A 43384-nucleotide genomic window follows, 5' to 3' on the forward strand; every position below is an offset into this window, starting at 1 on the left:
TTGCCAATGGCCAGTTCAAAGCGTTCTCTCCCTTCCACCGTGGTCAGCGACACCGTCCAGTCTTTTTGACGGAACGAAAAGATGCGAGCGTCGTAGGTAACAAAGCCGCTCTTAAACTCCTTGACGGGACGCTTTTTCTGCTTAGCCACTTTGCGGGAACCCGCTACCCGTCTGCACACCTGTTGAGCCAAGTTACTGGACAAGCCAAACCGGGCTCGAATCTCGTAGTAGCAAAGGGATTGCAGCTTGACCGCGTTGACGATCTTCTCCGGCGTGTTCTGGTTGACCCAGTTCAATGCCTGCACAAAGACATCCATCGTCGCGTCCAATTTGGCGGCTTGCGACTGGGCTACCTTGAGCTTGCAGGAGACGGTCAGGACTTGGGTCATGGTTCTATTGTAACCTCGCATTCCTCCCGGCACTGACCCTACGGGTACAGTGCGGGGCTCCTGCGATTTCTAGCTGAGAAGGCAAAGGCGAATTATACAGCTTGAGCTCTGAGATGCGGCTGAAGAGATACCCAACCTGCCAAAACCTGGCCAGACAACTCCACAGACAACGGGCAGACAAGGGAGCCTCCAACTTTGCGCAGTGCTTCCTACACAATACTTAACCTAGACTTACCCAAGCTGACTCTCTAACGGGATCCTACAGGATGAAAACTATGATAGCATTTAGTGGTCCTCGGAAAGACTGTGGCTGCGGTTCCCTCATGTTGGTGAGAGTGGTGAGTTTATATGTTCAAAGATGATACTCATTCGGAATAGTTCCGGCACAGTTCTTATGTAATGAAGATTTCCCCAGACATAGGTTTTGGATCAAGAAAAATTTGAGCCTGCTCAGCAATGATTAAGGTGATTAGATGGCGAAGTCAAGAGCTCTTACCGGTACCTATTTTAGGTGGTCTAATCCTGTCCAGACTCTGAGTTAAATCTAGGTGTAGAGAATGGTAGCTACATCTTTCGAAACAGGCTCAACCTGGAACACCCTTGGGATTAATCAAATTCGCATAGCGGCGACAGCTCCCACGTCCAAGGAAAGAAGAAATGCTTGGTCAGTAGCGCTTTACTACTGGAACCAAGGCGCTGACGTTGAACCAAATCATCTGCCTTGCTTATTAAATAGACTCCATTCGCTTTGGGTTCTAGGGGTCTCTTTCACTGTTATGGAAGAAGCAGTAAAGCTTCTGAACCAGCTAGAGCTAGACCCAGAGAAGTGGAGAGATATTCCCCCTCCCAACACAGAAGGTTACGAACTAGCATGGCGGATAGATTCTCCCTACTTTCAGCTAGAAGACGATTTTGGTCTGGCTCTTCCGTCTGTAGATCAGTACCTGTACTACCTAGCTCGTTGGATAGCTGAAAGGATAGCATTATACTACCAACCTCAGGCGATGCCCTTCTGGCGCATTGCCGCAGCCATTTACCCAAAGGATTTACAAGCCCAAGCAGTCGTAGGTCTTGGATTATCCAGAAGTTTGCAGGTCGAAGGTATACATTACCTGAGGCAAAATCAAGCCCAAGCAACCACAAAAGCCATTAGAAAGTGGACTGAGGCTTGCTTTCAAGTATCTGTGAGTTTCTTTCGAAGAAAAACGGATAATCCAAAGCTATCAAGTCAAAAGAACTCAATAGAAGTTATTGATGTGCCATATGAAAACCACATCATGAGTCTGGAAGGCAGTCTGGATTCGGTCGTTACCCATTGTCATTTGGCCCAAGGAAGATGGTTTGAGGCGGAGATTGACTTTGTCAAGTCTTACCTAAAACCGGGAATGACATTTATAGATGTGGGGGCAAACGTAGGTTCATACACTCTTGTTGCGGCTCAGGCAGTAGGTTCTGAAGGAAAGGTAGTTGCATTTGAGCCGACTCAGGCTTGTGTGGAAATACTGAAACACAATGCAAACATGAATCAGCTACCACAAGTTACAGTAATCCCTTGTGCGCTGGATAGTGAGTCAGGAAAGGCATACTTCCTAGAAAGTGATGATAGCGCGTGTAATCGAGTAGTAAAAAGTCTAGTTGGAATAACTCATCCTGTAAAAACCGTTCAAAAAGTTACACTAGACGAATGGTGGCGCTCTCTGGAATGCCCCTCAGTTGATATGATCAAGGTGGATGTTTTTACCGACTCCTTTGACGTTATACGAGGTGGCCGAGAACTCATAAAGAGTTGTAGCCCCATCATTCAAGTAGAGGCAAAAGGTGATTTAGGATCTGCATCACGAGAAGTTTCTTCTTACTTATCAGAGCTAGGATATACTTTCTTTGCATATAACCCCGCTTTGAATGAGTTATCAATGGCTCGCAAACAAGCTCGCAACCTCTCGACTGTAAACTTAGTGGCGGTGCCGGAAGCTCGCTACGTGAACCTTAAGAGAGAGGGTATCTTAGAAGAAGGCTCATTCCCCTCCAAAGAGCTTGATCCAAGCCTGTCTTCTTTACTTTGATCCAAGCCTGTCTTCTTTACTTTGGGATCTGGTTGAGGAAAAGCAATGATCGTTGTTGATGGTGTTGCCCTACAGCCTAATTTAGAGACTCCACCCTCTATTACAAGTTTCTGGTGCAACGTCATAGGTGAGTGGGTAAGGCTTGGATATACTCGAGACTTTATAGTCTTAGTGAGAGAAAGCCAACGTATAGGTTTTCCAGGCGACACTGTTGTAGCCCTAATCCCTGATTACAGCTATGAGAATGCTGAGTCTGATCATATAGGTCTGCAAAGTGCCTGTGATCAAGTCAATGCATCCATTTTTATCTCAACTTTGTATACGTATCCCCTCAAAACCTCAAGCGTAGCTATGGTTTATAGTATGGACGAAGTCCAAGAGTTCTTACCAAGCTTAGCAGCACAGGAGAAACATAATACCATTTTGGCTGCATCGGCATTTATATGTCCTTCCAAGTGGGTGTCATCAGATTTAATGAGGAAATATCCAGGTATTTCTAGTGAAGATATTGAGGTTATCTACCCAGGTCTGCACAGTGACTTGATGCCATCGCCCCCTCTAAAGGTAAGAAAGTTTCGGGAAGAAAAAGACCTAACTCGTCCCTATATCATTTTTAGAGCGGGAACGGGGGAACGAAGAAAGATAGCTCTATTTGCTCTCTTGGATAGTGTAAGCGAATTAGTATCTGGACAAGTCCCTGAGCTTGTTTACCTATCAGTTGATGGAAGTAAAGTTGATGTGCCACTAGAATCTGTTATGGATTTATCCAAGCCAATTCGATCTCGAATCCATAACCTTAGGCTTTGTTCTGATGATTTACCACTGCTTTACACAGGAGCTGTTGGATTGTTTGAGATTGAACCTGAACTTGGAATGGGCAATTACACTTTCGAGGCAATGAGATGCGGTTGCCCGGTCATTATCTTGAGAGAATCTGAAGATCATCAATTAAGGCAGCCTACAGAAACTGACCCTTGGATTGAGATATCCATGCAGCCGCATGTCATATCGCAGACTATTGATCAGCTAAGAGATACAAGGTATAGAAATACCATACTCTCACGAGGATTAGATTATACGAAAAGCATGACCTGGGAACAGGCCGCTAAGCGAATGTGGTCTTTCCTCAAATCAAAGGCAAGAAGTCTAAGATCCTAGAGCTTTGAAATGTAGATGTCGTAAAATGAAGTACCTTCTATCTCATCATGAGTTCTGAGAACGTGAGAGCATAAGTCATAAGAACGATAGACCTCATGGAGGATCGTGGCAAGCGCTAGCCGCTTTCTTGATGTCAGCTCTCCCAATCGCATAAAGTCTTTTGCATAAATAAAGTCTGTCCAAGATGCCTGAGTGCGCAAAGACGTAAGGCTCTTCGGAAATGACTTCATAAGTGGACAGGAAATCCCGGTTAAGCTATGAATTAGAAAGCCGCATTCTCTCAGAGCGATATCTATATCAGAGAACAACGGCTGGCCGATGTAGTGAGGGATAAATAGAACCTCAGTTTGAACTACTACAATGCTCTCCTCTAGGAGACGTCTAGCTCCGCGAATAATATTTAGCTCACTGCCTTGAGTATCCATAACAAGCCAGTCAGCGTCTGAGACTTCTTCCAAATCATCCAATCGAACAGTCTTTACTTTCTTCTCTGAGACAACTTGGTAAAGCTCAGCCAGATCGTGAAACTTTTCCAACAGATGATAATTGGGTCTAAACAGAGAGGATGTCATTCCGCTGTTGGTCAGGTAAAGGTTAGATTCAGAACCATCGCCAACCGCCATAGGAAGGTATAAGACGTTAGAACTGCCATCACCTTGTCGAATTCTCTCAATTAAGCGGTTGTAAGCCTCAGGATCAGGCTCGAATCCAATTAACTCTCCATAGTCCTTCCGAATGATTTCGGCATATATCTCAGGAGCTCCAACATCAGCTGCCCCTACGGCAATTACTTTAATCCGAGGCATTGAGGTTCCCAAAACAGAGGCTATGGACAGCTCAGACATGGTTCCCCTCACTCTTTGTGGGCAATTACATTTAGGCTGATAAGTTCGTTGCAGTAGACAATTGTGCTTGCATCTCTAAACATGCCAAATTGGTCTACTTGAATGATAAAGTCAAAACCAACGGTCTTAAGCAGGTGAGTCAGGTTTTCAATGGTATAGCCGTATTTATGGAAGTCATACTGGTCAATTTGACCGCCGTAAATCATGCTAATAACACGTATCAATTCGTCGTACAAGAGATCATCTCTTAGTATAAGCTTGGACAGCGTCTTTAGATTAGGTACAGAAACAAATAACTTTCCTCCTTTCTTGAGGACTCGATACCACTCTGTTAAGGCCACACCTGCTTCTTGACAACTAAGATGCTCAAGAACATGAGAGGCATATATTTGATCTACGCTCTCGTTCTCAAACATACTGAGATCTATTGCGTTTGCAACATAGTCAACCTCAGGAGAGGGCGAAATATTAAGTATTTTCCAGTCAGGATGTGGTTCTTTACCACCGATGTGTAGATTAAGCATTCTCGTCGTCTGCTCCTACTAGCTAACTTACTTTCTGAGTTGAGCTAAGTTTGGGTGCTTGCGAAACTTGAACGGCAAGTCTGTAAACCTAATTCTAGCTTTTCTATCTTGGCAATACTGTTCCCACATTAGGATGTAAGCCTTCTCTAAGAAAGCTGTAAAAGTTTTGCCGTTAAGAAGTGGTGATTGCGAGAGTCGCTCCCGCATGGTTCTCCTTATCCAGACCAAAAGATCTATGTCTTCAGACAGCCTTGAGGCAATGCGAATGTAGTCTTGCTCCGTCTGTGCGATTAATTCCGGCAAGTCCACTGTTCTCAAGATAGATACTCCAACTCTGGAAACATGTGCTAGACCTTCCAGAGTGATTACCGGAACTCCCATCCATAATGTTTCGCAGGTTGTCGTTGTTCCGTTGTAAGGGAAGGGATCCAGAGCAATATCCACTTCTCCATAGGCTGCGTAATGCTCGGCAAAGCCCTGTCTATCATATTCCAGCTTGACTCTCTCCTCTGGAATGCCGTGTCTTCCAATTCTTTCCAAAAAGAGTTTACGGGTGCTTTCATCTCTATATCGCTGATTTTTCAGGCGCAGAACTGAATGGGGCACTGCCTTCAATACATCTGCCCATAACTTAATGACTCTGGGAGTGATCTTGGAAGGGTTGTTGCAGCATCCAAACGTGATAAAGCCGTTTCTAACCACAGGAGGATCCACAATCTCTGGTGCCTCACGAGAGGGCTTGTAACAAAGAAAGCTATGAGGCATCCTTATCAATTTCTCTGTGTGCAGACTATCGGTTACATCATAAGGATCGGCAAAACTATCTGTTATCCTGTAGTCCACGACGGTCATACCTGTGGTGTCGGGGTAGCCAAGGTACGTAACTTGTACAGGGGCCGGACGCAAAGCCATTAAGTGTACTCTTGTGCCGCCGGTATGGCCACTTAGATCCACTAGAATATCAATCTGATCTTCTCTGATTAACTTTGCAGCTTTCTCGTCACTTAGCTTGTGAATATCTCGCCATCCCGTTGACCATTTGGAGAGCTGCTCAGTTACTGTGTCAGGTTGATCAACATTTGAGTAGCAGTAGATTTGGAATTTTTCCTGGTTGTGGCAATCGTAGATTGAGCTCATGAAAAAATGTACCGAGTGCAATCGAAAATCACCCGATAGATAGCCAATCTTGAGGGGACGCTGGGTAGTTCGCGAGTTTGCATAAGGTCTCCAGTGGCTTTGATACTGGCTTTGGTAGGAAATACCCCACTTTTGATGCTCTATAAATGTTTCCACAGGGTCAAACTTCTCAGAATAATGTGAAACCATTAGGATACACGACATTGCAGCTGCGAAGCCGGGAGCAACTTCCAGGGCCTTCCTGTAGTTCTCTAGAGCTTCGTCCAGTCTGCATTGCTCTAGATAAGCACCACCCAAACTCTGATATGCAGCAGCAAAGTTTGGCTTCCTCTCGATAGCTAGCAAATAACTATCTATCGCGTCTTGAGTCCGGGATTGCTTGCTAAGGGTTAAGCCCTTGTAAAAATAGGCATCGGCTAGCTCAGGCTTAAGTCTTATCGCTTCCTGGAAGTGCTCCAGAGCATCATCGTACTTTTTCTGCTCGAAGAGTCTGACTCCGATATTGCAATAGGCTTCTGCAAAGTCCGGCGAAAGCTCTGCAGCTCTGTGAAAAGCGAACTCTGCTTCCTCTCTATTTTGCAGTAGTCGATGAGCAAGACCCAAGTTGTTATATGCTCGAGCAGATGTTGGATCTAAGCCGATCGCTCGCTCAAAACATCTAACTGCCTTGTCGGCTATGGCCAAGTCTAAGTAGCAGCATCCTAAGCTGTGCCAGTAATCTGATTCTTCTGGGTTGATCTCAACAGCAAGGCATATATGATATCTGGCTAGATCTAGCCGCTTTTCTGCCCTGTAGAGAATACCTAGGTTGTGATGAGCTTCAGCGTATTCCGAATCTAGAGAAATAGCAATCTGAAAGCAGTCTCTTGCAGCTTGAATAATTTGGCATTGACTTTCAAGATCTTTTTTACCTCCCAAGCTTAGTTCCTGTGCAGCTATCTCTGTTGCAGTTTGGTGTCGTATCTTTCGGCTTAGTGCCGCCCCCAAGTTATTGTAGGCTTTCGCATAGGTTGGATTGATTGCTATAGCTTTTTTGTAGTGCGCTATTTCCTTATCTTCTTGACCAATTTCGCCATAGATTTTCCCAAGATTTAGATGAATAACAGCAGAAGACTTGATCATCAAGGCTTTCTCTAGGGCAACAATCGCATCTTCATACTGCATCGACTCTGCCAGCAATAAACCTAGCTTAAGCTGTAAATCAGCACTAGCCGGAAATTGCAGTTCTGCTTGTCTCGCGTGTTGAATTGCCTCTTCTTTGTTTCCAGCTAAAGAGAGGGCATCAATCAACTGAAGATGAGCCTCAACGTAATCCGGCTTGTCCTTTACTGCTTTTTTTAGGATGCTGATGGCACTATTGACCTGACCTAACTTCAGCAAGACTTGCCCAAGAAAATAAGCTGCCTCATACTCTTGAGGGTTCAACTCTAAAACTTTTAGAAAGGCTTTCTGGGCTTCTTCCCACTGCTCGAGTTGAATTAGAGCCAGACCTAAGTTAAAGTTTGCGTTGAGACTTTCTGGATCTATTTGGGTAGCTTGTCGGTAGCATTCTAGGGCCTTTTCTAGCTGATCTAGCTTCTCGTAGACTGCACCTAAGTTGACATACAACGATGCCGACCTTTGACCAAGACCTATACACCGTTCTAAGTATTCTACAGATTTGACATACTGTTGTTGTTGGTAGGCCAGTATACCCAAATACTGAGTAGCATCAAGATGGTTGGGTTCTAGCTTTAAGATTTCTAGGTAGCATTCCTCGGCCTGATCCCACTCGCCCGACTGATGATGGCCAAATGCTTGCTTAAGGAGCTTTTGAATTTCGGTTCCCATATCCCTGAGTCTCAACTTAGACAATTCTATCAAACGAATAGTGCTTCACCTGCCTTTGGTAGGCTTAACAGCCTAGAAAAGTGGGTAGGCACTTAAGACCCACCCACCTTTTCCATCTGAACGTCTGCCGCCTAAAAGTCAACAGACCCAGCCCTAAAGCCAGATAGAGTGTATGGACTACCGCGGGATGGTGAAGGTGATGTCCAGCCGCGGCCCGCGAGCGGTGGTGATAGGGCCAGGACCCGTACCCGTGGCCGGCTCCCGGTCGAACTCGGCGCGGCAGGTGCCCGTAGCCCCCTGGCTCACTTCATATTTGACAGAGCTGGCCACGTTGAACGAAACCGAAGCCGTCACCAGCGCAGCTGCCTCTACGTCCACCAGCACCCCAAAGCCAGGTGGAGCGAACCGAGGACCGAAGGAAACGGTAAAGGTTTCACCTGCATCCAAAGCAACGCCAGCAGGCTTGGTTACTGAAAACGTACCAGCGGCAATATTTGAGAAGAAACCGGCATCAATGTCTAGAATTACTGGAGCGGACGGAAGCTGAGTGCTCTGGGTGAAGGAGCCAAAAGTAAGAGTAACAATTTCAGAAACAGTGCCCCCACTCGGCAGAGCGTTGGAAACGCTTACCGTTGTACTAAATGGGCCAAACACAACTTGCGTGGTGGCTCCGGAAACTATAAGATCTGCAATGGCCAGGTCAGCAGCGTTAACTTGCGCAGTTGTGTCAGCGGCAGCCGCCGCAGCATCAGCCGGGACTTGAAGCGTTCCTGCCAGAATGAACGACCCAAGAGCACCAATTGCCGCGGTGAAAACATCCACACCGACGCTTGCGCTCGCTGTGGCCAGCACCGAAACAAAGTCCGGAGCAGCCTGGTTGTTCCACACCTCCTTGGCACACTGCAGCCGCACCTGGTAGAAGCGGGAGCCTGACACCGCCCGCTGCACCCCAGGCCGCACATCTGCTGTACGCGGCCCAGCCGATACATCGTTGCCCAGCACGTTGCCGTTGATGCTCAGGGCAACAAAGGTGGGGCTGGAAGCCGGCGCAAAGAAGTCGGTGGACACCACGTTGTTGGGCGCACCCAAGGTCACTTCCTGGAACACCACGTTGTTGGACGGCAGGTTGTGCGGTGTCGGATCCAGGAAGAAGAAGCCCAGCCCCCGGTCGTCAAAATCAGGAATGGTGGCCGAGTCATTGGAGGGCAACTGCACCAGCGTCAACTGGGCTGCCTGCACCACCGCATTGCCCGGAATGCTGGCCGGAATCTCGAAGGACAGCACCGCCCGATAGTCAGTGTAATCCCCCACTGGGATGTTCTCGGCTGCGTTAGCGCGGCGAATGCCATAACCTACCGGAATAACAACTGGGTTGGAGAAAATCTGTCCATTTCGCGTGATGGCGGCCAGTTGAGTGGGCAGCAGGCTGATGGGATCCTCCGAAGCTGCCACAAAACCGGTGGTGAAGGTGGCCACAAAGTCTTCCGGCAGACTGCGCCCGGAAGCAAACAAGTCCGGCACCGCCCGCGAGATGACAACCCGGTACACGGCATCGTTGGTGAGCGGCGTGTCGAAGATGATGGTGACCTGAGTGCGGTCGGCATTGAATTCCAATTTGTAAGTCGGCACAACTCCCTCTTGCGGCGCCACCGAGGTGATGCTCAAGGCCTGAGCGAAGGGAGCCTGGCGCACCGGCTCGCTGAAGCTAATAACAATTCTGGTGGTGATAGAAACGTTAGTGGCGCCATCCGCCGGGCTAATGGCGATAACCCGTCCCACCGGGGGTGTAGGAGTCGGAGTGGGAGGTGGTGGCGGCGGAGTCGGGGGAGCCGGTGGGGGTGGTGGGGGCGGCGGCGGTACGGGTGTGACGGTGCTGGTGCTGCTTTCACCGCAGCCGGTGAGCAACAAAGGTAGCAGCACCACTGTGGAAGCCAGAGACAGAGACCCGAGTGACTTCAGGAGCCACTTGTGCATTGTTCCGTTCATTGTTCTCCTCTTAACCAAAAAAGTAGGGTTCGGCTGAACACTTCCCTTAACTTACCCGATCAACTCGCCCAGGGCAAGCCAGGCCGTAGGAAAGAGCCAATCGAGGGAAGACGCACACGCGCTTGGATAAGCGGCTCGTCTGTTTACTCTGCTTATCATACAAGCCCATTAGCCCGCTTTGGCAAGTACTGCCGATTTTTTCTGGACAAGATCAAAGGTGACGTGGGTCACAGACACCGGGCAGGGTCCCGGGAAGGAGTCGGGTGGCGGCTTCTGGGAGCAAAGCAGGTGGAGCCACCGGAAGAGCAGTCAGAATCCTTGCCCGGCATGGCTTTTGCGGATCCACCTGGAAAAAACCGGAAGATTTGCCTATTTCCTCACAAAAGGATGCTTGATCCGGGGCAGAAGGGTGGCAGGATGAGGAGTGGATGTTTTTTCTGGAGACACACCCAGGATGGCTACCTACAAGGTCACTCTGATCAACGAGGAGCAAGGCTTAAACGTCACCATCGATGTGCCGGATGACGAATACATTTTGGACGTGGCGGAAGAGCAAGGGATCGAGCTGCCCTATTCCTGCCGCGCCGGTGCCTGTTCGACCTGTGCCGGCAAGCTGGTGAGCGGCACGGTGGATCAAAGCGATCAGTCCTTCCTGGATGATGATCAGATCGAGCAGGGCTATGTGCTGACCTGTGTGGCTTACCCTACTTCCGACTGCACCATCATCACCCACCAAGAAGAAGCCCTTTACTGATCGAGCTTGAATTTCCGTCCTCAACCCCAGCCCCTCTTCCAAAGAGAGAGGGGTTTTTGTTTTGGGTGGCCCAAGGGGGTGTTCGAGCGCTCCGCGCTGCTGAGGCCCTCACCCAGAGGGAGAGGAGAATTGGCAGTGGTAGGATTTCCTTATTCTGTAGTGCTTCAGCAACCATGACCCCTGAGCAAGAGCAGTGGCTGATTCAAGCCATCCAGGAGCTACAAGCCTCCCAGAGAGAATTGCAAGCCTCCCAGAGAGAATTGCAAGCCTCCCAAAGAGAATTGCAGGCCGCTCAGCAGGAGCTGCGCCTTGTCCAACAAAACCAGCAGGTTTTGATTCAAGAGCTGCGGGAAGGGCAGGCGATGCTGGCCCAGTTTTTTCGCGAGTCAATGGATCGGTTTGATGAGCGCACCCGGGCTATTGAACGGCGCACGGAAGCTGTGGAACGGCGCACAGAAGCACTGGAACGGCGCACCGACCAGATGGCGGAAGAGATGAGGGAGATCCGGCAAGAGATTCGGGATCTGCGCCGCGATTTTCTGGAACGGCGTTAGCTTCCATCCAACCCTGGCCCAAGCGCTCACAGCCCCTTTCCCAGGGAGAAATGCAGGGTGATAGGATTTTTTTATTCTTCTGTAACCCTCGCCGACCATGACCCCTGAGCAAGAGCAGTGGCTGATTCGCGCCATCCAAGAGTTGCAAGCTGCCCAGCAGGAGCTGCGTCTTGTCCAACAAAACCAGCAGGTTTTGATTCAAGAGCTGCGGGAAGGGCAGGCGATGCTGGCCCAGTTTTTTCGCGAGTCAATGGATCGGTTTGATGAGCGCACCCGGGCTATTGAACGGCGCACGGAAGCTGTGGAACGGCGCACAGAAGCACTGGAACGGCGCACCGACCAGATGGCGGAAGAGATGAGGGAGATGCGGCAGGAGATTCGGGATCTGCGCCGCGATTTTTTGGAACGGCGTTGACTGCCAACAGACCGAGCGCTCACAGCCCTGCTCCCAGAGGAAGAGAGGGGTTGTGCGAGATGACAAGGCTAGTATGGCAGCAAAGAGACTTTTGGCCGAGACGGTTTATGGCTTTGGCAATGGGATCCGTTTCTGCACCATCAAGAGCTCGCCTGAGTTTGGCGGAATACCTTGCTTATTCGGATGGCAGTGATACCCGCTATGAGCTGGTGGCAGGGGAGTTGGTGCCCATGGCTCTTCCAACCGGACGGCATGTGCAGATTCAAAACTTTCTCAGCCGAGTTTTCGAGGCAGAGATTGCACGGCAGCAGTTGCCCTGGACAGCGATACAGGGGAGCCCAGGGATCCAGTCGCCACGGGGCAATCGGTGGGATTCGGTGCGGATTCCCGATGGGGTGGTGCTGCCTCTGGAGCAGTGGCAGGAGATGGGATCCCGGGAGGCGTTGATCCGCCTAGAGGAGCCGCCGCTGCTGCTGGTGGTGGAGGTGGTGAGTGAGTCGAGCCGGGCAGCAGACTACCGGGCCAAGCAAGCAGAGTATTGCGTTTTGGGGATCGGCGAGTATTGGGTTGTGGATCCCTTGGAGGAGAAGGTGAGCCTGCTGCTGCTCCACGAAGGCTGGTACGATGTGCTGGAGCTGAAGGGATCCGATCCGGTATCCTCAAAGGTCTTTCCCAAGCTGGAGTTGCAGGCGGGGGAGATCTTGGCTGCGGATTCGGGTTATTCTGGTAAAGCTACGGGGAGTTAGCTCAGTTGGTAGAGCGCTGCGATCGCACCGCAGAGGTCAGGGATTCGAGTTCCCTACTCTCCATTGAGGTTTTGGATTTGGATCCCTTGCCCCCGATCCCTCTCCCAGGAGGAGAGAAGAGTTAGTGGTGGTAGGATTTCCTTATTCTGTAGTGTTTCAGTAACCATGACGCCCGAGCAAGAACAGTGGCTGATTCAAGCCATCCAAGAGTTGCAAGCCTCCCAAAGGGAGTTGCAAGCCTCCCAAAGAGAGCTGCAAGCCTCCCAAAAAGAATTGCAAGCTGCCCAGCAGGAGCTGCGCCTTGTCCAGCAAAACCAGCAGGTTTTGATTCAAGAGCTGCGGGAGGGACAGGCGATGCTGGCACAGTTTTTCCGCGAGGCACTGGATCGCTTTGACGAGCGCACCCGAGCCATTGAACGGCGCACAGAAGCACTGGAACGGCGCACTGACGAGATGGCCCAAGAGATGCGGGAGATGCGGCAAGAGATTCGGGATCTGCGCCGCGACTTTTTGGAACGGCGGTAACTTGGGCTCAAGCGCTCTGCGTTGCTAGTGTAACCATCCCCGGATCCTTCTCCCAGGAGGAGATTTAGGGTGGTAGGATTTCCTTGTTCTGTAGCGCCTTGGTAACCATGACACCTGAGCAAGAGCAGTGGCTGATTCGGGCCGTCCAGGAGTTGCAAGCTGCCCAGCAGAACCAGCAGGTTTTGATCCAAGAGCTGCGGGAAGGGCAGGCGATGCTGGCACAGTTTTTCCGGGAGGCGCTGGATCGCTTTGACGAGCGCACCCGAGCCATTGAACGGCGCACGGAAGCTGTGGAGCGCCGCACCGAAGCTTTGGAACGGCGCACTGACGAGATGGCCCAAGAGATGCGGGAGATGCGGCAAGAGATTCGGGATCTGCGCCGCGACTTTTTGGAACGGCGTTGACTGCCAACAGCCCAGGCGCTCGGCGCTGCTGATGTGATCATCCCTAGATCCTCTCCTAGCAAGAGAGGGGGATCCACGAGATCTTTAGGGAGTTAGGGTTGGGAAGGGATCCCATCTGGATTAGTCTAGAGGGAACTTGGTCTGGCCTCATCGGCGTTTGCCATTCCCTGCGAGTTTGCCTATGTCTGTGATTCGCGCCCTACACAGCCAGTTGGTAGCCAAAGAGCGCTCGGCGGAGGAGATCGCCCGCGAATACCTGGAGCGTCTCACCCAACTGGAGCCGCAGCTCAAGAGCTTTATTACTGTGACCGAGGAACTGGCTCTGCAACAGGCCAGGGCGGTGGACGCCCGCATTCGGGCCGGGGAGGCGATCGGCCCTTTGGCCGGGATCCCGTTAGCTGTCAAAGACAACCTCTGTACCCAAGGGATCCGCACCACCTGCGCTTCCCGGATGCTGGAGGGGTTCATTCCCCCCTACGAGTCAACAGTGACGGCGCGGCTGGCGGCTGCGGGCATGGTGACGGTGGGCAAGACCAACCTAGACGAGTTTGCCATGGGCAGCTCCACGGAAAACTCCGCCTTTCAGCGCACCGCCAATCCCTGGGATCTGACGCGGGTGCCAGGGGGATCCTCTGGGGGATCGGCGGCGGCGGTGGCTGCCGACCAAGCGGTGGTGGCCCTGGGCTCAGATACGGGGGGATCCATCCGCCAACCGGCAGCTTTTTGTGGGGTGGTGGGCCTCAAGCCCACCTACGGGCTGGTGTCTCGCTACGGGCTGGTGGCCTTTGCTTCGTCTTTGGATCAGGTGGGGCCGTTTGGGCGCACGGTGGAGGATGTGGCCCTGCTGCTGCAGGGGATCGCCGGCCATGACCCGATGGACTCCACCAGCCTGAAGGTGGATATCCCGGACTATAGCCAGGCTCTGATCCCGGACATCAAGGGGTTCAAAATCGGGGTGATCCGCGACTTGCTGGGGGAAGGATGCGGCGAGGAGACCCGCGCTGCCGTGCAAGCGGCCATTCAACATCTGCAGGAACTGGGGGCCGAGATCCTGGAGATCGACTGCCCCAGTTTTCGCTACGGCCTTGCCACCTATTACATCATTGCCCCTTCGGAAGCCTCTGCCAATTTGGCCCGCTACGACGGGGTGAAATACGGCCTGCGGGAACCTGCCGACTCGCTGCTGGCCATGTATGGCAAGACCCGCGCCCACGGCTTTGGGCCAGAAGTCAAGCGGCGCATCATGATCGGCACCTATGCCCTCTCCTCGGGGTACTACGACGCCTACTACCTCAAGGCTCAGAAGGTGCGCACCCTCATCAAGCAGGACTTCCTCAAGGCTTTCGAGAAGGTGGATGTGCTGGTCAGCCCCACCACCCCCACCCCAGCCTTCAAGCTCGGCGAGCGGGAGGATCCCCTCAGCATGTACCTCTGCGACCTGATGACGATCCCGGTGAACCTGGCGGGTTTGCCGGGGCTGAGCCTGCCCTGCGGGTTTGCCGATGGGCTGCCCATTGGCCTGCAAATTGTGGGCAATGCCCTACAGGAGAGCAAGGTGCTGCGGGTGGCCTATGCCTATGAGCAAAGCACCGACTGGCACAAACAGCGCCCCCCGTTGGAAAAGCCCAAGGAATCCGCTCCTGCCCAGCCCAAAGCCAAGAGCAAGTCCGGCAAAGGCAGCAAAAAATCCAAAAGCTGAGGCGGGAAGGGCGGCAACTAGGCCATGCCCATCTGGTTGGCCGCTGAAAAGCGTTCCATAAAGCGCAGGAAGCGATCCCACTCTGCCTCGGTTTCCATGTCGTAGGTCACTTCCAGGGCTTTGAATTCCCCGTTCAGGAACTTGGCCCTGATGTTGCGGGTGGTCAGCTCCCCTTCCTCATCGATCATCCGCATGCCGAGGATGTTTTGCGTATCGGATTTTAGATCCTCGAAGCGGAAAATCGCGGATCCCCGGTTGCCGGTCTTGGATTTCAGCACTCGCACCTGGGTGGGCACCTCTTGGATGCCGGGGGAGAACTCGATACTGGCCATGATGTCCTACGAAACACGATGATTTAAGCCATTATAACCGGCCAATCCCCGCATCCTGCTCCAGAAAATCTCTCAGCTCCTGGGCCGTCATCTGCTCCAGGTGATGGCCGGCCTGCCGTTGGGCTTCTGCCACATCGGGGATCCGGTCGCACAGGGCGCCAACCCGAAGGGGAAGAGGCTGGGCTGCCAACCCAGCGCGCGCTGCCGGAGTCACCTGGCCACAGAGGATGAGCAGGGGTTTTTGGGCTTGGATAGCCTGCTCCAGCACCGCCCCCACCACCTTTCCCATCGTGCTTTGTTCGTCGAGGCAGCCCTCTCCGGTGACGACCAGATGGCAGCGGCGGATGCGCTCCGGCAGGGCCAATTGCTGGGCCAGCAAGCGGATCCCGGACTCCAGAGTGGCCCCCAAAAAAGCCACCAACCCTGCTCCCGCTCCCCCTGCGGCTCCGGCCCCTGGGATCCCGGCCACGGCCTGGCCCAAATCTCGCTCCACCACTTGAGCCCACTGCTGCAGCGCCTGCTCCAACTGCTGCACCTGGGAAGGGGTGGCGCCCTTCTGGGGGGCAAAGACGGCGGCGGCTCCCAACGGACCAGTGAGGGGGTTTTGCACATCGCAGAGGCCGCGGACCCGTTTCCCCTGCCAACCAGGCTGTTCGGGGGGCTCGATGCGCGCCAGCCGGGCCAGCTCCGCCCCACCCCAGCCGATGGGATCCCCAGCTCCATCCAACAGGCGATAGCCTAAGGCCTGCGCCATGCCCGCCCCTCCATCCACGGTGGCGGATCCCCCCAGACCTATCCAGATCTCAGCGATGGGATCGCGGCAAACAGCCCGCAGCAGCTCCCCCAGGCCGTAGGTGGTGGTGCGGCTGGGATCCCGCCGCTCCGGTGGCACCAAGGTCAGGCCGGCCACCTGGGCCAGCTCCAACAGGGCCAGCTCTCCCGCCACCCCATATTCCGCCCACACGGGATCCCCCAACGGGCCGGTGACCCATAGGCCCTTCTTCTCTCCCCCCAGCGTCGGCAGCAGTGCCTCTAGGGTGCCCTCTCCCCCATCCGCCAAGGGGAGCGGCTCCACCTCGACTTCCGGCAGCACCTGTTGGATCCCGCGGGCCATGCTCTCTGCCGCCGCCGTGGCTGTTAGGGATCCCTTAAAACTATCCGGGCAAACCAAAATCCGCCGCGGTGGGCTGCTGAACTGGGATCCCTTTGCCTGGAAACCCGCATCCAGCATGGAACCTCCTCGGCGGCGCTAAAAGGTGGATTGCAAGCCTAGCCCTCCTCCTCTGCTGGCGAAGGCTGATCCGCGCTGGCAGGCTGGGAGGCACTGCCCAAAGATTGCTCCAGGGCTAGGCGCTGCTCCATGACCCGCAGGAAATAGCCGCCCATCATCGCGCCGGAGAGCATTTTCGCCAGGCTCTCGCGGTTGGTAATGATCTGAACCCCGAATTGATCGGAGGGCAAGCTCCCCACCAAGCTGCGGATGTTGTGGCCCAAGATCTCCAGCACTTCCGGGGAAGAGTTGCGGGCAATATCCTGAAAGACACTGGGATCCTGAGACTGCAAGTATTGCCAGAGCCGGTTGTCGGGGCTCGGAGTTTGCACTGCCTCAAAACCAGGGATGAAATTCAACGGGCTCGACATGGAGTAACCCAGCTCCACAAACACAGCAGGTGTAGCCCAAACTAGGGCGCTCGGCCTGATCCCACAGACCTTCGCCGTTCCCGCAATTTGGGCTATCCCAAAGGTAACACCCCATCCTCACCCTCTCCGGTACGGGATCCCACCCTTCTGCGGCGGCAAATGCCGTACCTGGGATCCCCTATATCAGAGACTGAAGCTGGGGCCTCAGATCAACAGCTTTCTTCCGAGGGTTCATCCGGGGGCTCTTCCTCGGCTGCGGCGGGATCCCCGACAAAAGAGGCGGGTACCACCGTTACCCCCACGATGCTGTCTTCGGGATCCAGGCGTTGCACCAGTACTCCTGTCGCCTCGCGGGATTGGGTGGGAATGGCCTTGGCCAACTGGCGCATAACAATGCCTCTCGCGGTCACCAACAGGATCTCGTCCTCGGCATTAACGATGCGCAAGGCCGCCAGTTCATCGGAGTCCTGCCGGAACTTGGTGGCGATCACCCCCTTGCCACCTCGGTTTTGCTGGCGGAAATGGTCGATGGCCGAGCGCTTGCCCCGCCCTTCTTTGGTGATCACCAGCACCCAAGGGTTGGTCAGCCTCTCCCCCTCTTGTTCGGCAGCCATCACCGACTCGGCAGAGATAATATCCATACTGACGATGTCATCGCCGGAGTTGAGGGTCATGGCCCGCACGCCCCGGGTGGCCCGTCCCAGAGGGCGCAGTTGCTCGTCATCCGCCCGGAAGCGAATGGACATGCCTTGGCGGGTTGCCATCACCACATCGTCGCTGGAGCGGGCGCGGCGTACCCAGCGCAGTTCGTCGTTTTCTTCCAGAGAGATGGCGATCAGGCCGTTGGAGCGCACATTGGCAAAGGCGCTGAGGGCCGTTTTTTTGATGTAGCCGCCGCGGGTGAGCATCACCAGATATTCGTCGTCGCTGAACTGGCTCACCGGCACCATGGACGTAACCCGCTCTTCCCGGGTGATCGGCAGCAACTGAACGATGGCACTGCCACGGGCGGTACGGCTCCCCTGGGGGATCTGGTGGGCGGGCAGGGTGTAGACTACGCCCCGATTGGTGAAAAAGAGGATGGTGTCGTGGCTGCGACAGGCAAAAAACTGTTCGATGGCATCGTCTTCTTTGATGCGGGCGCCGGCTTTGCCGCGGGTGGCTCGCCCCTGCACCTGGAACTCCTCAAGGCCCATGCGCTTGATATAGCCCTGCTCGGTTAGAAAGATAACCGTCTCCCGGTTTTCGATCAGATCGTCCGTTCCCAGCTCCCCATCCTCCAAACAGAGGCGGGAGCGGCGCGGGCTGGCAAAGCGGGCTTTGAGCTGCTGCAGCTCCTCGCTGATGATCTGCATCACCCGTTCTCGGCGGGCCAGAATATCCCGCAGGTCGGCAATTTGCCTCACCAAGTCTTCGTGCTCGGCCTGAATTTTTTCCGCTTCCAGAGCAGTCAGGCGGCGCAGTTGCATTTGCAGGATCCCGTCGGCTTGGGCTTCGCTCAGGCCCAACACCGCCTGCAATTCCTCTCGGGCTGTGGTGGTATCGGCGGCTCCCCGGATGAGGGCAATCACCCGATCCAACTGCCCCAAAGCCAAGAGATAGCCCTGCAGTAGGTGATCCCGCTCCTCGGCTTTTTGCAGCTCGTAGCGGGTGCGCCGCTCAATGACCCCCTCTCGGAAGTCCAGAAAAGCCTGTAGAGCATCCCGCAGGGTCAGGGTGCGCGGCTCGCCGTTGAGGATGGCCAGCATGTTAACCCCAAAGTTGGCCTGCAGGGGGGTTTGCTTGTAGAGGTTGTTGAGCACCACCTGGGCTTGGGCATCCCGCTTCAGCTCGATCACCACCCGCATGCCGCTGCGGTCGCTCTCGTCACGGATGTCGGCAATGCCTTCCAGTTTTTTCTCGTTGACCAGCTCGGCGATCTTCTCGATCATGGCTGCCTTGTTGGTTTGGTAGGGCAGCTCGGTGATGATGATGGCATCCCGAACCGGTCGACCCCGCTGCTCGATCGTCTCCACCCTGGCCACTCCGCGCAGGGTGATGGAGCCGCGCCCGGTGGTGTAGGCTTCGCGGATACCCTCTTGGCCCATGATCAGCGCCCCGGTGGGAAAGTCAGGAGCCGGGATCCACTGCATCAACTCCAGGCTGGTCAGGTTGGGGTTGTGGATGAGGGCGATCAGGCCGTCCACCAATTCGCCCAAGTTGTGGGGCGGGATGTTGGTGGCCATGCCCACGGCAATGCCGGAAGAGCCGTTTAAGAGCAATTGCGGGATCCGCGCCGGCAGCACCAGCGGCTCTTGCTGGGATCCGTCGTAGTTGCCCACAAAATCGACAGTGTTGGCGTCAATATCTTGGAGCAGGGCTTCTTGGGCAAAGGCGGTCAGCCGACACTCGGTGTAGCGCATGGCCGCCGGCGGGTCGTTGTCTACAGAGCCGAAGTTGCCGTGCCCATCCACCAGCCGCTCCCGCATGGAGAAATCTTGAGCCATGCGCACCAGCGCATCATAGACGGCCTGATCCCCATGGGGATGGTATTTCCCGATCACATCCCCCACCACGCGGGCACACTTGCGGAAGGGGCGATCCGCCGTCAGGCCCAACTCGTGCATGGCGTAAAGAATGCGGCGGTGCACCGGCTTCAGGCCATCCCGCGCATCTGGCAAAGCCCTCCCGACGATCACGCTCATGGCGTATTCCAGGTAGGACTGCGACATCTCCCGCTGCAGGTCGGTGGAGATGATGCGCGCCGTCGATTCGTTGTCGCTCATGGGGTTGGGTTATCGTTGAGGGATCCCAGTCGGCCTTGGCGCAGTGGGTTCATGGAAGTTTATCGAGAAGCCAACCTTGGCCGTGGCAGACTGAAGGTGATTGAATTGAGCAGAAAGCTTTTGTATTCCCAGTCTACCATTCGCCCTTTGTGAAGGCTGGCTGACTTCCAGTAGGAGAGGCTCGGTGGTTCATCGGCGGCCCTCTCTACAGCCTCATGGATCGAGATTTACAGGTGGGCCAAGCGGAGCTGATCATTACCTTGACCGGCATCGACGACACCTTTTCCCAAACCATCCATGCTCGCCACTCCTACTTGGCCGATGAGATTCTCTGGAACCACCGATTTGCCGATATTCTCCACCTGGACAGCAATGGGCATCGCTATGTGGACTACTCTCACTTTCACACAACTCTACCGGCTCAAGCCCCATGCCCTCGCTTGGAGGGGAATCCTTGAGGGAAACTATAGAAGAAAATCTATTCTCTAGCATGATCTCTATAGTAACGTTCAATGATAGGCTGCCCATAGCGTGGAGGGCTTTGGGGCATGCTGAGCCAAGCGAAAGAACAACAGTCCGGCGGCAAGAGATTTCTGGATTGGCACCGACGTCTGAGCCTAGACAACTGGCGCGGGGATCTCTTCGGCGGGTTGACGACGGCGATTGTTTCCTTGCCGATGGCCTTGGCCTTTGGGGTGGCTTCGGGGGCAGGGCCGGTGGCGGGCTTGTACGGAGCAGTATGCGTGGGCTTTTTTGCGGCTCTGTTTGGGGGTACGCCCACGCTCATCTCCGAACCCACCGGGCCGATGACTGTGATGATGACGGCGGTGGTTGCTAATGTTACAGCTCGTTACCCGGAGCAGGGGCTGGGGCCGGCCTTCACCGTGGTGATGCTGGGGGGCTTATTTCAGATCCTGTTTGGATCCCTGAAACTGGGTAAATACATCACCCTCATGCCCTACAGCGTTATTTCCGGCTTTATGTCCGGGATCGGCTGGATCATGATTTTGCTGCAGATCCCGCCGCTGCTGGGCCACGCCAGCCAGGGGGGAGTGATTGGGGCGGTGCAGAACCTGCCGACCTACCTGCTCAACCTCAAGATGCCAGAGCTGGGGCTGGGGCTGCTGACGCTTGCCATCCTTTTTGGCTATCCCAAGCCCTGGCGACGGGTGGTGCCGCCGCAGTTGGTGGCTTTGGTGTTGGGAACGCTGGTGGCCAGCTTGTTCATGGCCGATTGGGATTTGCGGCGCATTGGCCCTATCCCCACCGGTTTGCCGCAGTTGCAGTGGCCGCAGTTGCCCTTTGCTTCCCTGGCCAACTTGGTGCTGGATGGGGTGGTGCTGGGGATGCTGGGCTGCATCGACACCCTCTTAACGGCAGTCATTGCTGATAACCTCACCCGCACCCGCCACGACTCCGACCAAGAGCTGATCGGGCAGGGGATCGCTAACTTGGTGTCCGGCTTCATGGGAGGGCTGCCGGGAGCAGGGGCAACCATGGGCACGGTGGTGAATATCCAGTCGGGGGGACGTACCCCTCTGGCGGGCGTCACCCGCGCCCTCATTCTGTTGATGGTGGTGCTGTTTGCCGCTCCCCTCACGCAAGGGATCCCAATGGCGGTGCTGGCAGGGATCGCCTTTAAGGTGGGGGTGGATATCCTCGACTGGAGCTTCCTGAAGCGGGCCCACCGCCTCTCCCTCAAAGGGGCAGCCATTATGTACGGGGTGATGTTCATGACGGTGTTCGTGGATCTCATCGCCGCCGTGGGGGTAGGGGTATTTGTGGCCAATTTGCTCACCATTCAGCGTCTGAGCGAGCTGCAAGCGGAAGAGGTGAAAGCCATTACCGATGCGGACGATGCCGTAGATCTCACCCCGCGGGAAAAGGAATTGCTGCGCCAGGGCCGCGGCCAGGTGCTGTTGTTTTACTTGAGCGGCCCGATGATCTTCGGGGTTTCCCAGGCCATTTCCCGCCAATATCAGGCGGTAGCCTCCTGCCAGGCTTTGGTGGTGGACCTATCGGATGTGCCAATGCTGGGGGTTTCGGCGACCCTCTCCCTGGAAAATGCCATTCGCGAGGCCCTAGATCGCGGCAAACAGGTGTGGATTGTCGGCGCCAGAGGCCGCATCCGGCAGCGCTTGGAAAGCCTACGTTTGCCCCTGCCGGCGGAGCGGTTTGTGGAAAGCCGAGAGGCCGCTTTGGCCGAGGCCGTCGCCCACTTGGGCTTGGCGGCAAAACCCAGCCCCCTAGTTTGAGCCATCTCGACTGGCCCGAGGACAAAAGCTGTAGGCTTTTTGCAGCACCTCTATGGACTGGAAGGGTCGGATTGCCTACTTGGCAACCCTGCATCGCAAAGAGGAGGTGATTGCCCCTCTCTTGGCCGAGCATCTGGGGATCCAGGTGCAAGTGATACCTCTGGACACCGACCAACTGGGCACCTTCTCGCGGGAGCGGCCTCGGCCAGGGGATCCCATCCACACCCTACGTCTAAAGATCGAGAGAGCCCGCCAAGCTTACCCTGCCCCCTTGGTTTTGGCCAGCGAGGGATCCTTTGGCCCCCACCCCCAGATCCCTTGGATCCCTTGGAATCAGGAGTGGGTCATGCTCAGGGTTTTTGAACCCGGCGCGGAGCCCTTGGAGCTGGTCGGCTATGCAGAGAGCACCCAAACCAATTTCAGCCATCGCTGGGTGCAGAGCTGGGCAGAAGCGCTGGACTTTGCCCAAAGGGCGGGTTTTCCCCAGCACGCCCTGATCGCCCTCGACCAGCCAGAAAAGCCCCAGGTTATCCACAAAGGAATCCAAGATGAAGAGACCCTGAAGCAGGTGGTGGGGGAGCTGCTGGCTCGGCAGGGTGGCCTGCATCTGGAAACCGACATGCGGGCCCTGTACAACCCAACCCGGCTCCAGGTTATCGCAGCCGCCACCCAAAACCTAATCGCCAAAGCCCAAAGCCTGTGCCCGGCCTGCGGCACTCCTGGCTACTGGCAGATCCGCTCGGTCTCTGGACTGCCCTGCGGTCAATGTGGCGCCCCCACCCCCGTGGCCAAGGCTTGGGTATATGGCTGTGCTCGCTGTTCCCACACCCACACCGAGCCTGTGGCAGAGCCCTGGGCGGATCCCGCTCAGTGTGCCTTTTGTAATCCCTAGCTTTGTCCCAAGCTTGACGTCGAGCCCAGGCTTTCATCCCCCCAGAGGGGCTGATGTAAGAAAATAGGGATCCAACCCAGTGGATCCCTACTTAGCAACTTGGATGTCAGCGCAGGGATTTTAAGAACTAGAAAGTAAACACAGCTCGCAAAGCCCCCACGCCAATGGTTGGGTCGTTGTCTCCGGGTCTGCCGCCATTGGGGTTGCTCACAAAGTAGGCTGCCGGGGTAAGGGTGAGGTACTCGTTCACCGGGAAGCTGTAGTAGACGTCCACAACGAAGGGGCGAGTATCCCACACTCCGTCATTGTCTGTGGTCACGATTGGCTGCCCAAATACAACCCCGCCTTTGGCACCCTCCACAAAGAGGTCAGGGAAAACAAAGCCAAAGAGGAAACCATTAAAGTTTTCCTCACCCGGATCCACAGTGCCAGCCGGTACCACGTTGGGCAAGTTGTAATCCACATTGCCAGCAGTAAACCAGCCAGATACGATGACGCGGGGGGTAATCTCCCAGTTGGCAGCCACAGAAAAGGCGTTCACCTGTGCAGAGGTGGACACATTGGTTACTCTCAGAGGGCCACGGAAAAGAGCTGTACCGTTGGCCAAGAACTCAGGGCCATCGTTTGCCGTCTGCAGATAGGTACTGGCAAACTGCAGGTAAATCTCTAGATTTTCATTCGGCAGGAAGCCCAGCTCCACCGCGTGGGCACTGTCGCTACCGGTTATACCGCTGTCGCCGAAGCCCTTGCCCAAGGCTTGAGCGTTCCTGGTGCTGTAGCTGTAGGCCAAGCGCAGTTGATCGGAGAGTCGGTAGCGGAAGCCAAACAGAGCTCCACCTGGCACGTCCGCCGTGGAGTTGGGAGCGTCGGCGAAGTCGGAGAGAGCTTCGAAGGGTGTGCTGTAGTTGAATACATCGAACACACCTGAGCCAACGATACCCGTGTAGATGGTGGCTGCTCGGTTGAAAGCTGGGAATTGGTAGATCAGCTTGGCCAGGGTGAAAGTGCCACCGCCACCACCGCCAAACTCAAGGCCGGGATCCCCATCAAAGAACTCAGTCACAGCGTTGCGAGCTTGGAGACGAATGCGCAGGCGATCGCGACCCACAAAAGAAGCATCGAAGTTCAAGCGTACCCGATAGGGAAGAGTCATGTTGGCTTGGTTTTGCTCTGCTACTACCTCCCCATCAACAACTCTGTCTTCCGTGAGAGCGCTGCCTACAACAGCGGCGATGACTTGGGCATTCAACTTGGTAACCGGGTTGAAGACCTTCCCTTTCAAGTCAGTAACATCGGCTTCCAGGGCATCCACCCGCCCGCGCAGGGCTGCCAGCTCAGCAGCAAATTCCTCTTGCAAGCGCTGCAGAGTGGCCAAGTCTTCCTTGGAGACTTTGTCGGCCAAACCGGCTGCAATCAACTCATTGATGCGATCCAAGCAAGCGTTCATACCGGCGGCAAACTCAAAGCGAGTCATAGCCCGGTTGCCGCGGAAGGTGCGGTCAGGGTAGCCGGCAATACAACCGTAGCGCTCCACCAAGGATTGCAGGGCTTGGAAGGCCCAGTCGGTGGGCTGCACATCCGAAAGCTCAGAGATGGAGGTGACCGGCCCGGTAGCTTGGGCATAAGCCACTCCAGGGGTCAAGACCGCCGCTGCGCCCAGGGTGCCGGCCAGCAGCGTTTTCCAGTAGTTCGCGTGTTTCGCGGGCATGTTTCTCTCCTTGTTCTTTTCCTCACACCTTTTTGGCTGTAGGGATGTCCTCATAGAAGCGACAAACTGCCTACCTCAACAACGAGCCTGGCAATCGCGGACTCTGGGAAGACATGATACAGCCGAAGTCCACATCGTCTACCACTTTACACACTTTCTGGGCAAGACTCAATGCGAGACCCAACTGCGGTAGATGATCGAGGCTCGATATCCTCTACTCTACCTCAGGGATCCGGCTCTGGCTAGCGGGTGTATCCCAAACCAAGACAGAGCTCCTAAGCCACAAACTCTGGTGGAAATGGGCGGTACCGGACTCGAACCAGTGACATCCTGCTTGTAAGGCAGGCGCTCTACCGCTGAGCTAACCGCCCCCGAGGGATCCCAGCTCACCGAGTCTAGCATTGCCGGGAGGCTATTTCCCCATGCCCAGGCTCTGCGCCTTTTGGTAGACCTTTCCCTCGGTCAAAAGGGAGGGGGCAATGCAGATCTCCACCTGGTGCATTTCTTTGAGGTTGGCGGCGCCCAGGGTGGCCATGCTGGTGCGCAGGGCGCCCCAGAGGTTGTGGGTGCCGTCATCGAGGCGGGCGGGGCCGCACAAGATCTCTTCCAGGGTGCCGGTGGATCCCACGCGGATGCGGGTGCCGCGGGGCAAAACGGGGCTGGGGGTGGCCATGCCCCAGTGAAAGCCGCGACCGGGGGCCTCATAGGCGCGGGCCAAGGGGGATCCGATCATCACTGCATCGGCTCCACAAGCGATGGCCTTGCAAATGTCGCCACCGGTCACCAATCCCCCATCGGCAATCACAGGGACATAGGTGCCGGTTTCCGCCAAAAACTGCTCCCGTGCAGCGGCACAGTCGGCAATCGCTGTAGCCTGTGGTACCCCCACCCCCAACACGCCGCGGGAGGTACAGGCAGCGCCAGGGCCGATCCCCACCAAGACACCGGCAGCTCCGGCCTGCATCAGCTCCAAGGCAACATCGTAGGTAACGCAGTTGCCCACCACAACAGGAATGGGCATCGACCGGCAAAATCGGGCCAGATCCAGCAGTTCCATGCCTTCGGGAACCTTGTGGTGCACCGAAACCACCGTGGCCTGGACGAAAAACAGATCCCCCCCGGCTTCCGCCACCAGGGGGCCGTATTGGGCGGCGTGGGCGGGCACGCAGCTAGCGGCGGCAATGGCGCCAGCAGCTTTGATCTGGCGGATGCGTTCTTGGATTAGCTCTGGCTTCACCGGCTCGCTGTAGAGGCGCTGCATTAGGGGCACAAACTCGTCTTTGCCCACCGACGCAATCTGATCCAACACCTCATCGGGATCGGCGTAGCGGGTTTGGATGCCATCCAGGTTCAACACCCCGAAAGCTCCCAGCTCCGAGAGCAAAATGGCCATTCGCACATCCACCACGCCATCCATGGCGCTGGCGATGATGGGAATTGGCCTTTGGATCCCTCCCAGAGTGAAGTGGGTGTCCACCAGGCTGGGATCCAGCGTTCGTCTGCCTGGGGCCAGCGCGATTTCATCCAGCCCGTAAGCGCGTCTTGCCTGCCGATTGCGGCCCAGTTGCACGTCCATTTTTCCCCTGTTCTGCGGATCCCTTGTTTTTATCATGCCGCCAAGGAGGGATCCAAGGCTAGCGAGAGTTTTGTTCTTCTGGTTGGGATTTCCACCTGCGATCCCGGAGCGGGTCTCAATCAGCCTCAGAGGTTCGAGGGGGCAAGGGCGTGAAAATGTGCCCTTCTTGCAGGTTGCCGAAACTGCGGCAGCGCTCGGATCCCCAACGGAACCCGTAGAGGGCGATGTAGGCACACATCAACGCATCCACCTGATCTTCGTAGTTTTTGAGTCGACGGCCCTTGAGGGATCCCACCTTCACTTGGAGCAGCTCTTCGTGATCCTGGAGAGCCGGGTCAGCGGCAGCCAGAGAGCGCAGATGATGCTGGTAAAGTTGCCAAGCTTGTTGCCGTTCCGGCCAGGTGCGTCGAGGGCGGGCCTTGTATTTTAGGGTGCGGCTGAGGCCAAAGAGGCTGACCAAGGCGCTGTGGGGGAAGACCTCGGTCACTTGGCGGGTAAGTTTTCCTCGCTCGATGCTGGCCTGCTCCCGAAAGCCATAACTGGCTAGGGCTTGCACCAAGGCTTCCCCTCTCACCTGGCCGTTTTTTTCTAGAAGCCGGCGGTTGGCTGGGTGGGCCCCGGCTGCATAGGCGCGAAACACCCGGTTCAGTTCGGCCTCGGCCCGTCGCTGTCCGCTGAGGTTGGGGACGCGCATGGGGGCATCCACCGCCACCAAGCAGGGATCTTCGCCCGCCTGAGCTTGAATATAGTCCAGGATCTCCTCATCCGTTTGGAGAATGCGGCTATCGACCAGATGGCCTGTCAAGTTCTGCCTGCCGGGATCCCCGAGCTGGACTCGCAGCGTGGCCAGACCGGAAGGGTTGCGGGGCGACCAAGCCAGATCCAGGCCAATGCAAATCAACTGAGCCACACCGCCTTCCCCTTCTCTTCAAGTTGGACAGAATCAGAGTCGTTATCAAAAAACCAGTTTGAGGCAGTTCCCGATTGCATGGCTCCGGCGCCCTCACCCCCAGCCCCTCTCCCTCTGAGAAAAGGGGTTAGGGATCAGCATCACAAACAGTTTCGCTGCTGTCTCACGGTCGTTGGGAATGATCCCGCCGGATTGCCTGCGTCTTGATGAAAATCCACAAGAAAAGGGATCCCACCAGGGGATCCCGAAAGATTCATCCAAGATGCCTGGCCAGGAAGCGAAGTGCCCATGGGCTCTTCGGTGAGCCTCAGGGATCCACCTCGCTGTGGCGGTCAACGGATTAGTAGTCGTAGTCACTCATGCCGCTGCCGCTGCTTGCCGGCGTGTTGGTTTTGGGCTCGGGCTTGTCCACCACGATTGCTTCGGTGGTCAGCACCATCCCCGCAATGGAAGCGGCGTTTTGCAGGGCGGAACGGGTAACCTTGGCCGGGTCTACAATGCCCGCTTCGAACATATCCACGAAGGCGTCGTTCTGGGCATCGTAGCCGGTGTTGAAGGGCTTGTCTTTCACCCGCTCCAGCACAATGGAGCCGTTTTGGCCGGCGTTCTCAGCAATGCGGCGCAGCGGAGCGCCCAGAGCGCGGGCGACCAGGTTGGCCCCCACCAGTTCATCGCCGGACAGGTTGGCTTGCGCCCACTCGGTTACCACCGGGATCAGGTGTGCCAAGGTGGTACCGCCGCCGGGAACGATCCCTTCTTCTACCGCCGCTTTGGTGGCGTTGATGGCATCTTCCAGGCGCAACTTGCGGTCTTTCATCTCGGTTTCAGTGGCCGCGCCCACTTTGATCACTGCCACACCGCCGGAGAGCTTGGCCAGGCGCTCTTGCAGTTTTTCTTTGTCGTAGGTGGAGTCGGTTTCCTCAATTTGACGGCGAATTTGCTCGCAACGAGCTTTCACGGCCGCTTCGTTGCCTTCCGCCACGATGGTGGTATTGTCTTTGGTTACCGTGACGCGACGGGCAGTGCCGAAGGAATCGAGGCGAGCGTTCTCCAGCTTCAGGCCGCGCTCTTCGCTGATTACCTCACCACCGGTCAGGATGGCAATGTCTTCCAACATAGCCTTGCGGCGATCCCCGAAGCCAGGGGCTTTTACCGCTACCACGCTCAGCACACCCCGCAGCTTGTTCACCACCAGGGTAGCCAGCGCTTCTTTCTCGATGTCTTCGGCGATGATCAGCAGAGGACGACCGGCGCGGGCCACCTGCTCCAGAACCGGTACCAGGTCTTGCACCAGGGTGATCTTCTTATCGGTGATGAGGATGTAGGGGTTTTCCAGAACCGCTTCCATCCGCTCGGTATCGGTGACGAAGTAAGGGGAGATGTAGCCCTTGTCGAAGCGCATCCCTTCCGTCACTTCCAGCTCGGTGGTCATGGACTTGCCTTCTTCCAGGGAGATCACCCCTTCGCGGCCCACCTTGTCCATGGCCTCGGCAATCATACGGCCCACTTCTTCATCGTTACCGGCGGAAATGGCCGCCACCTGGGCAATGGCTTTGGAATCTTCGACCGGGCGGGCATGTTCGGCGATTTTGTCTACCAAAAACTTCACCGCCTTGTCGATCCCCCGCTTTAGGGCAATCGGGTTGGCGCCGGCAGCCACGTTTTTCAGACCTTCTTTCACCATGGCGTGAGCCAAGACCGTGGCCGTGGTGGTGCCATCCCCAGCCGTGTCATTGGTCTTGGAAGCCGCCTGCCGGATCAAGGAAACGCCTGTGTTCTCAATGTGGTCTTCCAGCTCGATTTCTTTGGCAATGGTTACCCCGTCGTTGATGATTTGGGGGGCGCCAAACTTCTTCTCCAGCACGACGTTGCGCCCTTTGGGACCCAGGGTAACGGCTACGGCTTCTGCCAAAATATCCATGCCGTGCTCTAGAGCGCGGCGGGCTTCTTCACTGAAGATGATTGATTTGGCCATAGTCAACCTCTCCGATGCAAATGCAGGTAAGGGTGAAACAGAGTCTCAAGGATTCAATCGTTCGTTGAACTGCTGCTGAATCACTGACCATTACTGAACAATGGCGAGAATGTCCCGCTCGGCCAACAGCACATATTCATCGCTGCCCAGCTTGACTTCGGTTCCGGCATACTTGGAGTAGAGCACTTTGTCGCCGGCTTTCAGTTCCATCGGGATCAGCTTGCCCTCGTCGTTGCGCTTGCCAGGGCCAACAGCAACCACTTCCCCCACCTGGGGCTTTTCCTTGGCAGTGTCCGGCAAGAAGATCCCACCTGCGGTTTTCTCGTCCTGCTGAGCGATTTTGACCAGCACGCGGTCGCCCAGCGGCTTCAGGGTAGAGACGTTAAGAGCCACTGCAGCCATGACGAATGTCCTCCGTGATCCTAACGAATTTCCATTAATTCCGCTTCCCGAGGGGAAGCGACTTAGCACTCTCGACTTACGAGTGCTAGTTTATCAGCCAACTTTCTGGCCTGACAATAGCCTTTGTCAGCGGGATCCCGCTTTTGGCAGGTGCGGTCGGGGTGCGGATCCCCCTACTTTTGGTGCCGGTGTGGGATCATGGCCTGAGTTGGGCTGGGTTGAGAACGTGCGGATCCCGTTTTTTCAGGTGGATGCATTTACGGCGGTGCCTTTCGGCGGCAATCCGGCAGCGGTGTGTCTGCTGCCCCAGGAGTTGCCAGAGGCGCTGATGCAAGCCATTGCCGCAGAGAACAATGTATCGGAGACGGCTTTTTTACTGCCTCAGGGATCCCAGGGCGAGGTTCCCCACTATGGGCTGCGCTGGTTTACGCCGACGACGGAGGTGGATCTCTGTGGCCACGCCACCTTGGCTGGTGCCCATGTGCTGTTCACCGAGGTGCATCCTGAGGCGGAGAGGGTAGCCTTTTCCACCCGCAGTGGCCTGTTGCAGGTGCGGCGGCAAGGGGATCGCCTGGCCATGGATTTTCCTGCTCAAACTCCGGAACCTTGGCCAGAAGCCAAGGAGCAGGTGGCAGCGGCTTTGGGGATCCCACCTGTGGAGCTGTACCGCGGGGGTATGGGGGTGGCGGTGCTGGCTTCGGCGGGACAGGTGCAGCAGGTGCAACCGGATCTGGCCCAGGTTCAAGCACTCCCCGTTCCGGGGTTGATCGTCACAGCCTCTGGGGCGGCTCTGGGGAATGGGCCGGATTTTGTCTGCCGCGTTTTTGCCCCTCGGCTGGGGATCCCGGAAGATCCAGTGACGGGATCCGCCCAGTGTCTTTTGATGCCCTATTGGGCCAAACGCCTGGGTCGCTCTGAGTTACAGGCCCACCAGCTATCCAGCCGCGGCGGGGAGCTCTGGTGTCGCGATCTCGGCTCTCGCGTGGAGATTGCCGGGCAGGCTGTGCAGGTGATCAGAGGAGAGCTGAGGCTACCTTAGAACCCTACCGAACAAAAAACACCTCGGATACCTCCGAGGTGCAGGCCAGGAAAGAGCTTGAGCTAGCCAAGGATTTCGGCGGCTTGAATGAGCTCCACCTGCTTTTTCTTGAGCACCAATAAGAGCTGGGCAATCGTAACGGCTGCCAGGAAAGCCACCAGCCATTTCACCCGCTCCGGGCTTTGCAGCACCAGATCCCGCTCCACCTGGCCAAAGCCGCCCACATTGGGATTGTTGGTGACGGGATCCCCTTCTTTGACGCTGTCGCCAACGGCAACCACCAGCTCCGGCCCAGGTGGCACCACCAGGTTGTGGATCCCACTTTCGCTCTCGAAGCTGAGAACCCGCGTGCCTGGCAGCTCATATTCCGGGGGCACCAGGCTGGCCAATTCAGCCGGTAGATCGCTGATATCGGAGTCGAGGGTGGCAATGTTGACCAGACGCCCCGTGGCTGGGGCGCGGAAGACGTTGTTGTTGCTGAGGCTGCCGTCGGGGTTGAGCTGACCGCGACCCCGGTTGGCCCCAATGTAAACGCGATACTTCATGAAGGCCACCGAGGGATCCTCTTTCGGGTCAGGGGCCACCACTGGAAAGACGATTTCTTGATGCTGCTCGCCCGGCAAAGGCCCGACCAGGAGGATGTTGGGCTTCGCGTCGCTGTAGGGGGTGATGTAGGTCTCGGCAGTTTCTTGCCGTTGTTCCTCGGTCATCTCGGCTTCGGTGGCTAAACGGAAGCCCTCCGGCAAGACCACCACCGCACCCACGTTCAACCCACCCTTGCTGCCGTCTGACAGCACCTGCTGTTTGCTCAGGTCATAGGGGATCCCAACTTTGATGGTGAACACCTGGCCGGGGGTGACGGCCTGGGGCACCTCGGCGCGAGTGGGCATGGCGTTCAGGTGGCAGTTGGCACAGACAATTTTTCCAGTCGCCTCGCGGGGGTTGTCGTAGGCCATCTGGGCATAGTAGGGGTAGGCTGCCGCCGGACGTGCCCCCATCCCCAGCAGCAGCAGCGCGCAGAAGACCAAGCCAATTCGCTTCATAACTCTCAGCTCAGAATGGATTTCAATCACAGCTTTAGGACACAGTCTTGAAATAGCCATCTCGACGACTTGCCCCAAATCGTTCGGCAAAAGCCGGCACAGCCAGCGGGATCCCTTGCCCTTTAGGTTTCCCGGAAATCGGGGCCTTGCCAAGGGCTGAAGCGGACGTTGTCGCCATCCACAGTGGCGCTCACCAGCTCCAGCGAGCGGGGAGCCGGTCCCCGGATCACCTTGCCATTGGCCGCATACTGGGATCCGTGGCAAGGGCACTTAAACAAGTTTTCCCCCACATTCCAGGGCACCACGCAACCGAGGTGGGTACAAACCGCGTTGAGGCCATAGTTGGCCACCGCCCCGTTGTCGATCACGATGTAGGTGGGATCCCCCTTCAAACCTTGGGCCAGCACCCGATCCGTAGCGGCATGGGTGGCCAACAGTTCACTGACGCTGATGGGCTTGCCGAGGGCGTCCTGAGCTATGAGGCCCTCACCCCCTCCACCGGCAGAGGGCGGAATAAAGTACTTCACCACCGGGTAGAGGGCGCCCACCACCACGACTCCCACAGAGCCGCTGAGCAGGGCATTGAGAAGAACCCGCCGGCTCATGGGGGGCGCTTCAAAGTTGCTAACCGCTTCCGTCATAATGGCAAATGCAGACCTGAGAAGTTTTAACGTTCGTTGACAAGCGACATCATCCTAACCGACCCCTCTGGCCAATATCGTTAAGAAATGCAACGCTGTAAGAGGCCGTGGCCTTCCTTCCCAAGGTGAGCGGCCCACCCAGCGCGATTGGAGCCAGATCCAAGCCAGCCTCAGACAAGTCTGATGAAGGGATCCGACTTTCAAGCTTTGTTGCGCGAGAAGTGGGGCTGTTCCTACGACGTACAGTTGCGCCGTATCCAGCAGAAGGTGGTGCTGCTGGTGATGTGGCGCTACCTGGAGCAGCCCTCCTTTCCCTTGAGCGAGGCGGAGTATCTGGCCCACTTGGAGAGAGTGCTGGCCCATTTGCAGGCTTGGGGGGTGTGGGAATCGGTGCGCCGGGAGATCGAGTCCACCCGTCAGAGACCTCGTATGGGCAAGGCGGTGGCCATTCCTCTGGATTTGCAGAAGGTGGGGGAGCGGGTCTCGGAGTGGTTGCTGTGAGTTCTCCGGGGGAGAAAAAAGTCCAAGCAAACCCAAGCGCCGGATTCTCCGGCTGGGCAAGAAACTCGAATGGGTCTCAGCTCAAACGGCAGACCGGGAGTTTGCCCAACGGCCATGACCTCTCTAGAGGGGACGCGGCTTGCGCACTTGTTCGGTTTCCGGGTACTCCTGCTGCGCTTCGGATTCCAAAAGTTGGCGGAATGCCGGCTCGTCCAGACGGTAGTCCCGCTGCTCGATCAAATCCCGGTCGGTTGAGTAAATGGTGTCCGACTCTTGCACAACTTCTTGACGGCGGAAGCGGCGGGCAAAGTTGAGTTTGCGCAGCAGCGCCTCTGTGGGATGCTGCAGATGCTCTCGCCAAAGCTGCCGGACACGATTGCGACGCTCCACTCCCTGGTTACGGATTTGCAAGGCTAGCCAGCGAACGGCGGGCACCGCCAAAAACAGCGTGCCGTAGAGGAAGAGGAAGCCGATCAACGGGTAGATGAAGGCCAAAAAAGCATTGCTGCCGGCTGCCGCTGCCACCTCCTCCCGTGCCCCATAGAGAATGGCGGCCAGAAAGAAATTGAGAACTCCCAAGCCTCCTGCCAGGGTCAGTTGACCAGGCGTGGCCCGGCTGAACACCCAAGGTTTCTCCTGCAACACCTCAGGGATCCCCTTGGGCTTGCGCTCTGAGGCGGCCACCTGCAGCTCTGGGAAGCGGTAGACAATGTCCCCATCCTCGCTGACCTCCGGCTGGCCGTCGAACTTGAGCAAAATGGGCAGCATGTAATCTTCGTATTCCAAGGCCGGGGATCCCGGCTCCACATCCAGGTAGGGCAACACCTGTTCCGCTGCGATCACCCCCCCATTGGCACGAATCAGTTGGCCAATGAGGGCATAGCGCTCCTCCTCCAGGTTGGCATTGGGATCCCCGTCCCCAAAGAGGAAGCTGTACACCGCTTCCAGGAAGTTCAGCTCGGATTTTTGCGGCTGGCGGGGGCGCGTCCGACCGGAGTAGCTCCCATAGTAGGGGTAAGGATCCCAGAAGGGGTTGCCGATCCAAAGGTTGGGGAAGTAATAAAACCCTATCCCCCGCGATCGGCTGCGATTGTCCTGCTCGCGGCTACTGGCCATCTGCAAGGCAATCAACGCCAGGACGATCAAGACAATTGACACCACCAGCAGAATGCCAAAGGAGATGCGCAACCCATAGAGGAAGCCCCCCCACAACCGGCGACGCAGGGCTGCTAGCCGATCCTGCTGCTCCTTGCGCTTGAGAATGCTGCGAAAATCCGGTGGAAAAACGTAGGTAATCTCCCCCTGCCGGGAAACCTGGAGATGCCCCTCCGCCTTTTGGGCCAAATTCAGCAGCTCTTGTTTGGCCTCGTGTAGAGCCAAGCCCGTGCTGGATGCAATATCTCCCAGCGTGACCCGCAGGCCCAACTGCTCCACTGCATCCATCACCAATGTTTGTGTAGCCACTCTTAACCTCCGCTTTCTGCCCCAATTGCCGAGGAGCCTGTCGGGATCCCTAGGACGCAGATCCGCTCCCCTGAGCTAGACCTAGCGTCTCCTCTATTCCCAGTATCTCCCCTTAACCTCGCAGCGACGAGAATCGTTGTAGATCTCACTTCCAGAACGGTTGTACCCGCCTCTAGGGCAGCCAAGCCATCACGGCCAGCAGGGTCGAGAGGATCCCGATCAACACCCAGATGAGGGGCTTAGTGTCCAACGGGGGATCCGCTGCCCGGCGGCTGAGGGGATCCCCAGATCTTGGGGAAGGGCCTTTGCGTTGGGAGCGCCCATAGGCCAAGCGGTACTCTGGGGGATCAGCTTCCTCCAGCCGGCTGAGATCGGGAATTTCGCTCAACCACTCCGCCGAACGTCGCAGACGAGGGGCTTGCCAGATGCCCAAGACATAGCGAGCCTGCTGGGCGACTTCTGGATCTGGGTTGCGCAGCAAGGTTTGAACCAACAGGATGGCCTCCTGCGTTTCGCCAAGGGCCTCTTGGGCCAGGGCCTGCCAGAGCCGTAGCTTACCCGACTGCGGATAGCGGCTTTGGGCCTGCCTAACCTGCTCTAGCGCCTGCCGATATTGTCCTCGCTCGAACCTCGACTGGATCAGGGCCAAGTGCTGAGACAATCTCAAGTCTTCGGGAAGCGTCATGCTCAGGATCCGCAGGTTAGCTAGACCGCCGGGAAGCCCCGTCCTCTATGCATCAGCATGAGTGCGGGAGTAGGTCACGTCAGCTTCTGTTCTACCCCAAACCCCACCAGCAACAGCTCCTGCAAAGGCCGACCCTGAGGGGGACGCTGGTAGGTGAGGATCTGCCGCAGGCGCAGGCGCGGATTCAGTAGAGTGATGGTATCTACGGCAACCACACGAGTGTAGGTGGTGGTCATCACCAGTTGCAGGGATCCGGGATCAAACCGGAAAGTCGCCACCATCGGGCGATCTTCCTCATAGGCCCGATCCCGCAGGTAGTCTCCCTGCAGCCCCAAGGGGGTTTCCTGCCGAGGGACGAACAGCATGTTCAGCTCTTGCCCGGCCTCCTCACCCTTTTCGGAAACCGTCTCAAAAGCCAAGTGAAAGCCCAGAAAACCATCCACGTTGTGGTTGGGGTAGTTGTTGTCGGCGAGCACCTTGTGCTTGAGCTCAGGGGTGAGGGTGCGAATGGTGAACTCGGTGCGGGAGCGCTCCACCTCGCCACGGTCTAGGTAATGGTAGGTGCGCTCTGTGCGCCAAGCTCCAATGCAGCAGTTGAAAAAGTGGTGAAATTGCTGGATAGCGTTCATGCGGGCGGGAGCGGACAGAGTCAGAGATCAGCGCTGGACGGGAAACCCTGCTTTCGATCCTAAAACGAATCGAAAACAACCAGGAATCCAAATCCTGAATGCCAACGATTGAGTTCTACCGTGGGATCCCCTTCCTCACGGGCTTTTGGCCACCCGGATCCCTTGGAGCTGCCCCAACAACTCCAGGGCTCGCTGGAGCTGGATGTCCTCCGGCCCGGCCAAGGTTTCCGCCGTCAGAGGAAGGGATCCCTCCGCCACCACCACATCGGGCTGGATCCCCTGGCGATGAATGTCGTGGCCGCTGGGGGTGAGGTACTTGGCCGTGGTCACCGCCAGCCCCGATCCATCCGCCAGCTCCAGCAGGGATTGAATCAGACCCTTGCCAAAGGTGCGCGTTCCCACCAGTTGAGCTCGCCCACTGTCCTGAAGTGCCCCGGCCAACACTTCACTAGCACTGGCGCTGCCCTGGTTCACCAAGACCACCAGCGGTGCCTCTGTGAGCACCTCGCCGGTGGCGGGAATGCTGTCCTGAATGCCGTGGCGATCCGTCACCAGCACAATGTCGCCCTTGGGGATCCAGAAGCGGGCGATCTCAATGGCCGCCTGCAAGAGTCCCCCCGGATTGTTGCGCAAATCGAGAATGTAGCCCCGCACCCCTTGAGCTTCTGCGGCCCGAATGGCTTGGCGGACTTGAGCGGCAGCATTGCCGTTGAACTGGCTGAGGCGAATGTAGGCCACCGATCCCTGAGGCAGCTCAAAAAAACGGGTGCGCACGGGGTTGATGGTGATCGATTGGCGCACCAGCTCCACCTCCCAAATGCGATCCTGCCGCTTCAGCTTCAAGGTAACCGGCGTGCCACTGCGCCCCCGCATCCGCTCGGCCACTTCGTCCAGACTCAACCCCGCCACCGGCACCCGATCCACCGCCAAAATCTCATCCTGAGGTTGGATCCCGGCCTGCTCGGCAGGAGTGCCCTCCATGGGGGCAATCACCCGCACAGCGCCTTGCTCGTCGATGGCAATCTGCAAGCCGACACCACTCAGCTCGCCGGCTGTAGAGGTCTGCAGGCTGAGGTAGTGCTCTCTGTCCAGAAAGCGGGTAAAGGGATCCCCCAGAGTGGCCAACATCTCCTCGATGGCCTGGTAAGTCTGCTTGCGCTCCTTCAGGGGCCGGGAGAGAAACCGCTGCCGCACCTGCCACCAGTTTTGCCCGTTAAACCCCGGATCCACGTAGGCCCGATCCACGTAGGCCCAAGCCTGCGCCAGCAGTTGCTGCTCTTCTCCCCAACGGCTGGCCTGCACCGGACAGGGGCCTATGGCCAAACTCGCCCAGAGCAAACACCCAAGCAAGACAAGGCGGATCCCCCACCCTCTCCAAAGGATCCCTGTGTATCTCGGCTTCTGCACAACCATCGATCCCAAAAAACATTAAGAAACATGAACAAAACGCAATATCAAAAGCTCGTCTGGCCTACTGGAATCAAGATCTTGGTTCCCAAGCTGAGCCCGGCGCCAGGATAGTGTTAAAAGATTGTGTTACATTGCTGAGGAGAGTGGGCTTGCCCCGCCCTCGAGAGCCAACTTCAAAAAATGCAGACATTATGAGCAAAGTTTACGACTGGTTGGACGAGCGGCTGGAGATTACGCCTTTCGTCGACGACGCAACGGGAAAATTCATTCCGCCTCACGTTAACATCTTCTACTGCCTCGGCGGGGTGACGCTGGTGTGCTTCTTAATTCAGTTTGCCACCGGCTTCGCCATGACGTTTTACTATCGTCCGACGGTGGCCGAGGCCTTTGAATCGGTGAACTACATCATGACCCAGGTGAACTTCGGCTGGCTGTTGCGCTCCATCCACCGTTGGAGCGCCTCCATGATGGTGCTGATGATGATCCTACACACCTTCCGGGTCTATCTGACAGGGGGATTCAAAAAGCCCCGTGAGCTGACCTGGGTAACCGGCGTGATCTTGGCGGTGCTGACCGTCTCCTTTGGCGTTACCGGCTACTCCCTGCCCTGGGATCAGGTGGGCTACTGGGCGGTCAAGATCGTCTCAGGTGTGCCCAGTGCCATTCCGGTGGTGGGCGACTTGTTGGTGCAACTGATCCGGGGTGGCGAAGCGGTTGGTCAAGCTACCCTGACTCGCTTCTACAGCTTGCACACTTTCGTGCTACCCTGGCTGACCGCAGTCTTTATGACCATGCACTTTTTGATGATCCGCCGCCAAGGCATTTCTGGGCCTTTGTGAGCAAGGTTTGACTCCCAGACGCCTTTGACTTTCCTGGTAACTGGGATCTTTACCTGCCACTTTTTCAGAACTTTTGTCCCTAGATAAGGAGAACTCCCATGGCCGTTTCAAAACAGGTGATAGCGACCGAGGCCATTACCCGCAAGGTTGACCTAGACAATCCCAAAGTTGTAGCCAAGCTGAAGAAAAACATGGGCCACATGACCTATGGCGAGCCTGCGTGGCCCAACGACTTGCTCTTTATGTTTCCGGTGGTGATCTTGGGCACTATTGGGGTGATTGTCGGCCTGTCGGTTATGGATCCGGCAGGTGTAGGGGAGCCGGCGGATCCCTTTGCTACGCCTCTGGAAATTCTGCCGGAATGGTATCTCTACCCCGCCTTCCACATCCTGCGGATTGCTCCCAACAAGCTGTTGGGAATTGCTCTGATGTCTGCCATTCCTGTGGGTCTCTTGTTTGTGCCCTTCATCGAAAACGTCAACAAGTTCCAAAACCCCTTGCGCCGCCCAGTGGCGACAACGGTGTTCCTGATCGGCACCTTGGTCACCCTCTACCTGGGCATAGGTGCCACCTTGCCCTTGGATAAGTGGGTCACCTTGGGCTTGTTCTAAAAGAACATCTGGGACTCCCGCTTGATGGGTTGATCGTCATCATCACCATCAGAATCACCATCAGAGTGCAGCAGGTTGGTGGCCGGGCTGCACTTTGTTATTTGGAGAGCTTTTTAGAGGAGTTGTCTGCAAACCTGTGTGCCAAGGGATGAGCCAGCCCGCCGAAATGGTAGTATCTCTACGCCCTCATCTTCAGCTTGACCGCTCATGAGCACTTCTTCTTCAACTGCTCGAACCTATCGGATCACAGCCCTTGCCGGAGATGGCATCGGCCCCGAAATCATGCGGGTGGGACGAGCCGTTTTGGATGCAGTTGCCCGGCAGATGGGATTTGCTCTCCAGTGGCAAGAGGGCCTAATCGGCGGGGCTGCCTACGACCAGACTGGGGATCCCTTGCCGGCAGAAACCCTGAAAATGGCTCAAGAGAGCGATGCCGTTTATCTGGCTGCTGTCGGCGACTTCAAGTATGACGCTCTGCCTCCTGAGAAACGCCCGGAGCGGGCCTTGTTGGGCTTGAGGGCGGGGCTGGGGCTGTTTGCCAACTTGCGCCCGGTAAAAGTCTTCCCTCAACTGGTGGGGGCTTCCTCCCTGAAGCCAGAGGTGATCTCGGGGATCGACCTGGTGGTAGTGCGGGAGCTGACGGGGGGCATTTACTTCGGCCAACCTAAGGGAATCTTCACGGATGCCCAGGGATCCCGGCGCGGCGTGAACACCATGGTCTATAGCGAAGCTGAGGTGGATCGGATTGCCCGAGTTGCCTTTGAGCTGGCCCGCAAACGCCGGCGCAAGCTCTGCTCGGTGGACAAAGCCAACGTTCTCGAGGTGTCGCAACTGTGGCGGGAGCGGGTCAATGTCATTGCGGCTGAGTACCCGGAGGTGGAACTTTCCCACCTGTACATCGACAATGCCGCCATGCAGTTGGTGCGCTGGCCCAAGCAGTTCGACGTCATCCTCACGGGCAATCTCTTCGGCGATATCCTCTCCGATGAAGCGGCCATGCTGACCGGCTCTATTGGTATGCTGCCCTCTGCCTCTCCGGGATCCTCTGGCCCCGGCCTATACGAGCCGGTACATGGGTCGGCTCCCGACATTGCCGGACAAGACAAAGCCAACCCCATTGCCCAGGTGCTCTCCGGCGCCCTGATGCTCCGCTACTCCCTGGATCAGCCGCAAGCTGCCGACCGCATCGAACAGGCGGTAGAAGCCGTTTTGGCGCAAGGGTACCGCACCCCAGACCTCTACTCTGAGGGAATGACTTTAGTGGGTTGCCAGGAAATGGGAGAAAAGTTGGTGGCAGCCCTGTCCCAGCAGCAGGCGCAATAGCCTTTTTCGGGGCCACAGGCTACAGCCAAGGCAGACGTGCGGCGATTTCCAAGCAATTTCCAATTGTGGGGATCCTTGGAGCTACGCCCAACCGGCTTCAGGGAGAAGGTCGACCTCCTCGGTGGTTTTAATGGCCTCTTCCGGTCGAGGTGTGGCTTCTTGGCAGCGCTCCATGGCTTGAAGAAGCAGGGCTTCCCCTTCCTGCACCGTCTCAATGCGACAGAGGAGAGCACGGAATTGAGAGGCTCCGGCAAAGTCTTTGATGTACCAAGTCATGTGCTTGCGGGCCTGACGGATGCCACGTTCTCCCTTGTACTCCCAGAGACCGCGCAGATGCTCTAAGGCCATTTGAATCCGCTCCAGGGGAGTGGGGGCCGGTCTTTCTTGACCGGTTTTCAGGAAGTGATCGATTTCCCCCACCAGAAAGGGATAGCCCATGGTGCCGCGGGAGCACATCACCCCATCGGCTCCGGTTTCCTCCAAACACTTCACCGCTGCGGCTGTCGAGAAAATATCCCCATTGGCGATGACGGGAATGCGCAGGTGCTGTTTGACGCGGCGGATCCAGTCCCAGCGGGCTTTGCCGTTGAAGCCTTGGGCGCGTGTTCGGGCATGCAGGGTGAGCAGTTGCGCCCCTGCCTCCTGCAGACGGTGGGCAAAATCCAAAATGTTGATCTCCTGATCTGACCAGCCCAGGCGCGTTTTCACGGTTACGGGCACCTCCACTGCGTTGGCCACCGCCTCCACAATTCGCGCTGCCGTGTCGGGATCGCGAAGCAGAGAAGAGCCGCCGCCGTTTTTGGTAATCTTGTTCACCGGGCAGCCCATGTTGATGTCCACCAAGGTCGCCCCTTCGTCCACAGCCATGCGGGCTGCTTCCGCCAGAAAGTCGGGCCGACAATCAAACAGTTGGATGCCAATAGGCTGCTCCCCCTCGCCGACCTCCATGATGCGGGGCAACTGGCGGGCATAGCGCAAGCCGGTCGCGCTGACCATTTCCGTGTAAACCAAGCTGTGGGGGGCAAAACGGCGCACCAGCCCTCGAAAGACTTGGTCGGTTACCCCTGACAGCGGCGCCTGAAAAACGCGGCTCAAAACTTTTACCCCGCCGATATTGAGGGGCTGGGACAAGCGGGCTTGGAGTTCCGGCGAAAGCTGCAGGCCCATCGGGATCCGGAGAAAGCTATCCCTCTTTGTTGACAAAGTAAAGAAGACCCATGATGCGCGCTCGTTTGATCGCGGCAGTGAGCTCCCGCTGTTGTTTGGCAGTCAGGCCGGTGATGCGGCGGGGCAAGATCTTGCCACGCTCGGTAACAAATTTCTTGAGCAGCTCCACATCGGTGTACCTAATGGGCTCTCCCGGCTTGATGGGAGACAGGCGGCGGCGAGCGTAAACCATAGGTCAGGAGAACGGCGAAACGGCTTGAACTACTTAATCTCTTTGTGGACGGTGTGGCGGTTGCAGTGGGGGCAGAATTTCTTCAGCTCTAAGCGGGCTGTTGTGTTGCGGCGGTTTTTGGTGGTGGTGTAGCGGTTCACACCTGGAGAACGTTTGTTGACGTTGGTGCGGCACTCGGTGCACTCCAGGGTGATGATGATGCGGGCACCCTTTGCTTTAGCCATGACGGATCCCAAGACGAAGGTAAACGGCAATGAGGAAACTGCAATCCCAGATCCTGAGGCTGGAGATGGGGGTTTACCTCGATAAGCGCGATCACCAATTATCCAACTTTTCCTTGACGGAATCAACCCAAGTTTTCACTTGCTTGCCCGTTTGTTGCCGTAGGCTACGGGCGTTGCGATCCACATCTTTGCTCAGGCGCTGCAACTGCTTGGACAGATCCCGCACGGCGTCATTGCGCTGGGCTTGGCGCAGCAGGTCGCGAGCAGCCGATTTGACGTCGTCAGCAGCGTCCCCCTCTAGGATGTCCTGCAAAAACCGCAAGACTTTTTCATCCAGGTGGTAGCCCCGCTCCGCTTCCACCACTAGGGTACGTCCGGCGCGGTCGTGAATGGTTTGGCGTTTTTCCTTGTCGAAGACGGCAAACAGCCCATCCGCAGCCAGAGGCACCAGCAGGGCCTCCGTGAGCACAAAGAGGGAGAGCACCCCCTCTCGAGCCAGAGAACGAACCAGGTGCGGCGAGGCTTCAGTCTCGGGATCCAGGGTTTTGATGTTCAGCAGCCATTTGCCGAGGCTTTGGCCCTCAGGACGGGATTGGAAATAGCCGCGGTTCACCAGCCAGGTGGCGAAGAAGGCGAGATAGCCGGTCATGTCCACGGCGCCTGCATTGGCCCCTACCAGAGCAGCCAAGCCTTGGGCTAGGTAGGAGATCCCCAGCCCCAGCCCAAAGTCGAGGGCAAAGGCCCCAATTCGTTTGCTCCAGGGAGCCAATTTCGGCAGGGTTTCCCCCTCAGCAGCCGTTTGCGGGGCTGGCCGCTCGGCTTGAACCGGGGGCAGAGAAGTGGCAGGGGGCAAAGCGCTGAAGGTTCGCCACTCGCCAGCACTTTGATCCAGTTGTTCGGTTTTGGGCCGCTCTGGAAATTGGGGGCGTTCGGGGTAGGGTCTGGGATCCGTCATTGCCGGTTGAGACAGTCAGTTCTACCATTCTAGCGAGGCAAGCCCACACCCACCGGCAGAGGGGACGGGCTGCGACGGGGGATCTCGTAGGTCAGCCGATCGCGGGCCAGCAGGGTATTGGGAAAAATGGCCTGAGCTTCTGCCAGCAGGTCTTCCAAGGTAATGGGGGCTTCTGGGGTGTAGCGGGGGCTGAAGTGGGTGAGGATTAGGGCTTGAGCTTTGGCTTCGGCAGCCACTTGGGCGGCCATGGCGGCGGTGGAATGCTTGGAGCGGCGGGCCAGCTCTAAGTCAGCCTGGGCGTAAGTGGCCTCGTGGATCACCAAGTCGGCAGCCCGGGAGAGATCGACGGCGTTGCGGCAGAAAATGGTGTCGGTGCAGTAGGAAAATTTGCGGCCCGGAATGGGATCCCCGACATAATCCCGTCCGTGAAAGCAGCGGCCCTGCCAGATGATGGATTGGCCGGCCTTGAGCTGCCCATACAGAGGGCCAAAGGGGATCCCATCGGCTTGGGCTTTGGCCACATTAAAGCTGCCTGGCCGATCCTGTTCCACCACGCGGTAGCCGAAGGCGGGCACCCGGTGATCCAAGGGCGCGCAGAAGACGGAGTATTCCGGCTCTTGCAGGATGAGACCGGTTTCGACGGTGTGAACGCGGAAGCCGTAGGGGATGCGCGTCTCGCTGTAGCGCAACACGGCCTTCAGGTACTCTTCCAGGCCCGGCGGGCCGTAGATATCGATGTGCTCAGGGGTGCTGCCCAAGCCACAGGAGGCCAACAGCCCCGGCAGGCCGTAGATGTGATCCCCGTGCATGTGGGTGATAAAAATGCGGCGCAACTGGCTGGGGCGCAGCTCATCTAGGCGCAGCAACTGGTGCTGGGTGCCCTCGCCGCAATCGAACAGCCACCATTCCGACCGCTGGGGAAACTGCACCGCCACCCCGGAGACATTGCGCTGGCGGGTGGGCATGCCGGAGCTGGTGCCCAAAAAGGTGATCCGAATGGCATTGGGATCTGTCACAGGGGCAAGACCTCAGGGATTGGGATCCCTAGCTTACCAATTGCTGATACATTTACGCTGAACACTGCTGAACATCACTGTTCAACTATGCAGCGATAGCATTCTGTTTGTTTCCAACCA

The 43384-nt window shown here is 56.9% G+C and carries 41 protein-coding genes, 2 tRNA genes and 1 pseudogene; 18 read left to right on the plus strand and 26 right to left on the minus strand.

The genetic code is table 11. The annotated features are described in order from the left end of the window. Positions 1 to 389: pseudogene (locus NW842_RS06945) on the minus strand (RNA-guided endonuclease TnpB family protein); the annotation flags it as partial. Between the two features lie 557 nt (positions 390 to 946). Between NW842_RS06945 and NW842_RS06950 the strand changes: the two are divergent. Together NW842_RS06950 and NW842_RS06955 are read left to right on the plus strand one after the other, a co-directional pair. Further along, entirely contained in the window at positions 947 to 2452 is a 1506-nt protein-coding gene (locus NW842_RS06950) for an FkbM family methyltransferase (protein WP_414417738.1), read from the plus strand. A 45-nt stretch (positions 2453 to 2497) separates the two neighbouring features. Then, complete coding sequence (locus NW842_RS06955) at positions 2498 to 3610, plus strand: hypothetical protein (protein ID WP_414417739.1); 1113 nt, start codon at positions 2498 to 2500, stop codon at positions 3608 to 3610. Here NW842_RS06955 and NW842_RS06960 read toward each other — a convergent pair. From NW842_RS06960 to NW842_RS06975, 4 genes are all read right to left on the minus strand, one after another. Beyond that, the gene (locus tag NW842_RS06960; RefSeq protein WP_414417740.1) at positions 3607 to 4455 is read right to left on the minus strand and encodes an FkbM family methyltransferase; all 849 of its coding nucleotides are present in this window, start codon (positions 4453 to 4455) and stop codon (positions 3607 to 3609) included. The two genes, NW842_RS06955 and NW842_RS06960, sit on opposite strands and share 4 nt — an antisense overlap. Positions 4456 to 4463: 8 nt before the next feature. Beyond that, a complete protein-coding gene (locus tag NW842_RS06965) occupies positions 4464 to 4979 on the minus strand; it encodes a class I SAM-dependent methyltransferase (RefSeq protein ID WP_414417741.1) in 516 nt (171 codons plus the stop codon). A 27-nt stretch (positions 4980 to 5006) separates the two neighbouring features. Next, on the minus strand, positions 5007 to 7946 hold the full coding sequence (locus tag NW842_RS06970) for a tetratricopeptide repeat protein (RefSeq protein WP_414417742.1): 2940 nt from the start codon (positions 7944 to 7946) through the stop codon (positions 5007 to 5009). Between the two features lie 177 nt (positions 7947 to 8123). After that, positions 8124 to 9932, minus strand: a complete 1809-nt coding sequence (locus tag NW842_RS06975; protein ID WP_414417743.1) for an Ig-like domain-containing protein — start codon at positions 9930 to 9932, stop codon at positions 8124 to 8126. Positions 9933 to 10386: 454 nt separating this feature from the next. On the opposite strand from NW842_RS06975, the gene NW842_RS06980 reads away from it, so the two are divergent. The 8 genes from NW842_RS06980 (at position 10387) to gatA (ending at position 15029) form a co-directional block, all read left to right on the plus strand. Then, entirely contained in the window at positions 10387 to 10686 is a 300-nt protein-coding gene (locus tag NW842_RS06980) for a ferredoxin (RefSeq protein WP_011433206.1), read from the plus strand. Positions 10687 to 10859: 173 nt separating this feature from the next. Beyond that, positions 10860 to 11240, plus strand: a complete 381-nt coding sequence (locus NW842_RS06985) for a hypothetical protein (RefSeq protein ID WP_414357119.1) — start codon at positions 10860 to 10862, stop codon at positions 11238 to 11240. A gap of 97 nt (positions 11241 to 11337) precedes the next feature. Further along, the gene (locus NW842_RS06990; protein WP_414417744.1) at positions 11338 to 11655 is read left to right on the plus strand and encodes a hypothetical protein; all 318 of its coding nucleotides are present in this window, start codon (positions 11338 to 11340) and stop codon (positions 11653 to 11655) included. Positions 11656 to 11714: 59 nt separating this feature from the next. Beyond that, positions 11715 to 12401: a Uma2 family endonuclease gene (locus tag NW842_RS06995; protein WP_414417745.1), complete on the plus strand. Its 687-nt coding sequence runs from the start codon at positions 11715 to 11717 to the stop codon at positions 12399 to 12401. Next, positions 12392 to 12464: transfer RNA gene (locus NW842_RS07000), tRNA-Ala, on the plus strand. The genes NW842_RS06995 and NW842_RS07000 overlap by 10 nt, the downstream gene beginning before the upstream one ends. Before the next feature lie 102 nt (positions 12465 to 12566). Beyond that, a complete protein-coding gene (locus tag NW842_RS07005) occupies positions 12567 to 12926 on the plus strand; it encodes a hypothetical protein (RefSeq protein ID WP_414417746.1) in 360 nt (119 codons plus the stop codon). Positions 12927 to 13033: 107 nt separating this feature from the next. Further along, on the plus strand, positions 13034 to 13330 hold the full coding sequence (locus NW842_RS07010; protein ID WP_414342514.1) for a hypothetical protein: 297 nt from the start codon (positions 13034 to 13036) through the stop codon (positions 13328 to 13330). A 181-nt stretch (positions 13331 to 13511) separates the two neighbouring features. Then, entirely contained in the window at positions 13512 to 15029 is a 1518-nt protein-coding gene (gene gatA / locus NW842_RS07015; protein WP_414417747.1) for an Asp-tRNA(Asn)/Glu-tRNA(Gln) amidotransferase subunit GatA, read from the plus strand. Between the two features lie 17 nt (positions 15030 to 15046). On the opposite strand, the gene psb28 is transcribed toward gatA, so the two are convergent. From psb28 to gyrA, 4 genes are all read right to left on the minus strand, one after another. Further along, a complete protein-coding gene (psb28, locus tag NW842_RS07020; protein WP_011433213.1) occupies positions 15047 to 15361 on the minus strand; it encodes a photosystem II reaction center protein Psb28 in 315 nt (104 codons plus the stop codon). 31 nt (positions 15362 to 15392) lie between these two features. Next, entirely contained in the window at positions 15393 to 16592 is a 1200-nt protein-coding gene (locus NW842_RS07025; protein ID WP_414375511.1) for a glycerate kinase, read from the minus strand. 38 nt (positions 16593 to 16630) lie between these two features. Next, positions 16631 to 17002, minus strand: coding sequence for a DUF760 domain-containing protein (locus NW842_RS07030; protein ID WP_414375510.1), 372 nt, complete (start codon positions 17000 to 17002; stop codon positions 16631 to 16633). Positions 17003 to 17211: 209 nt separating this feature from the next. After that, the gene (gyrA, locus tag NW842_RS07035) at positions 17212 to 19767 is read right to left on the minus strand and encodes a DNA gyrase subunit A (RefSeq protein WP_414375509.1); all 2556 of its coding nucleotides are present in this window, start codon (positions 19765 to 19767) and stop codon (positions 17212 to 17214) included. Between the two features lie 191 nt (positions 19768 to 19958). Between gyrA and NW842_RS07040 the strand changes: the two genes are divergently transcribed. The 3 genes from NW842_RS07040 (at position 19959) to NW842_RS07050 (ending at position 22914) form a co-directional block, all read left to right on the plus strand. Next, a complete protein-coding gene (locus tag NW842_RS07040) occupies positions 19959 to 20225 on the plus strand; it encodes a hypothetical protein (RefSeq protein WP_255344550.1) in 267 nt (88 codons plus the stop codon). A gap of 90 nt (positions 20226 to 20315) precedes the next feature. Further along, on the plus strand, positions 20316 to 22022 hold the full coding sequence (locus tag NW842_RS07045; RefSeq protein ID WP_414417748.1) for a SulP family inorganic anion transporter: 1707 nt from the start codon (positions 20316 to 20318) through the stop codon (positions 22020 to 22022). Between the two features lie 52 nt (positions 22023 to 22074). Then, the gene (locus NW842_RS07050) at positions 22075 to 22914 is read left to right on the plus strand and encodes a DUF6671 family protein (RefSeq protein WP_414417749.1); all 840 of its coding nucleotides are present in this window, start codon (positions 22075 to 22077) and stop codon (positions 22912 to 22914) included. Positions 22915 to 23041: 127 nt separating this feature from the next. On the opposite strand, the gene NW842_RS07055 is transcribed toward NW842_RS07050, so the two are convergent. The 6 genes from NW842_RS07055 to groES form a co-directional block, all read right to left on the minus strand. Then, a complete protein-coding gene (locus NW842_RS07055) occupies positions 23042 to 24622 on the minus strand; it encodes an iron uptake porin (protein ID WP_414417750.1) in 1581 nt (526 codons plus the stop codon). A gap of 299 nt (positions 24623 to 24921) precedes the next feature. Then, positions 24922 to 24993: transfer RNA gene (locus NW842_RS07060), tRNA-Val, on the minus strand. 41 nt (positions 24994 to 25034) lie between these two features. Further along, positions 25035 to 26198, minus strand: a complete 1164-nt coding sequence (locus NW842_RS07065) for a GuaB3 family IMP dehydrogenase-related protein (protein ID WP_414417751.1) — start codon at positions 26196 to 26198, stop codon at positions 25035 to 25037. A 115-nt stretch (positions 26199 to 26313) separates the two neighbouring features. Further along, a complete protein-coding gene (locus NW842_RS07070; protein ID WP_414417752.1) occupies positions 26314 to 27108 on the minus strand; it encodes a DUF429 domain-containing protein in 795 nt (264 codons plus the stop codon). A 340-nt stretch (positions 27109 to 27448) separates the two neighbouring features. After that, entirely contained in the window at positions 27449 to 29083 is a 1635-nt protein-coding gene (groL, locus tag NW842_RS07075; RefSeq protein WP_011433224.1) for a chaperonin GroEL, read from the minus strand. A 90-nt stretch (positions 29084 to 29173) separates the two neighbouring features. After that, positions 29174 to 29485, minus strand: coding sequence for a co-chaperone GroES (gene groES, locus NW842_RS07080; protein ID WP_011433225.1), 312 nt, complete (start codon positions 29483 to 29485; stop codon positions 29174 to 29176). A 208-nt stretch (positions 29486 to 29693) separates the two neighbouring features. On the opposite strand from groES, the gene NW842_RS07085 reads away from it, so the two are divergent. Beyond that, a complete protein-coding gene (locus NW842_RS07085) occupies positions 29694 to 30524 on the plus strand; it encodes a PhzF family phenazine biosynthesis protein (protein WP_414356088.1) in 831 nt (276 codons plus the stop codon). 62 nt (positions 30525 to 30586) lie between these two features. On the opposite strand, the gene NW842_RS07090 is transcribed toward NW842_RS07085, so the two are convergent. Further along, positions 30587 to 31567: an apocytochrome f gene (locus NW842_RS07090; RefSeq protein ID WP_414417753.1), complete on the minus strand. Its 981-nt coding sequence runs from the start codon at positions 31565 to 31567 to the stop codon at positions 30587 to 30589. Positions 31568 to 31689: 122 nt separating this feature from the next. Continuing rightward, a complete protein-coding gene (locus NW842_RS07095) occupies positions 31690 to 32208 on the minus strand; it encodes a cytochrome b6-f complex iron-sulfur subunit (protein ID WP_011433228.1) in 519 nt (172 codons plus the stop codon). A 183-nt stretch (positions 32209 to 32391) separates the two neighbouring features. Between NW842_RS07095 and NW842_RS07100 the strand changes: the two genes are divergently transcribed. Beyond that, positions 32392 to 32709 (plus strand): DUF3067 family protein, encoded by a 318-nt coding sequence (locus NW842_RS07100; RefSeq protein WP_414375168.1) that lies wholly within the window; start codon positions 32392 to 32394, stop codon positions 32707 to 32709. A gap of 123 nt (positions 32710 to 32832) precedes the next feature. Here the strand turns inward: NW842_RS07100 and NW842_RS07105 are convergent, their stop codons facing one another. The 4 genes from NW842_RS07105 to NW842_RS07120 all read right to left on the minus strand — a co-directional run bounded on the left by NW842_RS07105 (position 32833) and on the right by NW842_RS07120 (position 36900). Then, on the minus strand, positions 32833 to 34173 hold the full coding sequence (locus NW842_RS07105; RefSeq protein ID WP_414417754.1) for a hypothetical protein: 1341 nt from the start codon (positions 34171 to 34173) through the stop codon (positions 32833 to 32835). Between the two features lie 172 nt (positions 34174 to 34345). Then, positions 34346 to 34858 (minus strand): tetratricopeptide repeat protein, encoded by a 513-nt coding sequence (locus tag NW842_RS07110; protein WP_414417755.1) that lies wholly within the window; start codon positions 34856 to 34858, stop codon positions 34346 to 34348. 74 nt (positions 34859 to 34932) lie between these two features. Further along, on the minus strand, positions 34933 to 35487 hold the full coding sequence (locus tag NW842_RS07115) for a phycobiliprotein lyase (RefSeq protein ID WP_414417756.1): 555 nt from the start codon (positions 35485 to 35487) through the stop codon (positions 34933 to 34935). A gap of 135 nt (positions 35488 to 35622) precedes the next feature. Continuing rightward, positions 35623 to 36900 carry a S41 family peptidase gene (locus tag NW842_RS07120; RefSeq protein ID WP_414417757.1) on the minus strand — a complete coding sequence of 426 codons (1278 nt, stop codon included), beginning with the start codon at positions 36898 to 36900 and terminating at the stop codon, positions 35623 to 35625. Between the two features lie 188 nt (positions 36901 to 37088). On the opposite strand from NW842_RS07120, the gene petB reads away from it, so the two are divergent. The 3 genes from petB (at position 37089) to leuB (ending at position 39670) form a co-directional block, all read left to right on the plus strand. Beyond that, positions 37089 to 37736 (plus strand): cytochrome b6, encoded by a 648-nt coding sequence (petB, locus tag NW842_RS07125; RefSeq protein ID WP_041436518.1) that lies wholly within the window; start codon positions 37089 to 37091, stop codon positions 37734 to 37736. 98 nt (positions 37737 to 37834) lie between these two features. Next, positions 37835 to 38347, plus strand: coding sequence for a cytochrome b6-f complex subunit IV (gene petD / locus NW842_RS07130; RefSeq protein ID WP_011433236.1), 513 nt, complete (start codon positions 37835 to 37837; stop codon positions 38345 to 38347). A gap of 207 nt (positions 38348 to 38554) precedes the next feature. Then, a complete protein-coding gene (gene leuB / locus NW842_RS07135) occupies positions 38555 to 39670 on the plus strand; it encodes a 3-isopropylmalate dehydrogenase (RefSeq protein ID WP_414417758.1) in 1116 nt (371 codons plus the stop codon). Positions 39671 to 39751: 81 nt separating this feature from the next. Here the strand turns inward: leuB and dusB are convergent, their stop codons facing one another. From dusB to NW842_RS07160, 5 genes are all read right to left on the minus strand, one after another. Beyond that, positions 39752 to 40837: a tRNA dihydrouridine synthase DusB gene (dusB, locus tag NW842_RS07140; protein ID WP_414417759.1), complete on the minus strand. Its 1086-nt coding sequence runs from the start codon at positions 40835 to 40837 to the stop codon at positions 39752 to 39754. Positions 40838 to 40853: 16 nt separating this feature from the next. Continuing rightward, positions 40854 to 41069 (minus strand): 30S ribosomal protein S18, encoded by a 216-nt coding sequence (rpsR, locus tag NW842_RS07145; protein ID WP_011433239.1) that lies wholly within the window; start codon positions 41067 to 41069, stop codon positions 40854 to 40856. Positions 41070 to 41098: 29 nt separating this feature from the next. Further along, a complete protein-coding gene (gene rpmG / locus NW842_RS07150) occupies positions 41099 to 41293 on the minus strand; it encodes a 50S ribosomal protein L33 (RefSeq protein WP_011433240.1) in 195 nt (64 codons plus the stop codon). A 91-nt stretch (positions 41294 to 41384) separates the two neighbouring features. After that, positions 41385 to 42248, minus strand: coding sequence for an RDD family protein (locus NW842_RS07155; protein WP_414417760.1), 864 nt, complete (start codon positions 42246 to 42248; stop codon positions 41385 to 41387). Between the two features lie 29 nt (positions 42249 to 42277). Further along, positions 42278 to 43246 carry a ribonuclease Z gene (locus NW842_RS07160; RefSeq protein WP_041437346.1) on the minus strand — a complete coding sequence of 323 codons (969 nt, stop codon included), beginning with the start codon at positions 43244 to 43246 and terminating at the stop codon, positions 42278 to 42280. Positions 43247 to 43384: the final 138 nt, after the last annotated feature.

The organism is Synechococcus sp. R55.4 (assembly GCF_047461935.1).
Taxonomy (GTDB): domain Bacteria; phylum Cyanobacteriota; class Cyanobacteriia; order Thermostichales; family Thermostichaceae; genus Thermostichus.

What these genes read in the sequence shown, in the direction of transcription:
- NW842_RS06950 (WP_414417738.1), top strand. Translation starts at nt 947, where the DNA reads ATGGTAGCTACATCTTTCGAAACAGGCTCAACCTGGAACACCCTTGGG.
- NW842_RS06955 (WP_414417739.1), top strand. Translation starts at nt 2,498, where the DNA reads ATGATCGTTGTTGATGGTGTTGCCCTACAGCCTAATTTAGAGACTCCA.
- NW842_RS06960 (WP_414417740.1), bottom strand. Translation starts at nt 4,455, where the DNA reads ATGTCTGAGCTGTCCATAGCCTCTGTTTTGGGAACCTCAATGCCTCGG.
- NW842_RS06965 (WP_414417741.1), bottom strand. Translation starts at nt 4,979, where the DNA reads ATGCTTAATCTACACATCGGTGGTAAAGAACCACATCCTGACTGGAAA.
- NW842_RS06970 (WP_414417742.1), bottom strand. Translation starts at nt 7,946, where the DNA reads ATGGGAACCGAAATTCAAAAGCTCCTTAAGCAAGCATTTGGCCATCAT.
- NW842_RS06975 (WP_414417743.1), bottom strand. Translation starts at nt 9,932, where the DNA reads ATGAACGGAACAATGCACAAGTGGCTCCTGAAGTCACTCGGGTCTCTG.
- NW842_RS06980 (WP_011433206.1), top strand. Translation starts at nt 10,387, where the DNA reads ATGGCTACCTACAAGGTCACTCTGATCAACGAGGAGCAAGGCTTAAAC.
- NW842_RS06985 (WP_414357119.1), top strand. Translation starts at nt 10,860, where the DNA reads ATGACCCCTGAGCAAGAGCAGTGGCTGATTCAAGCCATCCAGGAGCTA.
- NW842_RS06990 (WP_414417744.1), top strand. Translation starts at nt 11,338, where the DNA reads ATGACCCCTGAGCAAGAGCAGTGGCTGATTCGCGCCATCCAAGAGTTG.
- NW842_RS06995 (WP_414417745.1), top strand. Translation starts at nt 11,715, where the DNA reads ATGACAAGGCTAGTATGGCAGCAAAGAGACTTTTGGCCGAGACGGTTT.
- NW842_RS07005 (WP_414417746.1), top strand. Translation starts at nt 12,567, where the DNA reads ATGACGCCCGAGCAAGAACAGTGGCTGATTCAAGCCATCCAAGAGTTG.
- NW842_RS07010 (WP_414342514.1), top strand. Translation starts at nt 13,034, where the DNA reads ATGACACCTGAGCAAGAGCAGTGGCTGATTCGGGCCGTCCAGGAGTTG.
- gatA (WP_414417747.1), top strand. Translation starts at nt 13,512, where the DNA reads ATGTCTGTGATTCGCGCCCTACACAGCCAGTTGGTAGCCAAAGAGCGC.
- psb28 (WP_011433213.1), bottom strand. Translation starts at nt 15,361, where the DNA reads ATGGCCAGTATCGAGTTCTCCCCCGGCATCCAAGAGGTGCCCACCCAG.
- NW842_RS07025 (WP_414375511.1), bottom strand. Translation starts at nt 16,592, where the DNA reads ATGCTGGATGCGGGTTTCCAGGCAAAGGGATCCCAGTTCAGCAGCCCA.
- NW842_RS07030 (WP_414375510.1), bottom strand. Translation starts at nt 17,002, where the DNA reads ATGTCGAGCCCGTTGAATTTCATCCCTGGTTTTGAGGCAGTGCAAACT.
- gyrA (WP_414375509.1), bottom strand. Translation starts at nt 19,767, where the DNA reads ATGAGCGACAACGAATCGACGGCGCGCATCATCTCCACCGACCTGCAG.
- NW842_RS07045 (WP_414417748.1), top strand. Translation starts at nt 20,316, where the DNA reads ATGCTGAGCCAAGCGAAAGAACAACAGTCCGGCGGCAAGAGATTTCTG.
- NW842_RS07050 (WP_414417749.1), top strand. Translation starts at nt 22,075, where the DNA reads ATGGACTGGAAGGGTCGGATTGCCTACTTGGCAACCCTGCATCGCAAA.
- NW842_RS07055 (WP_414417750.1), bottom strand. Translation starts at nt 24,622, where the DNA reads ATGCCCGCGAAACACGCGAACTACTGGAAAACGCTGCTGGCCGGCACC.
- NW842_RS07065 (WP_414417751.1), bottom strand. Translation starts at nt 26,198, where the DNA reads ATGGACGTGCAACTGGGCCGCAATCGGCAGGCAAGACGCGCTTACGGG.
- groL (WP_011433224.1), bottom strand. Translation starts at nt 29,083, where the DNA reads ATGGCCAAATCAATCATCTTCAGTGAAGAAGCCCGCCGCGCTCTAGAG.
- groES (WP_011433225.1), bottom strand. Translation starts at nt 29,485, where the DNA reads ATGGCTGCAGTGGCTCTTAACGTCTCTACCCTGAAGCCGCTGGGCGAC.
- NW842_RS07090 (WP_414417753.1), bottom strand. Translation starts at nt 31,567, where the DNA reads ATGAAGCGAATTGGCTTGGTCTTCTGCGCGCTGCTGCTGCTGGGGATG.
- NW842_RS07095 (WP_011433228.1), bottom strand. Translation starts at nt 32,208, where the DNA reads ATGACGGAAGCGGTTAGCAACTTTGAAGCGCCCCCCATGAGCCGGCGG.
- NW842_RS07100 (WP_414375168.1), top strand. Translation starts at nt 32,392, where the DNA reads ATGAAGGGATCCGACTTTCAAGCTTTGTTGCGCGAGAAGTGGGGCTGT.
- NW842_RS07110 (WP_414417755.1), bottom strand. Translation starts at nt 34,858, where the DNA reads ATGACGCTTCCCGAAGACTTGAGATTGTCTCAGCACTTGGCCCTGATC.
- NW842_RS07115 (WP_414417756.1), bottom strand. Translation starts at nt 35,487, where the DNA reads ATGAACGCTATCCAGCAATTTCACCACTTTTTCAACTGCTGCATTGGA.
- NW842_RS07120 (WP_414417757.1), bottom strand. Translation starts at nt 36,900, where the DNA reads ATGGTTGTGCAGAAGCCGAGATACACAGGGATCCTTTGGAGAGGGTGG.
- petB (WP_041436518.1), top strand. Translation starts at nt 37,089, where the DNA reads ATGAGCAAAGTTTACGACTGGTTGGACGAGCGGCTGGAGATTACGCCT.
- petD (WP_011433236.1), top strand. Translation starts at nt 37,835, where the DNA reads ATGGCCGTTTCAAAACAGGTGATAGCGACCGAGGCCATTACCCGCAAG.
- leuB (WP_414417758.1), top strand. Translation starts at nt 38,555, where the DNA reads ATGAGCACTTCTTCTTCAACTGCTCGAACCTATCGGATCACAGCCCTT.
- dusB (WP_414417759.1), bottom strand. Translation starts at nt 40,837, where the DNA reads ATGGGCCTGCAGCTTTCGCCGGAACTCCAAGCCCGCTTGTCCCAGCCC.
- rpsR (WP_011433239.1), bottom strand. Translation starts at nt 41,069, where the DNA reads ATGGTTTACGCTCGCCGCCGCCTGTCTCCCATCAAGCCGGGAGAGCCC.
- rpmG (WP_011433240.1), bottom strand. Translation starts at nt 41,293, where the DNA reads ATGGCTAAAGCAAAGGGTGCCCGCATCATCATCACCCTGGAGTGCACC.
- NW842_RS07155 (WP_414417760.1), bottom strand. Translation starts at nt 42,248, where the DNA reads ATGACGGATCCCAGACCCTACCCCGAACGCCCCCAATTTCCAGAGCGG.